Genomic DNA, 56,918 nt, shown 5'->3' on the forward strand with positions numbered 1-56,918 from the left:
AATAATACCATTGTGGGCACAGGGGAAGGGATTGTGATTCCCGAAGGAAATTCCATTATGGCCGAGCATACTTTAAACAATCATCAATACAGTAGCATACTGGTATTCTTTTCATCAGCTTTCGCCCAGGATTTTTTAAACCGGCACAAATTGAACTCGCGGCCAGCCCAGCTAACACCAGACTATATTAAGTTCAGGCAAACTAATTACATTGCCGATTATGTTAAAAGCATACAAACGCTTATACAGGAAGGGCAAAACTTGCCATACCTATTGGCCGCCAACAAAGTAGAAGAGCTGCTTTTGGTATTATTAGATAGCTACGGCAGCCAATTGACCGGCCTGTTACGTAGCAATACCCCCTCGCCCGAATTGCTGTTAAAAAACGTAGTGGAGAACAACCTGTTTAATAACCTTACGCTTGATGAGCTTGCCTTTTTGGCCAACAAGAGCCTGGCATCATTTAAACGCGACTTTGAAAAGGTTTACCATATGGCCCCAGGCAAATACATTCGCGAGAGAAAGCTTGAGGTAGCCCGGCAGGAGTTGGAACAAGGTAAAAATGCCACATCGCTTTATATTGATTTTGGGTACGATAACCTTTCGAACTTTTCATCGGCATTTAAAAGAAAATTCGGCGTAAGCCCAAAACAATACCAGATGAGCGCACAAGAATCATGAGCTGTTTTCAATAGTTTTTGAGCCGCCGCCGTTAACGCCTGCCCGGGAAAACAAGCCACATTTGGATATTATTAATATCCAAAAAATCATGAAAAAGTTCCTGTTATTTTTATTTGCTGCTCTAAGCTACGCAAACACCAAAGCCCAAACCTTCACATTAAAAAGCGCCGACCTGGGCGGGCAATTCACCAATGAATTTGCATCAAATACATTTGGCTGCACAGGGTTAAATAAATCGCCGCAACTGGAATGGCAAAATGCACCACAAGGCACCAAAAGCTTCGCTATTACCATGTACGATCCCAACGCCCCTACCGGCAGTGGATGGTGGCACTGGGTTGTTTTTGATATCCCTGCCAGTGTTCATCAACTTAAACAAGGCGCGGGCAGCCAATCTGCAAATGAATTACCCACCGGTGCCATACAAGGCAACACCGATTTTGGTGTTCCGGGTTATGGCGGCCCCTGCCCGCCGGTAAATGATGCTGCGCACGGCTATGTCATCACCATTTTCGCCTTAAAAACAGATAAGCTTGGCATCGGCGATAAGGCATCACCCGCATTGGTTGGCTTTATGTTAAACCAGAATGTTATCGCGAAAGCATCTTTAATTATATATGCCAAACGTTAATTGCTAACCGCCCGTGCATAAACCGGCTGTACATGAATACATGTTGTAACATTTTAGGTTGATAATTTTTTATCCGGCAAATATTTTGTTACTTGTAGATGCTTTTCAACAACCGGTTATGCACAGACGAAATTTTCTTAAAACAGGGTCATTAGCTGGCCTTACTTTATCAACATTGGTTACTGCATCATGCAGCCAGCCAGCAGCAGACGATAAAAAACCAGATACCACCGCTACAGATAGTAAGGATGATCTGTTTGAACTTTCGGAAGCTACCATTACCGATTTGCAGGAAAAAATGAGGGCGAAGCAATATACCTCGCGCCTGCTTACTGAACTTTACCTGAAACGTATTGATGAGATTGACAAGAATGGCCCTAAGCTAAACTCCGTTATTGAATTAAATAAGGATGCTTTAAACATGGCTGATGCCATGGATAAAGAGCGGGAGAAAGGCAAAGTACGCGGCCCCTTACACGGCATACCCGTGCTGATAAAAGATAACATAAACACCGGAGATAATATGCATACCACTGCCGGTTCGCTGGCCCTGAGTGACAATTTTGCCAAACAGGACGCTTTTATCGTACACAAATTACGCGAGGCCGGCGCGGTTTTATTGGGCAAAACCAATTTAAGCGAGTGGGCCAACTTCCGTTCAACACACTCTACCAGTGCATGGAGCAGCCGGGGTGGGCAAACCAAATGCCCCTATATTCTCGATCGCAACCCCAGCGGCTCAAGCGCCGGTTCGGGGACTGCTGTAGCGGCCAACTTATGCACCATAGCCATAGGTACCGAAACCGACGGCTCAATAGTATCACCATCATCAGTAAATGGCCTGGTGGGTATTAAACCTACTGTAGGCCTGTGGAGCAGGTCGGGCATTATTCCTATCTCCAAAACGCAGGACACGGCCGGCCCTATGGCCCGCACGGTTAAGGATGCCACCATTTTTTTAGGAGCTTTGGCAGGGGTTGATCCACAAGATAGTTTTACCCTGGCCGGCAAAGGCAAGACAGAGGCTGACTACACTAAATTTTTAGATGCCGATGGCTTAAAAGGCAAACGCCTCGGGGTCGAAAAATCGGCAATGGAGGGTAACCCAGGCATGGTGGCTTTACTAAAAGATGCCATTAAAACTCTTGAAAGCAAAGGCGCCACCGTAATTGAAGTGGAGTTGAATAAAGAACTGAAAGATATCGGCAAAAGCGAGTTCCCGGTTTTATTATACGAATTTAAAGATGGGCTGAACCAGTATTTAAGCAATGCCAACAGCAAAGTAAAAACCCTGGCCGATGTAATTGCCTATAACAAGCAAAACGAAGCCAAGGCGATGCCATTTTTTAAACAGGAAACCCTTGAACTGGCCCAGGCCAAAGGCGACCTAAATACCGAAGAATACCTGAAAGCCGTAAAGCAAACCAATGCCGGCACCCGCAAAGCGATAGATAAGATTTTAGCCGATAACAAACTGGATGCCATCATAGGCCCCACCAACGGCCCCGCGGTTTGCATCGACCTTGTAAATGGCGATTACGACAACGGTTTCGGCTTTTCCAGCCCGGCAGCTATGGCGGGCTATCCGCACATTACCGTACCCATGGGATTACTACATGGCTTGCCCATTGGTTTGTCGTTTTTTAGCACTGCCTGGAAAGAAGGCGATATTATTAAGCTGGGATATGCTTACGAGCAGGCGAGTAAAAAAAGGGTTAAGCCTTTATTTAAGGCGGATTTGTTGGGGTAATTTTGTCAGAATCAGAATTTACAGAATTATTTAATTAGCAGAATAGAAAACTTTCTATCAATATTACTATTTTTAAAATTCTTAAATTCTGAAAATTCTGATTCAGATACTTAATCAACTAATCATGGAATTTGGCAAAGTAGCACCCGAAGAATTACACCTAATAGATTTCACCCTTCCGCCCGATACAGAACTCACCACTAAGGTATTAACAACAGCTAAAAACAATGAGCCAATACAGGTTCACGTAGGTTGTGCCAAATGGGGCCGCAAGGAGTGGATTGGGCAAATCTATCCCCCAAAAACCAAAGAGGCTAACTTTTTAGATGAATACGTAAAACACTTTGATTGCATTGAACTGAATGCCACATTTTATAACGTTTATGGCCCCGACACTATTGCCAAATGGAAAGCCAAAGCCGAAAGCAACCCCGGTTTCAAATTCTGCCCTAAATTTTCACAAAGTATCAGCCACATCCGCAGGTTAAAAAATGCCGACGATATTACAACAACTTACTATGAAGGCATCATGGCATTTGGCGAAAAGCTGGGACCACTATTTTTGCAATTGAGCGATAACTATACGCCCAAAAGCTTCCCCGAACTGAAAGCATACCTGGAGGCTTTGCCCAAAGATGTACCCGTTTTTGTAGAGCTGCGGCATAAAGAATGGTTTGCCCAACAGGAAAACAGCGACAAAGTATTCAGCCTGTTTCGCGATCTTAATATTGGCGCCGTAATAACCGATGCCTCCGGACGCCGAGACGTAATACACATGAGTTTGCCCACGCCTCACGCCTTCATCCGTTTTGTGGGCTGTACCGATAAAATAGGCGAGTACGGCATTGATGAAGCCCGCCTGGACATGTGGGTAGAAAGGATAAAAAAATGGCAGCAGGAAGGTTTAAAATCGGTCTGGTTTTTTATGCATCAGCATGATGAACGGTTTTCGCCCATACTATCAGATTATGTAACCAAAAAATTAAACGCGGTCCTTGGCACCAATTTACTTCGCCCCAAATTTATTGATCAGCAGGGTGGTTTATTTTAGTTTGATACCAGTCCCGAAATCACGTTGATGCTCAATGCCACAATAGCGGTATTAAAAGCAAAAGATATCATGCCGTGAATCCATGCCAGCCGGCGAATTTGGCGGGACGAGATCTCGATATCTGATACCTGGAAAGTCATCCCCAACACAAAGGAGAAGTATACAAAATCAAGATAATCAGGCTCAAAACCCTTCTCATCGCCCGGAAATTCCAGTCCGCCCAAAGGTTTGGTCTTGCTATCGCCATCGGGATTGGTGGCGTAATACATGTGGGCATAACGCAGGGTAAATATAGTATGCACCAATATCCAGGAGATAATTACCGACGTCATCCCCAATAATACATGGCCGGTAACTACGGCAGGAGACAGCTGTTTAGATGATTTGAGCAGGAAAAAAATTGCCAGGAGACTAATGATGGATGCTACAATTACAAAAGCAAATATCAACACCCGGCTGGAATCCTCAATTTTGGCTATGTGCCTAACCTCCTTTGGGTGCGACGACAGGATGATAATCCAATCCATCACTATAACACTCAGCCCAAATGCCGACCACGTAACCAAGACAATTGCTGGTATACTAAAACGTTCCCAAATAAAAGCCAGGGTGGCAATAGCTACAATAAACGAAATTAATAAACGGTGATGCGTATCTAACCGTAACCATAATTTTGATTTTCGTTGAGGGTTTGCAGGCATATTGGATTGTACTATGGTAAGTACAAGGTAAATATGGTAAACAATTGTGTAGAAATTATGAATTAATCTTCCTCCTCAACAATCCAGGCCACGCGGCCAACCTGGCCATCATCCAGTTGTACCTTGATGCCGCGGGAATGGTATGATGCACTGGTTAACAGCCTTTTCACAATGCCGCGGGTAAGCGTGCCCGTGCGCTGGTCTTTTTTAAGGATAATATCCACTTCCAGGCCGGGGTATATATCGCTTCTGTTTTGTCCGTTCATTTTTAGGATTACACTGATTTATAGGGTGATTTCACCGATTATTACTTTACTAATCCTTTTATTGCCGTTTCAACTTTCCCAAAATCAAAGTTAGTCAGCAGCTTATCAAAGGCGGCGGTAATATGCTGGTTACCCAGGTTGCCTATACTGCCTTCGTGGGTGTGGCTTACAGTTTTATCGGGGTTAAAATCGCCTTGCTCTATAGCTAAACCTACTTGTTTGTAGGCATCCCTGAAAGGCGTTCCGCTTAATACCATGCGGTTAACTTCCTCAACACTAAACAGGTAGGCGTACTTGGGATCCTTTAGTATATCAGCATTTACCGTTATATTTTGGAGCATAAAGGTGGCCATATGCAGGCATTTCTTCAGGTCAGCAAAGGCGGGGAAAAGGAGTTCTTTGAGCAGCTGCAGCTCGCGGTGATAGCCGGATGGTAGGTTGGTGGTCATCATGGCTACATCGGTTGGCAGGGCTTGCAGGCGGTTGCATTTGCCACGCATAATTTCCCAAACATCCGGATTTTTTTTGTGTGGCATAATGCTGCTGCCGGTAGTTAGTGTATCGGGGTAGCTTACAAAGGCAAAGTTCTGGCTCAGGTAAAGTGCCTGATCCATAGCCATTTTGGCAAGTGTAGCGGCTATACTTGATAAGGCCTGGGCAATGATCCGCTCGGTTTTGCCGCGACCCATCTGGGCGTATACTACGTTGTAATTCAGGCTATCAAACCCTAATAATTGGGTAGTTAGCGTACGGTTAAGCGGGAACGACGAGCCATAACCGGCTGCCGAACCCAGTGGGTTTTTGTTGGTAATTTTATAAGCAGCCAGCACCAGTTCCAAGTCATCGGCAAGGCTTTCGGCATAAGCACCAAACCACAGGCCGAACGAGGATGGCATGGCAACCTGCAGGTGGGTATAGCCGGGCAGCAGCACATCTTTATGCTGCTCACTTAGTGTAATCAGCTGGCGGAAAAGGGTTTCTGTTTCCTCAACTACCTGTTGCAACTGGTGACGGAAGAATAATTTGAGATCGACCAACACCTGGTCGTTACGGGAGCGGCCGGAATGGATCTTTTTGCCGGCATCACCAATGCGTTGGGTTAGCAGCATTTCTACCTGCGAGTGTACATCCTCCACCCCATCTTCGATGGTGAAATTACCGGCCTCAATATCGGCATAAATGGCCTTTAACTCGCGCTGAACAAGCTCAAGGTCAGCACTATCCATCAGGCCGATGCTTTGGAGCATGCGGGTATGGGCCAGCGAACCCAGTACATCAAATGCGGCCATTTCCTGGTCAAATTCCCTATCCTTACCTACGGTGAAATCCTCTACCAGCTGATTTACATTAGTAGTTTTTTGCCATAACTTACTCATGGTGCAAATGTAAAGTTTAGTAGCAAGATTTTAGTATCAAGTCGCAAGTATCAGGTATCAAGATTTTTGAAGCATCGGTTACAAGTTAGGGTTTGATACTACCGCCAGGTGTTCGGTTTTTTATGGGGATAAACAGGTGTTCGGGGCCGAACACTTAAAATATTATATATCAGACAATTAAGTGTTCGGATAATTTCGGGGCGAGGTAAATTGGCCCTGTTTTGCCGGAGGTGGGTGGCCTGTGGATGTTTGTACCCGTGAACACCCTGCCAGGTTCTGTTAGCACCTTGTTACACCCTTATTACATACCTGCCACCCCACGTAAAGCACTCGTTGGGCACCGTAAAATTCTGCTCATTCTTTAATTCTGAAAACGGCGCAGCCCTCTTGAACACCTTTGAAAAATCATTTACATGTGAAAAATTCTGATTTACGAAATTATTTTGTAGAAACTACAACATCGGCCCGCTCATTCGCCGCGGGGGGCTTGTTACTTTTGAAGCCCCAAAAGTAACCAAAATGGCCGTCAGCAGAAATGCTTTTGCCGCACGGGCCTTTGCCCTGCAAAACGGCCAAAACCTGGGCTGGATTTATTTTGCCCCGGTGCGGTCGGCCCTCACACGTGCAAAAACATCCTATGCCCTGCCACCGCACCACCCACCATCGTTTTGGCCGCTTTCGCCCGAAGCTCCCTCTGCTGACACTTTTGGGACGACAAGGTGCTTTTTCTGCAATGAAATTTGCAGCCAAAAATTCTGCTCATTCTTTAATTCTGAAAACGGCGCAGCCCTCTTGAACACCTTTGAAAAATCATTTACATGTGAAAAATTCTGATTTACGAAATTACTTTGTAGAAGCTACAGCATCGGCCCGCTCATTCGCCGCGGGAGGGCTGTTACTTTGTCTTGAAACAAAGTAACCAAAATTCAAGTCAGCAGAAACGCTTCTTTGCCGCACGGGCCTTTGCCCTGCAAAACGGCCAAAACCTGGGCTGGATTTATTTTGCCCGGGCGCGGTAGGCCCTCACACATGCAAAAACATCCTATGCCCTGCCACCGCACACCCCACCATCGTTTTGGCCGTTTTCGCCCGAAGCTCCCTCTGCTGACACTTTTGGGACGACGAGGTGTTTTTTCTGTAATGAAATTTGCAGCTAAAATTCTGCCAATTCTTTAATTCTGAAAACGGCGCAGCCCTCTTGAACACCTTTGAAAAATCATTTACATGTGAAAAATTCTGATTTACGAGATTATTTTGTAGAAACTAAAACATCGGCCCGCTCATGGCCGCGGGAGGGCCTAGTTCCTTTTGTCTTGTCAAAAGGAACCAAAACCGCCGTCAGCAGAAATGCTTCTTTGCCGCACGGGCCTTTGCCCTGCAAAACGACCAAAAGCTGGGCTGGATTTATTTTGCCCCGGCGCGGTCAGCCCTCACGCGTGCAAAAACATCCTATGCCCTGCCACCGCACAGCCCATCATCGTTTTGGCCGTTTTCGCCCGAAGCTCCCTCTGCTGACACTTTTGGGATAACATGGTGTTTTTTCTGTAATGAAATTTGCAGCTAAAATTCTGCTAATTCTCAAATTCTGATTCAGACAAATAATTTGCAGCTAAAAATTCTGCTAATTCCTTAATTCGATAAATTCCGGTTCAGACATTTACCTGCAGCTAAAAATTCTAATTCACAATTATTTAAACTTCCGGGAGCATCAAAAGCATCATCAAACAAAAAATCACAAAAACAAACAGGGACATACTAAATTAATTTAGCGGTACCAGTAAATGCCATTCACCATGGCTACGCCGGGTGTGGTTTCAAAGGCGTTCAGGATGGTGCCGTCGGGGGTGCGGGTGGCCCATTTGCCCCACATTTGTCCGCTGCTGTTGCGTATCGACCATGCCTGCGTGGCGTTGGCATCCAGCCAGCTGCCATAAGTGCTTTGCAACCCGGCCGAGTGCACGTAAATGCAGGCCCAGCGGGCAAATATGCCTTTAAAGCCCTGGGTATCGGCGGTGTCGTACTCATCAAGTAAAATTCCGCCGGGAGTTTGGCACATGTTGTTTTTACTGTAGTTCATTACGTTATTGGCCATGGCGGCGTAGTTTACGGCAGGGTATTGCAGGCGCAGGGCATCGCAGGCTCCTATGAACGTGCCTTGCGTGTATGAGCGGCTGCCTTCTGTAATGGTGCCGGCCGCGTTTATGGCACCCTTAACCTCGCCGCTGCTGGTGTACAGGGTGGCCACCATCCAGTCCATCAGCAGCTTGGCCTTGGTTTGGTAGCTGGCATCGCCGGTGGCAGCGTATAGCTTCATGGCGCAAATGATGGCCGGCGCGTTTACGCAGGCGTTTTTAGTTTGCTTGGCGGTAGTCCACCACAGGCCGCCGCCCAGGGCGGTATCATAGGCACGGTTCCACACAATGGCGAAGTTGTTTTTGGCCATGTCCAGCATGCCGCCATCATTGGTAATGGCATAGGCGCGCACGCACATGAGGCTGCCCCAAATAATATCATCGTTATAAATGTTGCTTTCCCAGGTAAGGCCGTAACCATCGCGCATACCGTTGTACAGGTAGCTGATTTTGTTCTTCAAATCCACATTGGGGTTTATATTGTAGGCATCAATGAGGGTTTCAATAGCCTCGGCCTGCGTCCAAAAGTCCATGCGGCCGGTGTGGTTCTGGTCTTTCCAGTAGTAGGCCTTATAGCTGGGGCCATAGGTGCCGTACTGGTTGTAAAACGTATTATTGTACACCTGCATAGCCACCAGCGCTTCGGCACGGGTAGGCAGGGTTGCATTGGTTACCAGCTTACGGCCGGCCACCGCCGCCGAAGTCCCCGGCGACCCAGCCGCCAACTGCCCCTCCTTTTTACAGCCCGAAGCCACTACCATACAGCCCATCGCCGCCAGCAGCAGGCCGCACCCGGCCCGGCCCATCAATTTAAAAGCACGCAGCACGCCCAACGCGCCGCCGGTTTGTTTAACATTGTTTTTCATAATTTTCATAGAAATTGATTTTGTTTAATTGGTTTATATAAAGCCTGCCCCTGTTTGTTGCATCATTAAAAACCTGTTGAACGCTGGCCAACACTCACCCGGCTACGCTGCGCTGGCCACCCTCTCTTCGGCTTCGCCGGAAAGAGGGGCTTGAAGTGCTGAATGCATTTAGCATACCGGGTTGGTCAGCGCTCGGACTCCTCTTTCGAGTTTAATCCCCCGTCAACAGCATATCCCGCGTTCAAGCCCCTCTTGCCCCATTTAATCCCCATCAGCAGTATATACCCCGTTCAAGCCCCTCTTTCCACCGCAGGTGAAGAGAGAGGGTGGCGGGCGCAGCCTCGCCGGGTGAGTCTTCGCCGCCATACGCCACGCTCCCGCCCGGCCAGTAAAAAACTGCCCCCTAAAAAAATCACGAATGTTGGTTTACCCCGGCTGCTGCAAACGCTAAAAGCGCGCGCCGACCCGGCTTATGGTATTGTTTTTCAATTGGTTTATAATAGTAGGATGCCGCCAGCGGGCTCAGCCCCCAAGCGTCGGGAAAATTTTTTAAGTTTTTTATAAATTTTATCTTTCAACGAAACAACTTATCAACTATGCACAGGGGAGCCTTGAGTCTAAAGTCTTAAGTCCTGAAAAATCAGACTTCCGACTAAAGACTTCAGACTTCCGACTTAAACGCCCCTTTATTTGTCGCACCTGGCCCTCACCGCTATAAATGCCGTATTTTATTTTTGATATTTATTTAGCAAAACCGGTCAATAAAAATTAACCTTAAAACCAACCCCATGAGAACTGTAACTTTTGGCATGAATATCAGTATTGATGGCTGTTACGACCACACCAAATTTAATGGCGATGAAGAAATTCACCAATATTTTGCCGACCTGGCGCACGACGTCGACCTGGTGGTATACGGACGTAAAATGTACGATTTGATAGTTCCGTACTGGACCGAGGTGGCCAAAACCCAGTCGGGCACGGCAGCGGGCAATGCTTTTGCGCAAACCGTTGTCGACGTTGACAAAATTGTTTTTTCGCGCACCCTCCAAAGTGTGGAAGGCAATACACGCATTATGCGCGACAACCTGGAAGCCGAAATCATGAAACTGAAACAGCAGCCCGGCAAAAAAATCTCCATCGCCGGCGTAAGCCTGCGTTCGCAACTCATGGCGCTCGGCCTGGTCGACGAAATGCATATTGTAATTCACCCGGTAATTATTGGCAAAGGAAAAAAGCTGATGGATGATTTCCCGCTGCCGGAAAAACTAAACTGGAAACTGGTGGATACCAAAGTTTTTAAATCGGGATGCGTAGGATTGCATTATTTGAAGGGGTGATGAGGGGAATCTGCGGCAGCATCCATATTTCCCGGATGCTAAGATTTGTGGACTTCCCAGTCTAAAAAATCCGTGTACCTGATACTTGCGGCTTAACAAAAGATGCTTACAAAGTAACGGCATCAACTACCCGGCATGAAGCGAGCTGAGAATAAGCTGTACCTTTTCGAGAGCAGTTTGATAAGTTATCCCGTTTAGCTGATTTTGTCCAATCGGATGTTCCGGGTCCACCTCTACATCTGGGATTAAACCAACTTCATTTTCGTGAACCATGGTCTTAATATTGATAGTATTGCCGTAGGCCGGTATATTGGTTTGCAGCCAGCCGAAACAAGGCGGATGGTTTATTCTTTCGGCATCATTCCAGATAGTATTCCTTATTTCGAAATTTTCCCTGCTAATTGTTGTCCATACATTAAATATCAAATTCTCATCATGGTCAATAATCGGTATAGTAATCCTTCCCCGATGAAAAAAATAAGCTTCGTCAATTACGCATAAGCTTTCTGTAATTTCTACCCGTGCAGCTATTTCATCTTCCGGTATAGCGAAATAATGGTATGGAAAATCGGTACCGAAACACAGCGGAACCCCTTCATAACTTTTACCACAGCACATACAGGTGAACGAAGTATCCATAATTTTAAAGTTGATAGCTAAGGGCGTTAGTTATTGGCCTAAATTAATGTTTTTGAAGGTAATTACTTAACAAGAATACGCGGCGCACAATAGTGAAGGCTAAAGCAAAACAAAGGCATTGAGGACGTCTAAAGACACTTGGCACTTGTTGGTGCTCCCTACCCGGTTTTGAAGACTTCGAATGATTATGCTATAGTAATAAATTTAATAAGTTTTGTCCATATTAAATGCTATACCCGACTTCACAAAACTAAGCGCGTAGTCTGCAGCTGGGGTTTAAAAATCGTAACATTGGGTAATTACAACTCGGTACTACCGCCAAAACTTTGCGACCCGATATTTTTTTGACTTTTGAATTTTTCACTGTTTAATTGTTTTTTTAGGTGTTCAAGAGTGCTGCGCAGTTTTAACTTTTGACTTTTAAAAATGGCGTTCCCTGCGGGCCGTGCTGTACGTTCATACTGCACAGGCCTTAGGCGCTGGGCCGGTATCCACTTCACTAACGCGGGCTGTGGGGAAATTGTGGAATTAGGGCTATGCAATAAGATTGTGATCTGTATACAGGGCACACGCGACACGCGTGCGCCAGCTTGGGGCCTGTGCTTCGCTATCGAAAAGTGGATTTATCTCTTAAAATAACTGGGCCTGAATGGTCTATCCATGGAACTAATTCTTCTCCTATGAAAAGTTTGTCTATTACTTTCTTTCGCGGAAGTCTGTAATTTGTACCATTGCAGCGATATTTACCGTCTGGCGTAATCGCTATTACCTCTAATTTAGGATAATTATCACTTTCTTTCTGGCAGACCCAGTCTCCGATTTTGTATTTTGTTTCCATACTATCAACGTTAAAAAAGATGTTTATTTCCACTTTTTAGCGCAGGTCTTGTGTGCCGATTGTGCAATTGCTGACCCGTGCTTTACGAGATGATTGGTTTTACAAAAGTGAAACGCTTGCGTATTAGAAAAGGCTCTTACGCTTACTTTTTCATTTTTACATTTTCTACTCTTGCTATACCTTCTTTAATACCCTTGCGTAACTCCTGAAGTACAAAATGACGGACTCGATTTGAAGAAGTGTAAGCGAGCATCTTTCCGACCTCACTTTCCAGTATTTTTAAAGGAGGCCCATCGTCTAGCAATAAATGCACGATGCCTGCATTATAGCGTTCTTCGAAAATTATTGCCAATTGGGATATAGATTTGTTTGGTGCAACTCTTAATACACTGCAAAATGCATCCATATTTACTGCCGGTAAAAAATCCTTATCAAAACGCTGCTCATTGAAAGCCTTTTCGATTTCGTCAGCCTTTCCGGCTTGAATAAGCGATGTAATGTGCGCCACCGCCTCCCGCTTTTTCTCGCGAATGATTGTCATATGCACCATGGAAACTTCCCCTTTGAATTTTTCACTAGCGTCGTTATTCTTTTTGAAATGCATCATGTTGCCGTAGGCCTCGTCATTCGTTTCGCGCCGGTGTGCAGCTTTACCCAACCCTTTCCGTACAAACGACAAGATTTCATCATAACTTAACGAAATCAGATTGTTATCTGAAAAATAAAAATAGAAGTCCGCAATTTGTAGGTAGTTATAAATCGTGTATAAACCATCTTCAGCATATTGACGTGTCTTCTTTTCAAAATATAAAAAATCCTCATCGCTGAGTTTCCTAAACTTATAATTGATCAGAAGCGGAAAACAGATGATATGTTCTGGGATACGATTCGGGTCACGTTCTTCGAATTCTTTCAGAAGGGCTGTTTCGTCCAGATAACCTGAAAGTATAAAATCGTATATGGGTTTCCATAGATTGAATTGATACCCGAAGCCTTTAAGATAGCGTTCGAAAAAAGCTTTCGGATAAGGGCCTTTGATCAATTCGGTCGGAACAACATCGCCGCCCTGGTCAGGTTGAGACCAGAAATGTTGTACAACAGTAATCATGTTCAATTCTTTATAATCGCCCTCGTCGTCAGAATGAAGGAAGCCTCTTTTATAATCGATACCAATAGTTAGCGCGCAAAGTACCGCGTTGTTGATGTTATCGGGATTCTGTCCTTTTAAAACAGGGTAGATTCGTGCAATAATAGACAAACAGAAATCAATAATGCGCAAGTTATCTTCTTTAAAAGAACGCAACAAATCCCGGATAAAAATCTCGTTTTCATTTAAAAAAACAAAAACTTCCGTCTCACTACTATATTTACGTAGTAGCTGGGGAAGAATAAGTTCATGGTCAATATGGAAATTAAGTGTTCTGCCAATAACTTTTTCCTTAATTCCAGCAAAATCCGGCTGAGTAGAGTTGACTTTGGTTTCATCGGAAAGGATTAGAGTTTTGAGCTTGCGATGCTCGACAAAGTCGTTGATAAAACCCAGAACTTCAGCAAGAGGGATCCTGCAGCGTTCCAAGTCATCAAAGCAAATAAGATAATCTGCATACATAATAGTGTCCAAGCTTAGGCCACGCACCAGGTCGGGCAAGTTGACATCCAACTTTTTTTTGGCCAGCATACTTAAAGCGTTCCCTATCAGCTGACCAAATTGGGTATTTCGTTTACTGTCACCACGATTAAGAAATGGCCACATTTTAATGAACAACATTTGCTCTAAGGTACTCCGGCTCGCTATGCCATTTAGTGAGATATAGAGGGTTTGCTTATTAGCCATTTCGGCTAGCGGTTTAAGTTCTTTTTCCCAAAAGTATGTTTTGCCGCTACCCCACGCACCATTGATCAATAGCGCAAATTGTTCGTTAGGATCTTGGATATAGGTTTTAAAGACAGCTTTGATGTGATCAGCGTTCATAGCGTGAAGTTCGCAAATAAGAAATGATTTGGTCATTATAATTTTAAAAAGCGTACCGCAGGAATAATAAGGGTAAAAGTATAGAGGGTCACGTATCCGTTTTTACAATAACTTTGAATCTATTATGACCGATTATCATTTTAAAGATTTCACCAACAGTATAAATCAGTTTGGCAACGAAGAATTTATTACCGTACATAAGTATCTGAAAGCTGACTTGTTGGAAGGTTCGCTAAGGGAAGTAATCAGCGCAGTGTTGATCCCGAATAGTGAGGTAAAAAAAGAGGCAAAAAAAGCACAGTGGATCTGTAATCCGATCGGACTCAAGCCAGGCGTCATCCGTTACGCCGATGCGCCGGACAAGTACAAGCGATGGGGCATTGAAGGCCGGTTAGAACCTATTGTTTATCAGCAATTCTTTAACAAACTTATTCCCGAACAATACCGCGTTGTTGAGGAGTTCATTTTGTTATTCAACCTTTACGAAGATAAAAATGCCGGACGATACAAAGGCGTAGATATTCAATCAGACACAACCGTTGTGATCAAATTTTCGGAGAATGAAATCAGTATCCGAAAACATGAACTCCGAAAATTCCTATCCTTAAAAAAAATGACGCTTTTTTTGCAGTTCGAATATTTCTTTTTTAGCGTACATGATCTGGCCCATCATGGGGTTACCCGCCAACAATACAGCGAAGTGATCACCCCCGATTATCAATGGATGATCAATTATCAGCAGGCCACCTTCGCTAGTGAGACTTCCTGGCGTTCAAACGCCCGGTTGCAAGGCAAAAAAGCTTTATATGGTTATGCCAATTATCAGGAACCGGATGTTTTCGACCGGGCCCGCAGTAAGCGTAAGTATGTTGATTTCATAGTGAATGTGCAGGAAGACGGGGAGCCTAAAGAACTTAGTTCCGACCTTGAAAAACTAAGCGAGGTGATGCAAAAACGATTTGCTTATAGCCCAGTTTTCTTCAAAAGTGAAGTGCTGGAGAAGTACTATAAAAATCCTGAGCTATATTCCATCGAAGATGGCGTAATTATTAAGAAAGGTAGTTGGACATTAGAGATCGACAACGATCATGCTGGACACGTCGCCGTATATTTAACAGACCTGGCCAAGTTGAATTATGAAGAACAATGTTACTGGCGCAGTTATAATATCATCCCGGTTGATAGCTTAAGCGAGGTAAAATTCAGAAGGGACTTTCTGGTGGACCGCCATGCTGAGCCATCTGCCTCGGACCTTCTGTTTCGGAAATATTTTCAGGAATTTTCGGTCAAGTTTTTCAAACGGTACGGCTACGATCTGTTTTTACCGTTGCGGGCCGGGGACGAGTATTTTTTCAAGAATATTCGACGCCCACTCAACGAAGATAGTCATGAATTTGATCAGATAATTATTTGCCTTTCCAAATCCCTTAACGACAGTATCAATGTGAACGAGTTAAAAAAGCAATTTGTTGATGAGCCTTATGCGATCAACCAGCTACAAAAGTTTCTGGAGCGAGAATTTGGCAAGGATTATGATGTTCCGCTGATCCTCCGCGCTATTCAGGAATTTCGTTCGAAAGGTGTCGCCCATCGAAAGGGAAGTGATTATCAAAAGCTCTTTAAAAAGTTGAATGTCGCCGATAAAACAAAGTTGGCCATTATTGACGGATACCTGGCTAAACTGGCTATCGGTTTCCGCACCTTGGCGCAAGTTTTGAGCGATAGCCCGGCGGGCAGATGACTTGTGACCCGGTTAATGAGACATGAGAAGAAGCAAGAGTCTGCCATCAGTCAGCAATTTCGATTATAATATTTCGGCAATTAATCCGTCCTGGCAGTCCTTTGCCTCGGCTTCGGCGATCAATCAGCCGGGGCCAGCGAATTGATTTTGGCGCGAGAAGCGAATTGCTAATAATTAATCAGCCGGACTTCACAGGATGGCTGAAAATCTTGGATTCAAAGCTATTTGTATTTAGTTAATTACGTCGACCATGCCCTGTATGAGCGCTTTTATGCAGTCAAAAGCGGTTTTGTAAGAAAACGAGCGTGCATCTTTTAATGACAGCGCCAGTCTTGAATATTCGTCGTCGTCTGTCTCCGACAACAAAATACGCTTTATCTGCTCCAGGGCGATAAGATTCGACTTCAATAGATCGCGGATGTCTCTACCCATAATGCGGGCGGTAGTAACAAAGCGATCAAAATGTGGCTGCTCCATCAGGTCCTGGTGTTTGCTGTACAGATCTTCATACTTCATTTCGATATAATTTCCGAGTATGAATCCGAGGTCCCTTCCGTCACGGTCGTCTGTCCTGCCACGATCCTTCCACGCTAATATTTTCATCACACATATTCCTGGGACGGATGCAATTTTAAAACAGACATCGCCTGCTTGGATTTCAATTGCCCCGGCGCTAACCTCGACGAATCCGGCTACATTCATGGCTTTTATGTGGTCTGGTGGCCAGGTATACTGCCCCTCGTCGTCTTGGATCGCTCCAAACGGGACAATGTCGATTTCATACGCATTTTTATATATTAGTTTGTGGGTAGTCTTCGTGGGCGAGAACAAGCCAGAATCAATTAATTTTTGTATGGTTTGCTTATAGGTGTCCCATTCCGGCACATACAGCGCAAAATCTACATCGCGGGTCATGCGGCTTACTCCAAGATCATAGATCGTGTCCATGATCAGATCGCGTGCGCTTGCCCCGATAAGCAGGAAATCGTATGACTGGCGGCCAAGAACCTTTTGCAGCGAATCGATGATCTCCAGCAAATAAGATGGTATCTTATTGCTCAATATATTGTAGGTACTCATCATATATTCGTTGGGCGGTTTCCAGGTTTCTGCTGTCGCTGGTAGCTGTCAGCTCGGCGTATACTAAAAGTGGGGGCACTAAATTTGGTTCAATTTGAAACAAAGGGTGTTGCGTATCCCAAAAATAATTTAATACCTCTATTTCATGATTGTCGTCTACCGGGACAAGGCTCATTTTTTTCATCCAGCTTTTTTCGTCTTTTGGAACATACATGGTCAATTTCTCCGGTGAAAGATATTTGGTGTAGCTTGCAGCAGCGGGTTCTCCTCCCCAGTTTCCCTGCCAGTCAGCAATCGGATACTGTTCGTACCCCTTTACCATGTCCTTTTTGAAAGATTGGTAACGTCCAATTAGCAGCTTTGGCCGTAGAATTTCGTTGTATCCGTTTACCCACCGCTGCAGCAATTCACGTTTTTTTAGTAAACGCTTATTGTCATCATAGTCTTCAAACAAATAGCCGCTTTGAAGCATTTCTTTGAATATGATCGTGATCGAGGCGGGTGAAATACCCACCAGATTGGCAAGCTCCCTATATGGGAAGTTTATTACTTCCGGGTCTTGTAATAGTGCAAATAATAATTTCAGGCCTGTATCACCAAATAAACGGCTTTTTGTTGGAACACCGCCGGCTTTTGTTTTTTGGCCGGTATGCTGAATATAAATGGTTTTTTCATTGAGGTAAACATTGCCGGTAGCATCCATAAAATTAACCCCGATGTCCATCAGTTTTTGCGCAATCCTGGAATAAATTACCTGGCTAAGCACCAGTGTCGGCAGGTCATCGGTCTTTTTTGCGTCGGCGGCATCGCGCTGAATATAATGCAACTGGAGGTGACTAATTTGGTGCGCATAATAAACGTTGAATTTAAGTGATACACCATTAATGGTAAAGGTGAGGATATCTCTTTCTCCCACCGCATTACCCATTGTCATTTGTACCGTTTTAGAAGCATCTCTAAATGCCGGCGGCAACATTTTAAAACTTTGAGAAAGTACGCTTCCGTAGTGCATTGTTTACTTATTATCCTTGTTTACATTTAGTAAACAATCAAATTTAGTAAACAAAAAACACATTTGCAACTGGCTTTTCTCGCCCCTGTTGGTGTCCTCTACCCGCGCTTTGTTGTGTGTTGCCACCAACAAATATCGGCATATAAAAAGGCTTTAAGGTTTACGTAACGCCATCTAATTTCGCCCTGGCCCTTGTTGGCGCTCCCTACCCTGTTCGAGCACTTCGAACGATTATGTCTATAGTGATGAATCTAATAATTTTTTGTCTGTATTAAATGCCATACATTCCACATCCCGGATTTGCATACAAATAATAAGCTTTATGCCGGCAAACCAACAACAGGCATCTGCTCACCCGCTTTTTCACAGCCATAACTCAAACGCACAATGCCCGACGAAAATACCTGCGTGTTGGTTAACCGCATTTGTAAATTATGGCTAAGGGTGGGGAACAAACGTTTCCCGGTAGAAATTACTACCGGGTGCACCCAAAGTTCGTACCTATCCACCAGGTTTAGCTTCATGAGTGATGATACCAGCTGTCCGCTCCCCAAAACTATGATATCCCGGCCCTGCTGGGCTTTTAATTGGTCTATCTGTTTTTTTAACTTTCCTTTTAGCAGGATGGTATTGCGCCAGGGGGTAAGGTGGATTGATTTGGATACTACCGCTTTGATGTGCCCGTTCATCAGTTCGGCCATTACAATATCTTCTTTGGCCATCTGCAGGTCGTTGGCTTTTGCGGGCCAGTAGTTGGCAAAGGCTTCATAAGTGCGGGCACCTAATAAAATGGTATCTGCCCGGGCCAGTTGCCGGCACAGGCTTTCGCACAATTGGCCATCCCAGTATTTAAAATGCCAGTCGAGGCTGCCATCGGGCCCGGCCATAAAGCCATCTAAAGTTACATTTACCGATGCCACCAACTCCCTCATTTTTTATTATAATTATTATTTACAGGCAATATATTACCAGGAAACCGCTTTTTGATTTTTTTGCGCAAGGACGCTAAGTGGCAAAGCAATTCTTTATTTTTCTTTGCGTCATTTTCTTTGCGTCATAGCGCGAATTATTTTAAAGCCGGCTTACCACTTACCGCCAAAGTTGAGCAGGCTTTTTACTTTTCCATCGCGCAGGTAAAGGCTTAGCCATACCAGTATGCCAAAAACTATAGGGAAATAGGCCGGCTGGTTGGCCCTCATCATAATAGCTACAGCGCCACCGAGGTAGCCGGTAATTAAAATAGCGCCTAAAATGGCAGTACGCGGAATGATGTAGATAATGGTGCTGATAAGTAGTATGGTGCCGATTACCGTTACCATGTTTTCGCTGTAACCCAAAGTCACGGTGCCTTGTACCGAATGGCTTTCCTTCAGGATTTTGGCGATAGCATCAAACAGGAGGAATAAAATGCAGATAATGCTGATGATGCGGCCGGCTAATAATGACGATTTTGATGGCGCGGCGGCCGGGGTGGATGATACGGTAGTTTCCATAATGCTATTTTTTTTTTGGTGATTTAATTGTTTTGTTAATTCAAAGGTAGTGTGGAGGTAAGCAAATAAGTACTGCATGTATTTGACATCTGCAGGGTGTAAATGCGACTTTTTATTTTTTGATTGCTTAAATTTGATCAACATGAAACACATTTCGATACTGGTGCCCTATGAGGCCGTCCCGTCTGCAATCGTCGATCCGCGGTATATGTTCACCGCCATTAATCAATTTTTGGTTAGCGCCGGTAAACAGCCCGCGTTTGAGGTTCAATTGGTGGGCTTAACCGCCCAGGTACCGCTCAACAACGGCGCTTTCGCGGTTAATACGGATGTGCTGATAAGCGACCTTAAAAAAACCGACCTTGTGGTCATCCCCGCGCTATCGGGCGATATGAAGGCCATGGTTGAGCTGAACAAGGATTTTGTGCCCTGGATTATTAACCAATATAAAAATGGCGCCGAGGTGGCTTCTCTTTGTCTTGGCGCTTTCCTGCTGGCATCTACCGGGTTGCTTAACGGAAAATCATGCTCTACCCATTGGATGTCGGGCAACGAGTTCAGGGCCATGTTCCCGGAAGTGGCCATGACGGATGGTACCATCATTACCGAAATTGACGGCCTTTACTCAAGCGGCGGCGCCAGCTCTTACTGGAACCTGTTGCTGCACATTATTGAAAAATATACCGGCAGGGAGCTGGCCATAATGGCGGCTAAGTTTTTCGCTATCGAGATCGACCGGAAGAGCCAGTCGCCATTTGTCATGTTTAACGGGCAAAAAAAGCACGAGGACGAACCCATTAAGCTTGCACAGGAATTTATTGAACATAATTATACCGCGAAACTTTCTGTAGATGGCCTGGCCGACCAGTTTGCCATCGGCCGCCGCCATTTTGAACGCCGTTTTAAAAAAGCCACCAACAACACCCCAGCCGAATACATTCAGCGGGTGAAGGTGGAAGCCGCCAAAAAGCAGCTGGAAAATTCATCAAAAAATATAAACGAGGTAATGTACCAGGTGGGTTATAATGATGTTAAGGCTTTCAGGGCGGTGTTTAAAAAGTTCACCGGTTTGTCGCCCAACGATTATAAGCACAAATACAACAGGCAGGCGGCGGCGTAAAAAAACCGGCTACCACAAGTACTTGCTGCTGCCGCAGGCCTCCAGGCCTGTGCGCCCGCATGCAAATCAAGATGTTGTTTGGCATGTAAAAAGTTTTAATGTTTACGTAACGCCATCTTACTTTCGGCTATCCCTGCTCGTTAATAGCAACATCGGCAACACGCGGAAATGGTGTTACATATCCCTATAGTTCAGCTAAACCTTTATCTTTTTAACCTGATTTTACTTTAAAAAGCAATTATTTTTTACAATTTCCGTATATTCGTATAATGCCTGATGATTCAGTTTATCACCTTAATTTAGTTATTGACGACCTTACCAACAGTATCCGCCAGTTGAATAGCGGTGAAAGTTTAGAAACTGAACTGTCGTTGGCAACAAAGGAAGACATGAAATTCGCCATCAAAAAAAACAAGTGGCATTTTACATGGAAAACCGAATTTAACGAGCAAGACCGCTTAGTATATAAATTAACAACGGTAGATGAACCCGATGTTATACAGGGCTTGATAAGTTTAAGCGACAAAGAGGGCTTTGTATATGTGCATTTAGCTGAAAGTGCACCGATTAATTTCGGACCGGATAAAAAGCACGAGGGAGTTGGCGGTAACCTTTTTGCATTTGCTTGTAAAAGGTCGTGGGATGCCGGTAACGAAGGCTTCGTTTCTTACCAGGCAAAAACGGATTTGATACGCCATTATGAGGAAGTACTGGGCGCTGTACATGTGGGTGGGCATAATATGATCATTTATCCGCAAGAGGCATTATTTTTGATTAAACAATATTTTAAAGTTTGAATTATGGGATATATCAGAGAACCCAAAAACGTTGACCTAATAGTGGGGCCATCGGTTTTTACTGAGGCTACCATGCAAACCATTGCTCAGGCTATTGCCAGATATAAAAAAACAGGGCAAAAACCCGTTAGTGTACAAATAACTACACAAGGTTCGTCAAATACAGCCATGCCTGCCGGCGGTACAAAAACAGTAACCGTTCGGCCACAACGTGCGTCAAAGAAAAGGGCCAAAATATAATTTCAGACTTATACAATAGCTTGAATAACGAAACGCTCCCGCAAGCACTTTTCCCGGCGCCGCCCCGATAATATTGGGGTGCGTCCGCATGCAAATCACAATGTTGTTGTAAAGCACAAAACCCAACCGTCCCCGCAGCCCGCGTTAGCAATACCTGTGGAATTAACTGAACACCGGGTTTTATGAAAGCTTACACATCCTGCTTGGGTTCGTTTGATTTTGCCAAGGAGATTAACCCGCCCATTGCGCCCAGGTTCATGGAATCCAACGCCGAGCTTGGCACTATCACCATCGATCCTTTTTCTTTCAGGCCTTCAAATAACATGTTCATCCCCCTAAGGTGTAAGGCCACCGGGTTATTGATATATTGTTCACTTGCAACCGCAAACTTTTCGGCAATCTCCACCTCGGCGGTGCCCAGTATTACCCTTGCCCTGCGTTCTCTTTCGGCCTGGGCTTCCTTGCTCATGGCATCGGCTAATAATTGAGGGATAACAATATCTTTGATGCCCACATTCTGGCAGGTTATGCCCCAGGGGTTGGTATGCTCATCCAGTATTCTTTGCAGTAAATCCGTCACCTTATCCCGTTCCTGCAACAGCTCGGCCAATTCATGTTTGCCTATTACATCCCTTAATCCCGTTTGCGCTATGTAAGCTATAGCCACCTCATAATCCTGCACTTCAAGCGCGGCCTTTTCAACGTCCCATACCGTCCAGTACACTACTGCATCAACATTTACCGGCACGGTATCTTTGGTAAGCGTTTGCTCGGCCTTAAACTCGGTAACCCTAACGCGCTGATCAATATAATTATCTATTTTGTCAACCAGCGGTATGGTGAAAAATAAACCCGGGCCGCGTAGCCCGGTATATTTACCCATGCGTAAAACAATAGCTTTTTCCCACTGATCGGCTATATGCACCGAGTTGGCCAAAAACAGCGAGGCTATCAGCAACAGCCCCAGGGTTAAAGCGTTAATGCATTCCAAATAATACAAACCAATAACGCCTCCTGTTAACACAACAAATATCACGGCTGCAATCGGGTTAACGCCCAGCTTGGTATTCTTTTTACTGCTTATCATATGATTGTTTTTTAAGTTGATTAATAATGTCGTCTGTCGAAAAACCATAGCTGAATGCAATGGACGAAAATTCGTTACAGATCTCTTTTAATTTGGCGCTTCGCTCCTTTTCGGTTATCTGGATCCTGATTTCGCTAATAAATGTCCCCGTCCCCTGCTGCGTTTCTAAAATATCCTGAATTTCCAGCTCTTTGTAGGCTTTGGCCACCGTATTCAGGTTTACCTTTAAATCCACAGCCAACGAACGCACAGTGGGTAATTGTTCGCCTGTTTTCAGGTTTCCCGCAGCTATGCCAAAGGTGATCTGATCAATTATTTGCCGGTAAAACGGGGTACCCGTTTTAGGGTCTAATTTAAATTTAATCATGTTAAAATACTATTGTACTATACATATAGTACAAACATACAACAAGTTTCTTATTTTCAAAATATTAATTTTCTGAACGTTGAAGATTGTACTGCAAGCACGGACCGCAGGCAACGCCATTTTTAAAGTCAAAAAAATGTCGCGCCCATGTTGGTGTTCGCCGCCTGCTCCCCCCCTTAAATTGACTTTGGCATGAATAAGATAATTCTGAATCCATCGGCCTAAGGGCATATCTTTGAAAAAACCACCGGATAGCAGTCCGCATAATCATATGATTGAAATACAATACACTACCGCGCAGGAAGCATTAAAAATAGTTAAACCCGGCAACCGGGTATTTATACATGGAAGCGCTGCCACACCTGTATGCCTGGTTGAAGCCTTACAGGACAGGCATCATGAATTAAATAATGTGGAGCTGGTGAGTATAACCACCCTTGGCCAGGTAAATTTTGATAAGCCGGAGCACAGGAAAAGTTTTTTCTTCAACTCATTATTTGTTTCGGCTGCTACCAGGAATGTAGCTAACAGCCAAAATGGCGATTATGTGCCGATTTTCCTGAGCCAGATTCCGCAGCTGTTCCGCAAAAACATCCTCCCTATTGATGTTGCCCTGGTACAGGTTTCGCCGCCCGATGCGCATGGTTACTGCTCGCTGGGCACCTCGGTAGATGTTGCACGTGCTGCTGTTGATACCGCCAAATATGTGATTGCCCAGGTTAACCCGCTGATGCCCCGAACACACGGGGAAGGGTTTATTCACGTGAGCAGGTTTTATGCGATGGTTTTGCAAAACAGCCAACTCCCGGAGGTAAATTACGACTTCCAGACCTCGCCGGTGATTGAAAAAATTGGTTACCATGTAGCATCAATGATTGAAAACGGTGCAACCCTGCAATTGGGCATAGGCGCAATACCCGACCAGGTACTTAAAAACCTGACCACGCACCAAAACCTTGGCCTGCATACCGAGATGTTTTCGGACGGTATTATCCCCCTGATTGAGCAGGGCGTTATCAACAACAGCCAGAAGAAGTTGAACCCCGGCCGCTCGGTAACCGCTTTTATGGCAGGCACCAGGAAGTTATATGATTTTGTACACGATAACCCTGCCATCCGGGTGATGGATATCAGTTATGTTAATGATACCAGCATCATTCGCCAAAACCCAAAAGTAGCCGCTATTAACAGTGCCATTGAGATTGACCTTACCGGCCAGGTATGTTCAGATTCGATAGGTACGTACCAGTTTTCGGGCATTGGCGGGCAAATGGATTTTATCCGCGGCGCCTCGCTGTCAGACGGTGGTTTGCCAATCATCGCTTTGCCCTCACAAACCAATAAAGGCATCAGCCGCATTGTTCCGTTCCTGAAAGAAGGGGCCGGCGTAGTAACCACCCGCGGCCATGTGCACTGGGTAGTTACCGAGTACGGAACGGTTAACCTGTTCGGCAAAAATTTAAAGCAACGTGCGCAGGCCCTTATTCAACTGGCCCATCCAAATCACCGGGAATCCCTGGAAAGGGCTTATCACCAACGATTCGGGCAGGCCTAAGCCGGGTGGTCCTGCGGCAATAGCCCTGCGCTGTTCGAAGTCTCCGACTTCGAATGATTATGTCTATAGTCTCTGACTATAGTGATGAATTTAATAAGTTTTTGTACGTATTAAATGCTACCAGACCGCACGAAACTATCTGGTAGTCTGTAGACTACGTGCATAGTAGATCGAGGTCAGAGACTTCGAACAGCAGGGGTAGATAAAATTACTTTCTTATCATAGTTTCAATCACCACATACCTAAGGCCACTGACGTCGGAAGTTTCGAATCTAAGTGTGAAGGAGTTTTTGTTGATCATTTTAATTTCGGCAGTACCTTCGTCGGGCGAACCATGGCGGCCCTGGATACCTACCCAGTAATAATATTTCCCCGAGTCGTATTTAATAGTGTATTCGCCGGAAGACGTTACGTCACCTTCGGTATAGTCTACTGTTCCATCGGTTTTAAATTCAAATTCATAAGCATATGCTTCAAGCGGATCTTCCCTGGAGAGCTTACCATCCTTGTAGCTTTGATACACCAGGCTTGGAACTGTCCATTTGCCGACAATGCTTCCGGCTGTTATTTCTGTTCCGGGTTTTGTATCTTTTTTGCAGCCGGCAAAAACAAATACAATACAGATAAGGGTAGTGATTAAGGCTTTCATAACAGGTTTATAATCACGTAAAAATATAATTTTTCTACAAAAAGCCACTATGAAATAAGCTGCAAGCAATAATTCGATACCAAAACCCTTCTGTTTAACTAAAAACCGGGCAGCGCAAAAATATTTCGGCCTTCCGGAGGGATAAACTGCCGGTAGTCATGTGTAATAAGAAATGTATAACCGGGTACCCCGCCTGGCATTGTATATAAAAAATTATTGTTTGCATGAATAATACTAAAGGCACAAGGAGGGCTTCGGCTGCTGCTTCGCGTTATTTTGGTTCGCGTTTATTGATGTTTACCTGTGCGGCAGCTTTGTTTGTATTTATGGGATTTGGGTGGATGGCCACCGATACCAAACTCCCTGTGGCTGATACAGATAATGGCGGGCTATTTTTGCCGGCTGGTTTCGGCGCGTTTGTTGTTGCCGATAGTTTAAAGGGCCAGGCCAGGCACATCGCTGTTAACACAAACGGCGATATTTATGTAAAAGCCCGCGACCATTATGCCAACGATGGATACGGTAACGTAGCCCTGCGCGATACCAATGGCGATGGCCGCGCCGATGTGATAACACCTTTTGGCAAATACGATGGCCAAACTTATGGCACGGCCATGCGTGTTCATGATGGCTACCTGTACTTCAGTTCGGAACTGATGGTTTACCGGATGAAGCTTAAACGCGGGCAACTGGTACCCGATAGTAAACTGGATACCATTGTTATTGATAACCCGCCCTATCACGAGCATCAAACCAAACCCATTGCCTTTGATAATAAGGGCCATATTTTTGTGGGATGGGGGGCAGGGTCAAATGCCGGGCAGGTTAACAACCGACAACCGGGTTCGCCGGGCGTTGGTAGTCCGGGTTCGCCGGATAATGGTAACCCCTGGTTAAAAGGTCATGGCGGCATCTGGATGTTTGATGCCAATAAAACCAACCAGCACCAGGCCGATGGGGTAAAATATGCCACCGGCCTCCGAAGCATTGTCGCCATGGACTGGGACCCCAAAAGTAAATCGTTATATACCATTAACCATGGCCGCGACGATTTCAGGTTGCTGTGGCCCGATTTGTACACGCCCTGGGAAAGCGCGGTGCAGCCCGCAGAAGAGTTTTTTAAAGTACAGCAAGGCCTTGATGGCGGCTGGCCCTACTATTACTATGATCCTATAAAAAACAAAAAACTGCTTAACCCCGAGTTTGGCGGCGATAAAATTAAACAGGGCGACGGCGCTAAACTAACCCAGCCGCTTATTGGCTTCCCCGCACACTTTGCGCCCAACGATTTATTGTTTTACAAAGGAAAGCAGTTTCCTGATCATTACAAAAACGGCGCGTTCATCGCTTTTCATGGCGCTACAGATAGGGCGCCTTATCCGCAGGCGGGCTATATTATTGTATTTGTTCCGTTTAAAGATGGCAGGCCTTCGGGACCATGGGAGGTTTTTGCCGATGGCTTTGCGAGGGTTGATCCTATTGTAAACGTAAGCAATGCCGTATACCGCCCCATGGGCCTGGCCGAAGGGCCGGATGGCTCATTATATGTAAGCGATACCGAAAAAGGACGGATCTGGCGTATTATATACACCGGCGATAAAAAAATCTTCGGCCCGGCACAGCTTGCCGCCATGGAAACACGAAAACAAACGGCATCCAACATTAAAACTCCGGATGAGATTAAAGATAACCTGTTTAAAGATGTGGCCGCCACGTCTGTTGTATACAGCACCTATTGCGTGGCCTGTCATCAAAACGATGGTAAAGGCGACGGAAAGCGTTTCCCCCCGCTGGTACAATCCGAATGGGTAAATTATAATAAAAATCGCTTAATTAAAGTGATACTTAACGGGTTAAAGGGCCCGGTAAAGGTAAAAGGGCTATCGTACAACGAAGTAATGCCCGCGCACGGCAGTTTTTTATCTGATAAACAGGTAGCCGAAGTGCTCACCTACATCAAATCCAATTTTAACAACATCCCCGAAATTGTAACCCCGGCCGACGTAAGAGCCGTGCGAAAAATGGCGGATAAACAAATACAACAACATGAAGATTAATAAATTTATAACAGGCGTTTTCTGTTTTGTTTTAACCATTCTGTGCTGCCAGGCCGGTGCACAGGTAAGGAAAAAGACTGCCCTAAAAAAGAAAGCCGCCGCGCCCGCCGTAATATCAAAACCACCCTTTGCCACCGCCCCCGAAATTGAGGCCGGTAAAGCCCTTATTTCCAAATCCGATTGCCTGGCATGTCATAAAGTTGAAGAGAAACTGGTGGGGCCTGCCTATGTAGCCATCGCCGGCAAATATCCGCAGGACCAAGCTTCTGTGGCTATGCTTTCGCAAAAAATAATAAGTGGCGGCAGCGGTACCTGGGGCCCGGTACCTATGGCGCCACACCCGGCGGTAAGCGCCGATGAGGCTAATAAAATGGTGAAATATATCCTTACGCTAAGTGCCCCAAACACTGCGGCACCTACAAATAAATCACGCTAACAAAACAAAAACAACATATACACCCCATCACGCAAAATAAAAACGACATGGAAAAAAGAAGATCTGTTTTAAAAAGGATACTGGCCTCGGCAGTAGGCATATCCGTATTCGGTATAAGTAAAGACGCCATAGCCGCGCCCGCTGATGAAAAGGTAGCTAACAATGTAACATCTTATCAGGATGTACCATTGTTTTCCGGCTCGACCAAACTGGGCAACATGGTTTTTATAGCCGGAAAAGGCGCCCACGTTGAGCCCTTTGAGATTAAGGCGCATACGGAAATTGTACTTAAAGAGCTGGAAAAAGAACTGATAAAAGCCGGCTCATCCATGGAAAAAGTACTCAAGGTAACGGTGTTCCTCAATGATATTGCCGATTACCAGGGCATGAACGAGGTTTACAAAGGCCGCTTTGGCAAAAATCCGCCGGTACGCACTACCGTTGCAGTAGCTAAGGGTGGTGTGCCCGGAAACTCGCTGGTCGAGATGGATTGTATCGCTTACATATAATATTAAAAAAATGAAACGCAGAGACATACTCAAGGGGCTTACCCTGTTACCGCTAACGGGCAGCCTGGTAAGCAAAGCCGCCATTACGCTCCCCTCCTCGCCACCCAAAAAGCCGGCGCGCGATCTGTTTAAAGAACTTGGCGTAACACCGGTAATTAACGCGTCGGTAACCATGACTTTTTTATCCGGTTCGCTAATGCTGCCGGAAGTGCTGGAGGCTATTAATTCAACCTCGCACGATTTTGCCAACATGTACGAGTTGCAGGATAAAGTTGGGGCAAAAATTGCCGAAATGCTGCATGTCGAGTCGGCCATGGTAACATCGGGAGCGGCATGCGCCATATTGCTGGGTACAGCGGCTGCCATAACCGGTACCGATCATGAAAAAATAAAGCTGCTGCCCAACCTGCCGGGGCCACGGCCCGAGGTAATTATGCAGAAAACGCACCGATACCTGTTTGACCAGGCCGTAACCACTACCGGCGCCAAAATTATTGAGGTTGAGGGCCCGGACGAAATGGAAAAAGCCTTTAATGATAAAACGGTAATGGCCCTGTTTTTTAACGCCGCCGAAAAAAGCAGTATTACGCATGCCGATTTTGTGGCTATTGCCAAACGGCACAGCATACCAACCTTTTTGGATGCCGCGGCAGACGTGCCGCCGGTTGAAAACCTGTTTAAGTTTCAGAAAATAGGTTTCGACCTGGTGACCTTCTCCGGCGGTAAAATGATACGCGGGCCGCAAAGCGCAGGCTTGCTTTTCGGCCGTAAAGACCTTATTACCGCCGCCCGCCTTAACCACAGCCCTAATGAAGCGCCCATTGGCCGGCCTATGAAAGTAAACAAGGAAGAAATGTTTGGCATGTACGCCGCACTGAAGGCCTACCTTGAACGGGACCATAAAAAAGAATGGGAAGACTGGATGCAGCGCACCAAATATATAGGCACGCAACTGGAAAGCCTGCACAGTGTTAAAACCGAAACGGTGGTTGACCCCGGCCCGGCTAACGCCTACCCAAGTCTTAACGTAACCTGGGATAGCAGCAAAATTAAAATTACGCCCGGGCAGGTAGTAACGGCTTTAAAAAACGGCACGCCAAGCATAGTAGCCAACAGCCACGGCGATAGCCTTACTATCGGTGTGGTGCTTTTGCGGCCAGACCAGGTTGATATTGTAGCCGGGAAAGTAAAAACCATTTTACAGCAAGCTGTCTGATAACGTGCCGTCCAATATTATCCATCTGCCTTTTAAAAATTACAACCTGCAATACTTTATTATGATTTAAATATTAACCCAAAATGCAAAAAACCTACTTCTTATTATTGGTGCTGTTAAGCTTATTAAGCCCGGCGGTAATGGCACAGTCGTACGATATTGTGATTAAGGATGGCCACGTGATTGATCCTAAAAATGATATCGACGCCGTAATGGATATTGCTATCATCAACAATAAAATAGCGCTGATATCCAAAAATATCGACGCCAAACAGGCAGCAGATGTAATTGAGGCCAAAGGCATGTATGTAGTGCCCGGATTAATTGACATCCATACCCATAATTTTGGCGGTACCCAGCCCGATCATCAATACGAAAACGGGAACCTGGGCCTGGCGCCAGATGGATTTACTTTCAGGAATGGTGTAACTACGGTTGTTGATGCAGGCAGCTCAGGCTGGCGAACATTTTCGACCTTTAAAACGCAAACTATTGATAATTCCAGGACCAGGGTACTGGCATTTTTAAACATTGTTGGCGAAGGCATGCGCGGCGATTACGAGCAGGACCTGAATGATATGGATCCAAGGATGACAGCCCTGGTTGCCCGGAGATATAAAGATATTATTGTAGGCATTAAACTTGCCCACTACGAAGGTCATGACTGGACACCTACCGACCGCGCAGTAGAGGCAGGTACGGCTGCAAAGGGAATACCCGTAATGATTGATTTTGGCGGCAGCACCCCGCCGTTACCCATTGAAGAGTTATTTTTGAAACACCTTAGGCCAGGCGACATTTTTACCCATTGTTTCGGTCAGTTTAATGACCGCGAACCCATTGTTGACCTGGCGACTAAAAAAGTAAAACCTTTTGTATACGAGGCCCGGAAACGGGGTATTGCTTTTGACGTAGGCTACGGCAATATCAGCTTTGCTTATTCGCAGGCGCTGCCCGCCGCCAAAGAGGGCTTTTTTCCAAGCTCCATCAGCACCGATTTGCATGTGGGCAGCATGAATGATGCCATGAAGGATATGCTTACCTGCATGACCAAATTTTTGGCCATGGGTATGCCCCTGCACGATGTAATACAGGCCTGCACATCAAACCCGGCGAAGGAGATAAAACACGAGGAGTTGGGAAATTTATCGGTAGGCTCGGGCGCCGATGTAGCTATTTTAAGTGTTGTCGATGGTAAATTTGGTTTGTTTGATTATACGGGTTACAAGGTAGAGGCCAGCAAAAAATTTGTGTGCGAACTCACCATCAGGGCGGGTAAAATAGTTTATGACCTTAACGGGATAGCATCGCCCATATATCAGCCTAAAATTAATACCAAAAACCCGCAAACCGTTTTAATAACCGAAAATCATTAATTAATATTATCTTGTTTTAATAAAAGTTATGAGATACTATAAACTTTTAATCCTGGGGCTTTTTGCCGGCATAGGCTGGTACAGCAACGCCCGGGCGCAAACCATTTCAAAAGACGAACTGGTATTTTTTACGTCGGAGTGGAAAGGCGAGCGCTTTGCCGATGGCAGGCCTAAAATTCCGGATGATATTATAGAGCGGGCAAAAAAAATAGGCATTGAAGAAGCCTGGACGGTATTAAAAAACGAAGGCTATAATAACCAGTTTGAAGGTGGGTGGAAACTGGTTAACGATACCCTGCCTGTTGTTGGCCGCGCCGTTACGGCCATGTTTATGCCAAGCCGCCCCGATATTGAAAAAAGTATTAAAGAGCGGGGCCTTAAACAAGGCCGAAAAGGAAACACCAATGCCTGGCCGATAGAAACTTTAACCAAAGGCGATGTGTATGTTGCCGATGGTTTTGGTAAAGTTAAAGGAGGCACGCTTATTGGCGATAACCTGGGCAACTCCATTTTCAGCAAATCGGGCAACGGTGTTATTTTTGATGGATCGGCGCGCGACCTGCAGGGGCTTAAAGAAATACATGGCTTTAATGCTTTTGTACGCGACTTTGATCCATCGTACCTGGAAGAAATGGTACTAATGGGGCTTAACACGCCCATACGCATAGGCCGCGCGGTAGTGCTGCCCGGCGATTTGGTTATATCCGAAAAAGAAGGCGTACTATTTATACCGGCACATTTGGCCGAAAAAGTGGTGGCTACTGCCGAATTCATCGCCCTGCGCGACGAGTTTGGACATGCCATGCTTAAATCGGGCAGGTTTGCCACCGGCGAAATTGACAGCCAGTGGACCAGCCAGGTGAAAGATGCATTTATGAAATGGCTTGATCAAAATCCCGGCAAAATGAAAATGACCAGGGCACAATTGGATGCCTTTATGGAAAAGCGCACCTGGTAACCAAATTATAACCTAATGTCAAGTTAGCAGTCTTAAGTCAAAAGTTAGATTTAATCTTTTTAACTTAAGCCCTTTGGGTAAAGACTATCCGTCGTTACACGATTAACATAACACTAAATTTAAACAGTTGAAAAATATCGTTATTTACAAACTCATTACGGGTATTGCCGTGCTTTGCGCGCTTGCCGCAGCCTGGCAAATTTACCGGGAAGGCATTGCCCATGCCGGCCCGTTTATTATCGCGTTCTTTATCATGCTATCTATAGCATGCCGCGGATGGGAGCTATTAAAGGGCTTCACCTTTACGATTATCATTTTCGCTGCTGTTACCGCGGCATTATATTATCCTCAATACTTTATTGAAGTAAAAGGGTTTAAGCTATCCGGCCTTATTACGCCGCTGCTGCAGCTTATTATGTTCGGGATGGGCACATCTATGGGCATTAAAGATTTTGCCGGGGTTATTAAAATGCCCAAAGGCGTATTTATAGGTGTTGGCAGTCATTTTTTAATTATGCCGCTGCTGGGCTTCACGCTGGCCAAATTAAGCGGCTTTCCGCCAGAGATTGCCGCAGGCTTAATCCTCGTGGGGTGTTCGCCAAACGGCACGGCCTCCAATGTTATCTCGTACCTGGCAAAGGCCAACCTGGCGTTGTCTGTTACCATAACCGCGGTATCAACCATGCTGGCGCCGTTTTTTACGCCACTGTTGATGAAACTGCTTGGCGGCGCGTTTATTAAAATAGATACACTTGGCATGATGTGGGATATTACAAAAATTGTTGTTTTACCCATCGCCGCCGGTATTCTTTTTAATAAATACCGGCTTAAACGTGCCGCATGGCTGGAAACACTCATGCCAATAATATCCATGTTTGGTATCGCTTTTATTATCGTAATTATTACTGCGGCCGGGCGTAACAGTTTATTAAATATTGGCGCTATGCTGGTATTGCTGGTGCTTATCCACAACTTATTAGGCTATACCCTGGGTTACTGGGCAGGCCGCCTATTTAAAATGCCCGAACGTGATTGCCGTACCATGGCCATAGAAGTAGGCATGCAAAATGCCGGCCTTGCTTCCGGGCTGGCAAAAGCGATGGGAAAAATCGCGACGGTAGGCCTGGCCCCCGCGGTATTTGGTCCGCTGATGAACGTCACCGGGTCATTGTTGGCCAATTACTGGCATCGTAAACCGCTGGAGAAGAGTATCAAGTAGCGGGTATTCAGATTTTTTGGGGACGGAGTTAATTGGGGGTGGGATGCCGGAGTGGATTTGGTATCCCATTACTAGGGCAAACACGTCTAATTGGGTTAACATAACTTAACACATTTCAGATAAATATTTATAAATATTTAACAATCAATGTTTTATATTTTATCATGGTTAACACTAAACTGATTGCACAATTTAGGCGTATCCAAATATTTGTGCCTGGTGTTGGCCAATACAAGTCACTTGGGTACCTCCATCATTTAACCAGGATCAGGCAATACAAACAAGGTATCGCTTAATGCTCATATCTTCTCCACGACATCAGCTTATTCCGTTAGCTATTATTAAATAACAGCTTATCACAGCTAACTATTTAGATGTATTTGCCCTGCAAAGAATTGCTTTAGATAATTTATTCTTATTTGCTTTAATTACCTTTACCAAATGATTAACCCTGTTACAAGACATCGAGTTTTAGTTGGTTTGGCTCATGAACAAATGGCGGATTTAGCGGCACATTCTGTCAATTTAGTTGTCACTTCCCCCCCCTACCCGATGATTGAAATGTGGGACCAAATTATGGCCAGTCAAAATGAGGCTATTGCCAAAAGCCAGGCGAATAATGATGGCCCGCTAAGTTTCGAGTTAATGCACCAGGAACTTGATAAAATTTGGGAACAGGTAGAAAGGGTTTTATCGCCGGGCGGGTTTGCATGTATAAATATTGGCGACGCTACCCGTACGATAAATGAAAACTTTTCTTTATACAATAGTCACTCACGCATAATTTCGGCATTTATAAAGCTGGGATTTAATAACATGCCGAATATCATTTGGCGAAAACAAACTAATGCACCTAACAAATTCATGGGAAGCGGCATGTTGCCTGCGGGTGCTTACGTAACGTTGGAACATGAGTGGATATTGATATTCCGCAAAGGCGGTAAGCGGGTTTTTAAAACTGAAATTGAAAAGCAACTAAGAAGGGAAAGTGCTTTTTTTTGGGAAGAAAGAAACACGTGGTTTTCTGATTTATGGGACTTAAAGGGTGTTAAACAAAAATTGGATAGTCCCGATACCAGAACCCGAAGTGCTGCATACCCTTTTGAAATCCCTTATCGTTTAATAAATATGTATTCGGTTAAAGGTGATACTGTATTAGATCCTTTTTTAGGAACAGGCACCACCACGTTAACGGCAATGGCCGCGGGCAGGAACAGCATTGGAGTAGAAATTGACCAATCGTTTTTACCCATTATTGAGGATAATATAGAACGTTCCGTACCGGAACAACTAAACAGGTATATCATCAATCGTATTGAAAATCATAAAAATTTCATCACAATCAGAAACCTTGATGAGGACAGCAACGAGATCAAACACTTTAATGATAATCTTAACCTACCCGTAATGACGTCGCAAGAAACGGGTATGAAGCTATGCTTTGTGGATGAAATTAACGGGAATGTTGTTGATGGCTTTGAGGTATCTTACAAAGATGTGGTAAAAAGTGAGGATATCGTATTGCGAAAATCTTCAAAACATGGGAAGCAGGAGTTGATAAAGTTTTAATGATATAAAATATTCAGGTTTAGGTAATTATTAAAGGAACTTGGGTTGTTCGAATTGCATTTAAAGTATTCCAACTACTAATCAGCGCACTTCTTCTTAAATTATTACTTTTCGTCCTTTCCTCAAGACTCTTCAAATAGGTTTCCAGTTCCGCCAAAGTACCTATAATATAAAATCCGGCTGGCCTACCAGTGGCTGCTCCTATTAAATCATTGTCATGTTCAATACAGTCTTTGATAAGCGTCCTCAACCGTACTTGATTACTACTGGTTGGAAATCCAACAAGGCGAGCAAGTCTAATTGCACCAATAGCATTTCTACGCCCTACCCTTAAATTGTTAAGCAAGGTTTGTCTTTCTTGTGAGGTGAAATTTAAAGGCATATAAATTATTTTAGTTTAATTATCCTTCTAAACCGGGGAGATCAAATTCTATTACAATTTCATTTTTCCTTTTATCATAAAAAATGATAGGAACGTCAATCACTTCATTTAGGCCCCGCTTCGTTTTATACGTTATTGGTTTTATACTAACTGTAATATCGCCTATAACCCCATCAATTCCTTTACTCTCTTCGGCTGGGGTTGCCAAACGATATTCTTTGTTATACTTTAAAGCAACAGCCTTTAAAATTGCTTGCTGAAACTTTAAACCAGCAAACGTTTTAACAATTACTAATTCTTCAACCCATTGCCTAACAGTTTCACGATCTATTTCTTTGATGCTCTCCTGGAATGCTTTTACCATTTCCCAAACCTTATCCGATGCATCGTCTATAGCTTTTGGGTAACTGTCGAGGTACCATTTTTCCCAGTCCGCAAGCGTAGCACCTTCAAATTGCTGAATCAAATCACTCATTTGCCCCACTACACGTGCCCTTGTTCCCTGGGCATTATGGTTAGCTAAATTCATTATTTGGGTGGCATACTTCAGATAACTATATTTTTTCCCTGAAAGCAATTCCTGTACCTCGGCATTCGGTATTTTAATTTTCATTACACCCCCTCAAATAGATCACTTAAACTAATTTTAAGCGCAATGGCAATTTTTTCTAAGTTGACTATGGAAATATTGCGTTGCCCATTTTCAACACTCGCAATATAGCTTCTATCTAAATCAGCCGTATACGACAAATCCTTTTGTGAAATACCGCGTTGTTCGCGAACTTCCCTTATGCGGCTACCAACCTTAGATTTAATTTCCACATTGTAAAGATGACGGAATGTAGACTATGCGCCAAAGACTATAAGTAACACTCCATAATAAATTGCTCGCCCGTGTTGGAGGTCTTCACCCCGCTTTGTTGTGTGTCGTCACCAACAAATACCGGCATGCAAAAAAATTAATATTACAAACGCCGTCTTCCCTTCAACTATCCTTGGCTCGTTAGTGACAGCATCAACCCCTTACCTTCCTATAAAACCCCTATATTTGAGCAAAAAAAGAATACCATGTCAATCACATCTGAGGAAGAACTATTTGGGATGAAACAAGTGAGCAATGCTGTTGCCGAAACGTTAAAGCAGATGCGTGAGCATGCGGTACCGGGTATGTCGACTAAAGAGTTGGACGAGTTTGGGGGTAGTATTCTGAATCAAATGGGGGCTAAATCGGCACCAAAGCTAACCTATGGTTTTCCGGGGTGGACCTGCATCAGTGTGAACAACGAGGTGGCGCATGGTATTCCAACCGAGACCAGGATTTTGAATGAGGGCGACCTGATCAATATCGATGTGTCTGCCGAGCTAAACGGTTTCTGGGCCGATAACGGCGGCTCATTTATACTTGGTCGCGATTTAAACCGACTGCAACCGCTGGTTGATGTTTCAAAACAAATTTTAAAAAAGGCAATCAGTGAGATTAAAGGAGGTGTAAAAATTGCAGACATCGGCAAGCTGATTGAAATGCAGGCCAAACAAGTTGGTTATAAAGTGATCAAGAACCTTGCAGGGCACGGCGTAGGACGAAGCTTACATGAAGAACCGCATGATATACTGAACTGTTATGACAGATATAACTCCGCCCGGTTCAAAAAAAATTCGATTGTAGCCATTGAAACTTTTATTGCCACGCACTCCAGCTATGCAGATCAGCAGGAAGATGGCTGGACTTTAACAGGAAACCGTGGCGGGTACGTAGCCCAGCATGAGCACACTATTATGGTAACTAACGGTATGCCCATCATTCTTACCGCCGCAAACGATATTTGGGCGTAACCGGGTTCCATTCTGGATGCGGGACGAAATTAGCGGCCATCCCATAGATGATTCCATGGTTAAACTGTTCAGGATGAAAAATTTTCAATCTTTATATCGTACCTTATTGCTCTTATTCATTTCAACGTCTACCAGGTATGTCTGTCAACCCCAAACCCCAATTTCGTAAGCGGAAAATTCTGAAATGGCTAAGCCTGCTTGGGCCGGGCTTAACTACCGGCGCGGCAGACGACGACCCGTCGGGCATAGCAACCTATTCGCAAACGGGCGCTCAATTTGGCTATGGCCAGTTGTGGACGGCCCTTTATATGCTGCCCTTTATGACCGCCGTTCAGGAGGCCTGCGCACGTATTGGGCTGGTTACCGGCAAAGGCATAGCTGCTGTGGTGAAGGAACATTACAGTCGTAAGGTATTATACGCAGTTGTAGGGCTGGTAGTGGTAGCCAATACCATTAACATTGGCGCCGATATTGGCGCCATGGCCGCTGCCGCCCAGTTGCTGATACCCATTCCTTTTATCATCTTAACCCTGTTGTTTACCACGGGCATTTTACTGCTGGAAATTTTCACCACTTACAAGCTGTATTCCAGGATATTGAAATGGCTGGCGCTTACGCTGCTGGCCTATCCTATAACTGTATTTATTGTTCATCAGCCCTGGGCAACGGTACTGCGGGCAACCCTGGTGCCGCATTTTGAGTTTAGCTTTGCTTTTTTGTTTATCATCACCGGCGTATTCGGAACTACCATTACACCTTACATGTTTTTTTGGGAGGCATCACAGGAGGTTGAGGAAGAACAAGCCAAGGGGCTGGTACGCAACGGCAAACCCAGGATTGGCTGGCCGCACATTCATGCCATGCGTAAAGATAACACCTTCGGTATGATCGTTTCGGAGTTTACCACCTGGTGTATTTTGCTGGTGGCTGCCACGGTTTTACACAACAGCGGCGTAACCGATATTAAAAACGCGGCCGATGCTGCAAAAGCGCTGGAACCTTTGGTGCATTCATTTCCGCATGCCGGCTTCCTGGCCAAGCTCATATTTTCTGTCGGTATCATCGGGCTTGGGCTGTTGGCAGTGCCGGTGTTGTCAGGTTCGGCCGCTTACGCGGTGGCTGAAGCCTTTGATTGGAGTGCCAGCCTGAACCTGAAATTCCGCAAAGCTTATGGGTTTTATGGCGTAATTACCGTTGCTACACTGGTGGGCCTGGCTATAAATTTTGTGGGGGTAGACCCGGTAAAGGCCCTGGTATATACTGCGGTGATAAATGGCGTGGCAGCTGTTCCTTTACTGTTTCTCATCGTGAACATAGCGGCCAGTGAAAAAATTATGGGCGTGTATAAAAGTGGCTGGTTATCTAAAACCCTGTTATGGTCAACATTTGTGATTATGGGTGCTGCCGCAGTGGCGTTATTTTTCACATTATAGTTCGGTAAAAGCACATTTATATTATCCCGTTTTTTACCGCAAACATTACCAGGCCGGCGGTATTCCGAACGCCCACTTTTTCAATCAGCCTTATCCTGATCCCCTCTATAGAGCGCGGGCTGAGGAAAAGTTGTTTGCCCATTTCGGTAGCTGTTTTTTCTTCACATATCAGTTTTAAAACTTCCTGCTCACGTTCGGTAAATTCAATGTTTTGATTAAACGATGGCTTCAGGTTACCCTTTATTACTAATTTTTTCAGGAGGGCCTTGCTTACTATATCATTAAAATAGTAGCCATTTTCATGTACGGCATAAATTGCCTTACCAATTTCGTCTGAGTCGGCATTTTTTAATAAATATCCGTTTGCGCCAATCTCCATTAAATGGATAATAAATTTATCGTCATCGTACATGGTTACCACCAAAATTTTAACCGATCCAAATCTTTTTTTAATCAGTTTGGTGGCTTCTATGCCATCCATTACCGGCATTTTTAAATCCATAATAATAACATCCGGCAATTCTTTTTCCATCCCTTCTATTAAATCCTGGCCGTTGCTGGCTTCCATTGTTACTTCAAAATCGTTATGCTGGGCCAGGCCAACTTTTAAACCGTCTCTGAATATAGTATAGTCGTCTGCTATCGCTATTTTTATTTTATCGGGCTTCATAGTTTGTACTCATTAGATGGTGTATCGGATAAAAATATTTGCCAATGTTGCTTATTGCTTCAGGAATTCAGGTTGTCTTTCACGTATATATCAATACAATAGCCCCCGGCTACCTGCGAAAACGAGAGCTGGCCCTTTATCAAAATTATACGGCTTTGTATGTTCTTTAAGCCAAGTCCGTTTTTTTTAAAGCGTAACTCTTCATACTGCTTCTGGGTTAGCCCGTTACCATCGTGAAAAATGGTTAGCCTTAAAGCGTGGTTTTCATAAACCGAGCTGATATGCAGTTTTTTGGCGTTGGCGTATTTAATGATGTTATTTACCAGTTCCTGAAATATCCGGTAAATACTGATGTCATTTTCGGTTGTTGGCGCTGTATAGGATTCGGCCAGATCAGTTGTAGCCTGTATGATATTGCTGTTATGGATTACCTTTTCGGCAAAATGCTGGATTGCGGTATTCAGGCCCAATTCTTTCAATATCCCCGAGTGAAGGTTATGCGAGATATCCCTTACCTGTTTAATGGCTTCGTCCAGTAACTCTTTGCCTTTTTCATAAAGCTCGTTGTTTTTTTCGTCGAAAACGTTAATTTTTATCCCCTGGAAATGCAGCTTTGACGACGATAATATTGCCCCAACCTCGTCATGCAAATCCTCGGCAATCCGGTGCCGTACCACTTCCTCGCTGCGCACCGCTGCTTCAATTAATTGGTTTTGTTGATTTTCGCGTAAACGTTGAATGTTTTTTTGGTATTGAAATTTCTTTCGCTGAAAAAATATAAAAATCAATAAAACGCTCGCGAACAGAAAAAGCATCACTGCTATCCCCATAAACAAAAAAAGCTTTATCTCTTTATAATTCTGACTCATAAAAGGCTTTTGCTATAAATGCACAAAAAATAATAAAGGTGATATTATGGATATTCCATAAGCTTACCGCAAAATTTTGCAGGTGTATAGCGAGTTTGTTATACAGCAGAAATATGAAAAAATTTACCGTTACATAAATCCCCAGGCCGGTAACAATCCATAAATCGGGCTGTTTTTTACTTATTTCCTCGTCATCGTTTATCCTGAATAAATAATATTGAATACAGTAAAACAACAACAGCGCGGCCTCAACCGATAACAGCAAGCTGCTAAAATGCCAATAGTCAAAAAAATGTTGATAAATGCTGAAATTTACAATTACAAACCCTGCAAAAACAAGCTGAATAACCTTTTTTGTTGCGGTAAGAAACGGTTGCTTAAGCCGGATAAAATAAGAACTGAACAACCCAAACCTTACTATGGAATGGATATTATACAGATAATTATTCGATTGAAATTGAACGGGTAGTTTTGTCCTGAATTTCCAGGTTAGGTCGATAGCTATATTTAGTATCAGTGCTATCCAAACATATATTACCACAGGCTTATTAAAGGCCGGTTGTTTTTTGCGGATGTAAAGAAAAGTCAAAGGTATGAGCAATGCCCAAACCTCCGACCAATCGAGAACGTTTTTAAGAATATTTTGCACAGCCTTTATATGTTTTTAATGCATAGTGGCCGGCGGCGAAGGGTTTGAATTTACATCACCAGTGCCGCATTTTAAAACAACCTCTCCTTTTATGATCTGAACCTGGTACACCACATGCCGGTTGGATGGAAGGATTATTGGGCTAAGCAGGAGGTAGTCAAAATCCCGTTTTTTTCCGCCGGAATCCTTTAACATATCAAGTATTGTTTTTTTGGAGATATAGGAGTTGCCCAAGATGGCCTTACCGCTTAGCGTGGTTAAACTATCTTTTGCCAATGATAATGTATCGGGGCTGGCAGCATTTAAGTAATTCCCGGCCGTATCAATAATGTACGATATAAGCTGGTAAGGCCGTTTTTCGTTATCAGCAGCGGGCGTATAAAACTGGAAAACAAAGTTATTTGTATTGGCCGAATCGAGCCAATGGGTAACCTGCCCCGAAGTATATTTTAACGAAGCAAATTTAATGCCCCCGCCTGCCGGCGGCTTACAGGCTGTTACAAATAAAAATACAAAAAAAATAAGTACATAGTGAAGCAATCTGGTAAAATTGCCAAAGGGTTGTTGTTGCATAATAAATTGATTTACAAGGTTTGCGATGCGTAGCTTAATAGTTAACGGCTTTAAAGGCTGGTCAAATTAACTAAGGTTAAGTTAAGTATATTGTTTTAATAATTAATATAATAATACACTTTTTTTTCGCAAACGCCCATTTTCTGCGTATAAATACTTATTTATTTTTTTCGGTATTTCTACTCTTCCCTAATTTCTGGTTCAGAGCAATATTTGTATCGCAATAGGGGCATACGATACCGGTTAAGAAGCTTCGGTCATACGCCCTCCTGAGCAGGAGTTAACTCGAAAATCCTTTTAAAGAGTAGAGACCATTATTTACTTTTAAATTTTACTACTTATGGCAATTTCACCAGCAAGCGATTCCAATGAAATCGTTTATATCCAGATAGTTATCGATACTGAAGCTATTATAGCCGATAACCCTACACCAAGTACCAATGCAGACAACCCCACCGGCCTGGCGCATAATTATATGTACATGGTAGCCACCAGGGGCAATGTATTTACCCCACAATCTGAAGGTACGGCAGACCTTAACGTAAAAGCCATTACCGGCGACGTTATCCGCTGGTACGCAGTATCTGAAAATGGCAATTTTGACACCGCCGTAGCCATTTACAAAATTGCAAGATACGACGGAAGCGATGATGTATTCAGTACAGTTGATTTTAATGTTTTTGCCAGGACAGGCATTTTGCCAACCGACAGAACCACATTCCCTATCACGTTTTCGTTACAGAATTACTGGTTTAACAGCGCAACCATCCTTAAAAGCGGAACAGAAAATTACAGTATCAGTTTTGCACTATACCGCCACACGAGGGACCAGGCAGAGCCGGTATTATTCGGCTACTTTTGGTGGGATCCAACGCTTACCATTCAGTTTTAAATCAAGGCGCCGCAAAAGGCTGCATAGTTAACAACTTTAGTGGCTTACACTACAAATTATCTCTCCTTTTGTAAACCTTGTGCAGTTTAACAGCAAATAGCCGACTTGTGATTTGTTATCCAAAACGCAAGTTGGCTATTTTAAAAAGGTATCAAGTCGCAAGTATCAGGATTTTTTTAGATCTGCCTTAGGTGCATAGCTAAGCTATTGTCCAAAAGCCTTCCAGGTAAAGCATATAACGGGCCGGTTGAAATTCGCCGTAGGCAAAAACAATTATGGTATTACCTTTTTTGTTGTAATACAGCCTAAGGTTATTGCTACCCTTATATAAATTCAGGAAACCGCCATCGCTAACAAATGCCCCGGTTTTTACAATGAATTCAAAGTCGGCGCTGCTGATAACTCCCCGTAGGTCTTCAAGTGTATTATTGGCAAAGTCATCCAGTTTTATGGTTATGCCCAGGGCGGTTTCCCGGCTCAAATCGAATGATTTGTGCAGTATATCCTGTTCGGGGCCATCAAATATGAGTGACTTTGCCTTTTTATAGTTGATTATCATTTGGGGCTTTCTTTATCTTTTTGCTCGGCAATATACCCGCCTTTTTTCAAATCGTTGATATTATATGGTAATTCAAACTGGATACCTAAACCGGGCTTATTAAACCAGGGGATAATCTGTCCTTTTTTAACACCGGCAATGGGTTTTACAATTTTATAAACCCTGTAAGGCGATTGTAAGGTTTTATCGGGCAAAGCACGTTGCGGAAACGGCACACCTACAAATGATACAAAGGTGCCCTTGTCCTGGAAAACACTGTCGGCATCGTAATAACCACCATAGCGGTCAACCAATAGGCCAGCCTTTAGCGTAATCATTTTTAGCGAGAGGGCGCCACGGTTTGGAGGCCAGCCACCATTAAGGTTGTTTGTGCTAAAAAACTGCTCCAATGCGGCCCATTTTTCATACTTCCATAGTTGCCAGGCAGTTTTGGCAAGTTGCTTTTTGGTACTGTCGGCAAAATCGGCAACGGAGGCAACAAAAACAGTGTACGAAACACCCCGTACAAGGCTGTCATTTTTTTGATGTTCTCTTCCTGAACCAACTGTGTGTTTGTGTGTGTTTTTGGTGTGCCCCGTTTGCGCATCCACAACAAAAGGCAACAGTACTGCCAACAGCAGTATTCTTATTGTTTTCATAGGACAAGATATTTGGTTTATTAATTAGCTAAAGTTAATATATGTAAATACTTTATCAATGTAAACCGGCATATTTATTTTCAATAATATGTTGGTATAATTAAAAATATCAAAGCAATGCACTTTGTTAGAACGCTCAAAAAAACCTGATACTTGCCATCGACTTTTTGACATCAACTACTGATTGCCCAAAACAATTGTACGGCATTCATGTATACTGTACATGCATGCCATTCCTTTGTATCTACTTATCTTATTGACCTTTAGCGGCTGCCAGGGCTGCAGTCACGAGGCGGTAGTAATTAACGGGCAAACGTTACTGCGTGGCGATACCCTGCCGCCGCCGGCTCCGGATAGCGCGGAATTTGTGACCAGGATAAACACAGCAGGCATAAACCCCGATAGCCTGGTTTCATTTGCTCAAAGCCTGCGGGGTATCCCCTATCTATACGCATCTACCGATCCGGCGCAGGGATTTGATTGTTCGGGATTTATAACTTATGTGTTTAACCATTTTAAGATAGCAGTGCCCCGCCGGTCGATGGATTTTGATCATGTACACAACGAGGTTCCGCTAAGCCAGGCTAAAACCGGCGATCTTGTGCTGTTTACCGGTACCGACAGCACCGACCATGTACCGGGCCACATGGGCATTTTAATTGTAAAGCCCGGCCAACCTGTGGTGTTTATCCATTCCACCTCGGGCAAGGCTAAAGGTGTTACCGAAACCCCTTTCAGCCCGTATTACGATAGCAGATATCTGAAAACAATAAGGGTATTTGAAGGAGAGTAGCAAGTAGTAAGTATCAGGTAACAAGACTTTATTTGCATGAAGATATGATAGGCTGAAAATATTTTAAATTCCGATTAATTTTTTTACTTCGCAAGAACTATTCATGCAAAAACAACGTTTGTATTGAAAATACTGAAACTATGAAAAAGATATTTACTAATACAGTACGGCTATCGTTAGTTGTCATTGGCCTTACCCCTACTCTGGCGAAGGCTCAAAACGCCGATACCGTTAAAACTAAAAACCGGATGCACAGCGGCTGGCATAAAGATATGACCGGCGGCCTTGAATTGCAAGCCGAGTACCGTAAAAACAACGTACGCGATATTAATGCTTATTTGGTGCCAAAAGGCTTCCCCTTGCTGACCAACAACAGCACATGGTTTAACCTATCAATGACCAGGATGTACAATAACCGCTTTATTACAACACTGGGTATTGGCGGTACAGCGCCCGAGTCGGTAACGGCTAACGATGTAAAGGTGTCGGTTTTCAGAGGGCAAATCCAGGTTGGGGCAGGTTACAACCTATCAACCAACACGGCCTACCGTTTTTATCCAACTGTGGGCCTTAATTTCCAAAACTCGTTCCTTAAAGTGAAGGATAATGGCAATATTAACAGCACTACCGATTTTGGGCAGGAGATTACCCAAAGTTCATCAAGCAAAACGCTTAACCAGCATACATTTGGCATCGAACTTGGAGGTGGATTTGATTACGTGATACACCTTAAATCAAAACAAATGGATTGTGTAACTGTCGACCGCACCATCCCGATAGGCATCCGTGCAGGCTACTACATCGCCGCCAACAATAGCGACTGGAAGGTGGATGGCCACAAACTTACGACCGGCCCCGACAGCAAACCCAACGGCGTGTTTTTAACCCTGGTACTGGGTTTGGGTTATGGGGTACATAAAAATTAAAAGAAGAGTCAAGAGTTAAGAGTCAAGACAGAAATGGTCAGGTCGGAATTATCTGGATTTTTTTAATCAGCAAAACCGTAACTACAGGCATTCGACAATCTTACAAAGCTTACTTATTGTTTCCAAGAATCACAAATCATCTGAAATTTGCACATCTGAAATCTGCATATTTAATCTATTATATAAGCCAGCTTTGCATTTTTGTAGGCTGGCTTTTGTAATTGCAGCTTTAGCTTTTTAAAGCTTTCTATGGGGCCCTGCGTTACAAACATATTTACCAGCCAGGAGGGGATATTGCCTCCGGGATCGGCATGAAGGGTGTACTCAATTTTCACCTTGCCATCACCGGTTGGGGTTATAATCCATTTTCCGGTTGATTCTTCTATCCGTACGGTATTGGGCTTTCGGGGCACCATATCGGCAATGCAGGGTGCATCAACGGTGATTACCTTGGTAACCGGATCCTGCGTAACTTTTATGTGGGCAATAAAATCGCGGTTGTGCACCGGCCAGGGCACATTCACCAACGAGTAATAATATAATTCGGACGGTGACACCTGTTTGATAACATAGCTTGAAGCGGTATGGTACACCCAGCCGTCGCCATTGCTGATATCCATTAAAACCGCCACCAATTGCGACGGGGTTGCGTCAAGACTGCACTCCACTTTAATTGCTTTAACTTTTGAGGAAGCTATATTGCGGGTATAAACTTTAATACCGTCGTCGTTTTTATCAAGGGTCCAGCTACCGTCGGGGTTTGCAAAGGCAAAATTCACAACCAACAGGAGTAGCAAGGTTAATTTTTTTTTCATGTTGTTACGGGTTACAGGATCCGTTACATCAAAACTATAAGGCTTATTTATTTTACCTGTCAGTACAAGGTCATTTGCCTTAGGGTTAATATAAATGTGAAATTGCGATGGCAATTCGCTTGGGCACAGCCGGCCTGAAAGGATAGAACAATCGAATATCTTAAACTCCACTTTAGGGGCTGGGGGCAATATCCATAATAAGAGAAATAAAAGGACAAATAATATCGAACATTGAATTTCGAATGTCCAACACCGAAGTTTTTCCTTCATTATTCGAAATTCAGTGTTCGATATTTAAATCGTTAGTAGCCCCTTAACTTAATGCCTTCAGGGGCTGGGGAACCTTACTCAGTTATGTAAGGCACCTTTACGTTTTTGTAAGCGGGTTTTTGTAGTTGCAATTTTAGTTTTTGAAAACTTTCGGTTGGGCCTTTGGTGGCAAACATATTGCTTAGCCAAGCAGGGATACTACCACCAGGATCGGCATGCAGGGTGTACAATACTTTCACTTTATCTTTACCAACAGGCGTAAGTACCCATTTGCCTTTTGAATCGGCCACGCGCACCACACCGGCCTTCCGGGGTACCATATCAGGAATGCAGGGTGCATCAACAGTAATGACTTTGGTAACCGCGTCCTGCGATACTTTAATGTGGGCTATAAAATCGCGGTTACTCACCGGCCAGGGAACTTCTACCATCGAATAGTAATATAACTCCGATGGCGATACCTGTTTTATAATATAGTTTGATGAAGTATGGTAAAGCCAGTCTTCACTATTTTTTACATCCATCAAAACGGCAACCAGCCGCGATGCCGGAACATCAAAATGACACTCTACTTTAATGGCGTTTATTTTTGAGTTGGGTACTTTGCGGGTATATATATTTACGCCGTCGTTACTGTGTTTTAACACCCAGCCCTCATCGTTTTGTGCAAATGCTGTATTTACAATCAGCAGGATTATTAATGTTAATTTGTAGTACATGGTAGCTAACCGGGTTGCAGGTCCCCGATGTAACAAAGCTATATACAAAACAGGCCGGTTGTGTTACCGGCCTGTCAGTTTAACGTCATTTAGGTTAACACTGGTTCATTAAAACGAGTGCGATAAGCAAAAACTCCCCTTTAGGGGGCCGGGGGGCTTATTTTAAACTCATAGTTGCCCGCCACTGCTTTATATTCCCTCCCAATTAATTTACCTGATAAGGTAACTTTAGCTACAGGGAAAGTGATACTTGCCGTTGAATTTGCAGGTATAATTACCTTATAAGTAACACTGCTCCCCTCCCGTTTCCATGACGATAAAATTTTGCCGTAGGGGCCAGCATGCGTGGCTGTAAACTCATTTAAACCGGGCACAAAATGCGGTGCCAGGATCACATTTTTAAATCCGGGCTCATTTGCATCCGGCTGAATGCCTGCAATGCCTTTGTACAACCAGGCGCCGATTTCGCCAAACATAATATGGTTGAGGGAGATATCAGATTTGGCATCAATCTGCCAATTTTCGTACAGCGTTGTGGCGCCGTTCACCATCCACCATCCCCAGGAAGGGAAGGTTTCCTGCGATGCTATCCTGTACGCTACATCGGGGTAACCATTGTCGCTCAGGGCGCTTAAAATGGCTTTGGCACCAAGAATACCCACATCCAGGTGGTAATTATCGGCAGCAACGCGGGCAGCCAGGTTAGCAGCCACCTTGCTTTTCATGTTATCGGGTACCACACCCCAAAATAACGGAACACTCAGCTCGGTTTGAAAACCCTGACCGTAAATGCCGGTTTGCATATTAAGGTATTTGGCATTGATGGCGTTTTTTATTTTCGTAGCCAGGCCCGTATATTTTACAAAGTCGGCTTGTTTACCCAAAATATGGGCTGCTTTGGCCAATATCGTTGCATCTTTATAATAATAAACCGATGAGGTAAGCTCGACCGGCGAAACAGATTTCACCGGCACCCAGTCGCCAAGGCCCCAGCTGGTAAGGCCGGTTGGGTAAAGCTCATCTATGTGGTTCACATATTTTTCGATGCTGGTATAGCTATCGGCCAGCAGTTTGCTATCGCCATAAAACAAATAGATATTCCAGGGGATGATGGCAATGGTGCTTGTCCAATCGGGGCCGTTACCCCACTCATAGCCCCAGCCGCCGGTAGGGATAATGGATGGTAATACGCCGTTAGGCTGTTGCTCGTCGCGGTGGTCGGCCAGCCATTTTTCGTAAATGGTGATGGCATCAAAATTATACAGCCCTGTTTCGCTGGCTATGTGGGCATCGCCTGTCCAACCGTTCTTTTCGCGTTGCGGGCAATCTGTTGGGTAGCCAAACAGGTTGCTCAGGTAGCTGTGGTTGGTGGCGCTCCAAATTTGGTTAATAGTTTGGTTTGATGAGCTTACCTCGCCTACCGGCTGTACATCGCTGTGCATAAAGTAAGCCTTTAAACTTTCTTTGGTCAGCTGGATGGGCTTGCTGCTGCTTACCTCTACATACTGAAATCCCTTATAGTTAAACTTAGGCATAAAGGTTTCTTCGCCTTTGCCGCCCAGGATAAAAATATCGGTCTGGAAAGGGTCTTTATCATCGGTTGGGCGGTAATGCAGATCGATATTGGATTGATCTACGTGGCCGTTTTTGTTCAGCCGTTCGGCGTGTTTCAGTCGGATCACAGTGCCCGAATCACCTTTAACGGTAATCTGGCTTACGCCGGATATATTGCGGCCAATATCAAACACCCATAGGTTATTATCAATTTTAGTAACGGTTTTGGTGGCTATCTCCTCTACATTGCGAATAGGCTGCAGGCTTTGGGCCACAATATTTGCTGATGGGGCCGAGCGGTTGATAACGTTTTTCCATGCCGAGTCGATAAAATCGGGGGTATTCCATCCGGGCTGCTCCTTGCGGGCATCATAATGTTCGGCGGTATAAATACTGTTGAATACTACGGGGCTCAGTGATGTTTTCCACCGGGTATCAGATGATATCGTTTCGGTAGTGCCGTCGGTATAAGTCACCCTTAAATCCATGCAAAAAGCTGGCCTGCCGCGCCACGGCGCCTGGTGAAAAAACCATACGGCCGTGCTTTGGTGGTTGTACCAGCCGTTGCCCAATAATACACCTACCGCGTTTTTACCATTTTGCAGGTTGGCGGTTACGTCATAGGCAACGTAAAGTGTGCGCCTGTCAAACCGGGTATACATCGGGTCGAGCCGGTGGTTGCCAATTTTTTTACCATTAATGTAAAGCTCATATAAACCGGCTACCGCGATATACGCCCTTGCCGACCTGACAGTTTTACCCACTTTAAAGGTGTTACGAAAATAGGGGGCGGGGTTAACCGATATACCTTTATTATCACTTATCCACGATCCTTTCCAGTTTCGCATTTCCATCATGCCGGTTTCAAAGCTTGTAATTGCCGATGCGCTTAATTTTTTACCGGCCTTATCCCATACAATAACCTTCCAAAAATATTTGGTAAATGGTTGCAGGGCCTTGCCGTTGTAGGTAACCAGGCCGGCAGCCGAAACTACCCTGGCAGTTGTCCAGCTATCACCCCTGCCTGTGGCAACGGCCGCCGAATCGGCACCTACAAACAGTTGATATGCGGTTTGGGCTGCGCCCTGCCGCGCATCGGCCGTTTGCCAGGTTAAACGCGGGTGTTTGGCATCGATACCTATCGGAGCAACCAGGTATTCGCATTTCAGGCCCGTGGTTACAGGCGTTTGTGCAAACGCAACCGCCGAAATTTTAAACAAACAAATAAACAATAAAGCGGTGTAAAGCGCAGGTTTGCGTAAACATTGTTTCATCTTAAAAAGGAATATCCGGGTTTATAATAGTAGTAAAAGCTTTTAGCAAAATCATGGGTATGGTATACCGAAAGTATTCTTTCAATATACAACCCGCAATGTAAAACGATATTTTTATTTAGGTGTCCTGCACAGTCTTGAACAGCCCTTAGAAAAATAAATGGCTATAAAAACGCCCGATATTACAACACTTCATTCAACTCCGCCCCATCCCCACTATCAATAGTCAGCAATGCCCTACTCAAAGTTTATTTAAAAAACTCCATCACGCTGGCCGAAAACTGTACCGTTTTTGATGCAGCGTTATGGTCGCCAGGCACATAACTTAGTTTGGATGTCGCGATCATTTTATGTAATGCTGTTTCAGATCCGCCGTCATGATCTTCTGTGCCATTTATCAGCAATACCGGAATTTTCACCTTAGCCAACTCCTCCGGACTTGTTGACGGCTGATATTTTTGTTGCAAAGCCAGTGCCGGTACATCAAAAGCCGGGTTACTATGAATATATTTTATCATACCATCCACATCATGAAAACTTGTATCACCCATCAGGGCTTTGTATGCGTGAACGCGCCTTGGCCATTCGGGGTTGGTATATGCATCGCCCATACCGCCCATTACCAATTTTTGCACCCGCTTATCCAGCACCAGTAACCGCGATGCGATGATAGACCCGCGCGAATAGCCCACCACGTTATATTTCTTGATGCCCAGGCTGCTTACCAACCCCATTATGTCTTTAGCCTCGGCATCGTTAGCGTAACCAGCATCTGTATGCGGCTTGTCCGACTGTCCGTTGCCCCGCTGGTCAAGTACAATCACTTTATAACCGGCAGCAAGCAAATCGGGGTAAAGGTGCCCGTTTTTCCATCCCTGCCCAGTGCCCGAAAACCCGTGAATAAGCACAACCGGCATTCCGCTGCCCTTAACCTCGTAATAAATTTTTACGCCGTCGGCCGCTGTATAAAAGTTTCCGGCCATTTCCTGTCCAAAACCGGCAAGGCTTGCTGTAAGCGCTATTAACAATACTGTTATTAATTTTATAAGTTTTTTCATTACGGGCCTTACTTTACAAACTGGTTAATAATTAATACTCCCGCAAGGCCTGTTAACGAAACCAACGTTTCCATTACCGACCATGACCTGATGGTATCTTTTATGCTGATGTTAAAATATTCTTTAAAAAGCCAAAAGCCCGAATCATTAACATGCGAAAACGCCAGGCTTCCTGCACCTATAGATAGCACCATTAAATTAGGATCAACGTGACTTTTGGTTACCAATTTTACCAAAATTCCCGCCGCTGCAAGCCCGGCCACCGTTGCCGATCCTAAACTAACACGAATAATGGCCGCTATAACCCAACCTAAAAGCAATGGCGGCAGGTTCAAGGCCTTTAACTGATCGGCAATCTGATCGCTGGCGCCACTGGCGGTTAAAACTTCGCTTAAAGCTCCCGAGCCGGCAATAATAAGCAGTATGAGCGCTATGTCTTTAACAGCATCGGTATAATTACCGGCCAGGGTGCCCATTTTTTTTCCCTGTTTAATACCCAGCGTAAAAGTGGCCACCAGGAGCGCAACCAACATTACTATGGAAGGATCGCCAAGGAAAGCTATCAATTTTACCACGAAAGCATTTTTGATACCCAGGTACGGGAACAAGGCCGAGAGCATTAATAATATCACCGGCAGTAAGGCAGTAAGAAAACTATTTACAGCGCCGGGCAATTTTTCGGGCGGCAGTTCATCGGCCCTGAAAGTAGCCAAAGGTTCCGAAGGTATTTTTTTTAAAAACCGGGCAAACAACGGGCCGGCAATTATAATGGCCGGTATGGCTATCATCAAGCCATAAATAAAAGTTGTGGCCATGTTGGCATGAAACATAGCTACCAGCGCCGATGGCGATGGGTGCGGCGGTAAAAAACCATGCGTAACCGATAATGAGGCCAGCATGGGTAAGCCAATATAAACCGCCGGTAATTTATATTTATAAACCACCGAAAATATAAGCGGCACCATTAATACAAAGCCAATTCCATAAAAAAGCGGGATACCGATGATAAAACCGGCCGAAACCAGTGCCCACTGTATATGTTTTTGGCCAACCGCCCTAACCAATACTTCGGCTATTTTTTGGGCAGCTCCGCTAACGGCCACAAGTTTACCCAACATGGCGCCCAGGCAAATGATAATAAGCAATTTGCCCATAATATCGCCCATACCTTTTTGCACAGAGGCCATCAGCTTATTTATCGGAATGCCCAACATTAACCCCGCGGCTATAGCAACAATAAGAAAAGCTACAAAAGGGTTTACCTTGCCCCAGCTTACCAATAAAATAAGCAGGATAATACAAATAAGGATAATTGCTAACACCATTACATCAAATTGTTAAATTGGACACGTAGGCCAAATGTGATGCGACTAAAGTAGCAACTATATTTGATTTAAGCTTTTATGCAAACTGATAAATTTATGAAGATAACAGCCATTAATTATTTGCTTAAAAGCTGGCAAAAGCCTCAACTATCTTCTTCTTTTCTTAAAGAAAATTAATTAAAACAAAAAAATCACTAAAGCCATATTCTTTTTTTATGTCACTCTATAAAAAATGTTTAGGTTTGTGTGCTGATTTATCGTTAATAATGGCCTCCCCTACTGTTATTTTATTCAACAGCGTTAGTTAAAGATACTTTAATACATTTTAGGCCCTCTTCACCCTTTACGTTTACTATGTCAAAGCGTATTTTAGTATTAGACGATAATCAGGACATTTTAGAAATTGTCCACGAGACACTCACGTACGAACAATTTGAAGTACGCAGTACCTCAAACAGTGGGGACGTATTACCGCTAATAGAAGAGTTCGCTCCCGATCTGGTTATATTGGATTATCGCGTGGCCGGCACAAATGGCGGCGAAATTTGCAAAACAATCAAAGTGCATCCCAAATTTGGCAACACGCCCGTTATTATATTTTCGGCTTATTTAAGTAATGATGACCACCTTTTAAATTATGGTTGCGACGGCATTATCAATAAGCCTTTTGATCTTGTAGAACTTGTAGAGAAAGTTAACAACCTGATAAAATAATTGCCCCGCAACTGCGCTTCATCCCCACTATTTAAGCCGAAATATCACAGCTTCTTATTTACTTTTTACCGCGCTTTTAACAAGAATTTAAAAAGATTGTTTAAAACCTGATGTTTTTTCAAAAAAAAATTCTTTTTCGTTAAAAAAAATAAAAATAAGATAATAAACAACCTAAATGATTGAAATATTGTTAACAATCATATCTTTGTGATAGTAAAAACAAAACGTAATTAAATACAATAAACCCCTGATTGTATTATGGTTGTACAAATAAACCCTCAGCAAGGTACAAAGGCACCACAAAAAAAGAAGCCGTTGTGCCCAAGATGCAAGGCAGAACTCGAAGACAGGATCCCGAGAGGTTTTTTTGCCAGGCGTTTTTTATTTTTCCTTCCGATTAAAAGATACATTTGTTATCGGTGCCAACGCAAGAGACATGTTTTTTATTAATTTAACTAATAAAAAATAAACTAAAAGTATATAAATACTAACTTATTGGTAGTATTTGGACGTGGGGTACTGTTTTATACAGGCTAAATTGTAAATTGCCATTCCTATATTACTATGGCAGACGATCAAAATATCAGCGAAAAACCAAGAAAAGTATATTATTGCTCAAAATGTGGAACCCCTTTCCATTTTAAAATGCGCCGTGGCTGGTTTACCAAAAGGGTTTTGTTTTTTTTACCTATAAAAAAGTACTTCTGTGCCAGATGTAAAAAGGCAAGTTATATTTTTGCCAGGCAGGATGAAGCATAGTGTTAACCGCTGAATTTGGAGCCTCAAGTCAAATTTCCTTCTTTCTTATTTAAAAACGATGACTTTAGCAAAGGTCAATCATCAAATTTGAACCAAAGAATTAGTACAAATTGTTTCGTTTTTACAACATTCCCCATCTTTTCATTTCTTTATTCCGGTGTTTTTACATTTATTTTGAATTAAATTAAGTATAAGCACAATATTACACTGATTTAAAACTACTTATCAAGCTAATTTGGTATAACATTTGCTTATGTTCCACGTAAAGTTATTAATTAATGATTAATAACATTTTTTGAAGATACTAAAAGACAATACCATGAGACGGATATTAGCGGTTGATGATGATAAGGACATACTGGAGGTTTTACAATACATACTTGAAGAATCGGGCTACGAGGTTGAAACACTTTCAGACGGTCATTACCTTTTTGACAGGATCAGAAAGCATCATCCCGACTTGATTTTACTCGATATTATGCTGGGGGGCTTAGATGGACGTGAGTTATGCAAACACATTAAGGGCATGAAAGAAACCCATAACATCCCGGTTATTATGATCTCGGCCAGCCACAATGTTTCTGACAGGGTGCTCCAAACTAATGGCGGTCCGGACGATTTTATAGCCAAACCCTTTGACATTGATGTATTATTGCACAGTGTGAAAGCACGGCTCAACCATGCGGCCTAATGGTAAAAATAGCAGGTTAGCCAATCGCGCCCCTGCTATCTTGGGCATACGTAAGGCCCCAAAAGCACCTGTTTTCTATTACGTTTATTGAATATTTATATTAAAAGCCTTATCCCGTTTTGCGCGGCTACGTAGTTTAAAAAACACAACCAGGTTTAAAAAGTGCATACCTCCCAAAATTAAAATTATCCATCCCAATTTGTAGCTTAGCACCTCCACCACTACCTGTGCGCTGCCAATGCTACCTGTTTCTTTCAAAGCCAGGCTCATATACCCAATATTAACAAGGTAAAAGCCAACTACAAGCAATTTATTTACAGAGTCGGCCAATTCATTATTACCGTGAAAAATATCCACCAAAAAAACGCGGCCGTTTTTGAATAATACTTTGGCAACCCAAACAGTTAATGCAATGCTTACCAGCAGGTAAACAAAGTAAGTTAAAATAAAGTAGTTCATGATTTTGTGATCTGTGTTTATATATATTTAATTATTTAATTTTCAGAAAGAATTGAAATTAAAATTCAAAAAAAATGTTACTTGAACATTTTAAATATCGACCCGAAAAACCAACTTTCTTCTGCTTTTAGCATGGTATCCAAAGTTGTATTTACGTTTTTGGCCAGTTTATTAATGTCGTTTATTGATGTTTTAAAAGTTTTATAGGCAGGGTCATTTTCATCACCTTTAACTTCGGTTAATTGGGCAAGAATCTTCAAAACCGGGTCAAGCTCGCGTTTCTTGCGCTCTTCGGCCACACGGCGTGCAATTACCCAGGTATCTTTCTCGGCATAAAAAAACTCTTTCCGTTCGCCGGTTTTGTGCTGTTTCTCAACCAGCCCCCAATCAATCAAATCGCGCAAGGTCATATTGGCATTGCCACGCGATATGCTTAATTCAGCCATCACCTCCTCGGTAGTCAAAGCATCGGGCGATACCAGGAGCAACGCATGTACCTGTGCCATAGTACGGTTAATGCCCCACTCCGAGCCCAGCTTTCCCCAGGCCTCAATAAACTTCAGCTTCGCTTCTGCCAATTCCATGCACAAATATAGATAAGTTTTTAAACTTTCAAAAATAAATGAAATTAGATGTGCAGATTTTAAATGTGCAAATTACAGATGATTTTGATTTGCATAGCTGTATATCAGTTCGTTAATCTGCACATCTGAAATTTGCATATCTGCACATCTGAAATCTGCACATCTAAGGCTTAAGTTCTTTATCAATCTTCTTATTCCACTCCTCCTGCACGCTTACATTAAGCCCGTGGTTTGTTTCGTCATCATACTGTTTTTGCAGGTCGTTCATTTCCCTGAACGAATCGAGGTAATCTACATTAATCGGGCCGTCATAATTGTCAACCGTAAGTCTTTCTTTGAGCAAATGCTGCTTAAAATGCTCCATCACCAGCTTTACAATATCAAAGTGCCTTTGCTCGTGATTTAAATTATAAGGAGTACGGCCTCCATCCTTTACCCAGCAAGCGCTTTTGGGCAAATATGGTTTTAGGTTTATGTGCACGTTAATTATTCCCTTAACAACCTCCACATGCTCTCCATAAGCTATGCTCGGGAAAACTTCAGCTTCATATTTACTGGCAAGGGGCCTTTGCTGAAAATCGTCCCAACTTAAACGCCGCTTGGCCGAATAGTAAATAGTGTCGCCTTCGGGTTGTTCGGCATAATCACTAAAAATTAATTTTACACCTTTGGCCAGCTTAATATTGCCCCCAGCTTGTTTATCTATCCAGCTATTAAAATACAACAGCCCCGCCCGTAACGAGTTACTTAACAGCCCGCCCACATCCATTTGCTGCCCTGTGCCCCTGGTATAGTTTGCCCCCCCGCGGTAATCAATCAGCCGCAGGTCATCATCATCCTTTTTTAACCAAAATGATAAAACAATACTCAATTTGCCTTCAACTTTACCTCCCGGCTGCAGAGTTTCATCTACCATTAGTTTTTTGATATGGATAATAACCGGCCTTAATGTTTTATCGGGCGGCAGGCTTTTGCCCATATATTCTTTAACTGCCGGTAGCGTACCCCCTACCAGATCAACCCTGTATTTTGGTGTGGCTGGGGTTAGCTGCGCAGCAGGTAAAAGCCAGGCTACAGCACCGCGGTCATCCCGGTCATCCACAATCCCGGCAATGTAAAACTCGTTGGCCGGCAATAAAAATTGCGGGGCGGTTAAAACAATTGGCCCGTTTATTTTTTGTGCATTACAAAACAACGGAAAAAACAAAATGATTAACAGCTTAAGTCCTTTACCGGCAAAACGGTATATCCTGGCCGACACCAAAATCGAGCGACACACGCAAACAAACATATTATCAAACACGCTTAAAGTTTTAAAAAATTGCAGTGATTTACACTAATTGGTTATTTTGGGCAAACGCCCAATGGCTGTGGAACAATCAACAATTTTAAAGTTTTCCACACACATATCATCTTTAGTATTACCTTCGTTTTATAAACGTGTTTTCCACATTTGTTAACTACTTGTGTTAATTAGCCATTTTCGTTTCGCTAATTTAGCATCATCGTTAGTATGCGCTTTATGATCAAAAAAAGATACATCCCCCTGCTAATTCCTGTTTTTATAGCTTCAACCGCTCTGGCACAGCAAAATCCATCTACCCAGGTTTACCGCACTTACCATACCGCCATCGACCTGATGAGTAAAGGAAAATATGCATCTGCGGCCGAGCAATTCCGGCTATTAGAAACTGCCCGGCTAAAAACTACCAACCAGCCCAAATTCGAGTCGGATTTGTCGCTGGTAAAAGAAAA

Annotated in this window: 59 protein-coding genes (2 of these 59 running past the window's edge); 28 read left to right on the forward strand and 31 right to left on the reverse strand. The window is 43.9% G+C overall.

The features are described from left to right. The 4 genes from ACFGVS_RS13605 to ACFGVS_RS13620 all read left to right on the forward strand — a co-directional run. Positions 1–681, forward strand: partial view of a helix-turn-helix domain-containing protein gene (locus ACFGVS_RS13605; RefSeq protein ID WP_439699035.1) — the 3' portion only. The gene continues 174 nt to the left of window position 1, outside the view; 681 of the gene's 855 nt are visible here — the last part of the coding sequence; the start codon falls outside the window, past its left edge; it ends in the stop codon at positions 679–681. Positions 682–769: 88 nt separating this feature from the next. Continuing rightward, a complete protein-coding gene (locus ACFGVS_RS13610) occupies positions 770–1,312 on the forward strand; it encodes a YbhB/YbcL family Raf kinase inhibitor-like protein (protein ID WP_439699036.1) in 543 nt (180 codons plus the stop codon). 118 nt (positions 1,313–1,430) lie between these two features. Beyond that, positions 1,431–3,062 carry an amidase gene (locus ACFGVS_RS13615; protein WP_439699037.1) on the forward strand — a complete coding sequence of 544 codons (1,632 nt, stop codon included), beginning with the start codon at positions 1,431–1,433 and terminating at the stop codon, positions 3,060–3,062. A 124-nt stretch (positions 3,063–3,186) separates the two neighbouring features. Further along, complete coding sequence (locus ACFGVS_RS13620; RefSeq protein ID WP_439699038.1) at positions 3,187–4,113, forward strand: DUF72 domain-containing protein; 927 nt, start codon at positions 3,187–3,189, stop codon at positions 4,111–4,113. Here the strand turns inward: ACFGVS_RS13620 and ACFGVS_RS13625 are convergent. From ACFGVS_RS13625 to argH, 3 genes are all read right to left on the reverse strand, one after another. Further along, positions 4,110–4,814, reverse strand: coding sequence for a DUF1345 domain-containing protein (locus ACFGVS_RS13625; RefSeq protein WP_439699039.1), 705 nt, complete (start codon positions 4,812–4,814; stop codon positions 4,110–4,112). The genes ACFGVS_RS13620 and ACFGVS_RS13625 overlap by 4 nt on opposite strands. Positions 4,815–4,876: 62 nt before the next feature. Next, positions 4,877–5,080: a YwbE family protein gene (locus ACFGVS_RS13630; RefSeq protein ID WP_439699040.1), complete on the reverse strand. Its 204-nt coding sequence runs from the start codon at positions 5,078–5,080 to the stop codon at positions 4,877–4,879. 41 nt (positions 5,081–5,121) lie between these two features. Beyond that, entirely contained in the window at positions 5,122–6,456 is a 1,335-nt protein-coding gene (gene argH, locus ACFGVS_RS13635) for an argininosuccinate lyase (protein ID WP_439699041.1), read from the reverse strand. A gap of 519 nt (positions 6,457–6,975) precedes the next feature. Between argH and ACFGVS_RS13640 the strand changes: the two genes are divergently transcribed. Together ACFGVS_RS13640 and ACFGVS_RS13645 are read left to right on the forward strand one after the other, a co-directional pair. Continuing rightward, positions 6,976–7,290: a hypothetical protein gene (locus ACFGVS_RS13640; RefSeq protein ID WP_439699042.1), complete on the forward strand. Its 315-nt coding sequence runs from the start codon at positions 6,976–6,978 to the stop codon at positions 7,288–7,290. Between the two features lie 374 nt (positions 7,291–7,664). Then, positions 7,665–7,985 (forward strand): hypothetical protein, encoded by a 321-nt coding sequence (locus tag ACFGVS_RS13645; RefSeq protein WP_439699043.1) that lies wholly within the window; start codon positions 7,665–7,667, stop codon positions 7,983–7,985. Between the two features lie 236 nt (positions 7,986–8,221). Here the strand turns inward: ACFGVS_RS13645 and ACFGVS_RS13650 are convergent, their stop codons facing one another. After that, complete coding sequence (locus ACFGVS_RS13650) at positions 8,222–9,463, reverse strand: glycoside hydrolase family 76 protein (protein WP_439699044.1); 1,242 nt, start codon at positions 9,461–9,463, stop codon at positions 8,222–8,224. 779 nt (positions 9,464–10,242) lie between these two features. Between ACFGVS_RS13650 and ACFGVS_RS13655 the strand changes: the two genes are divergently transcribed. Then, positions 10,243–10,794 carry a dihydrofolate reductase family protein gene (locus ACFGVS_RS13655; RefSeq protein WP_439699045.1) on the forward strand — a complete coding sequence of 184 codons (552 nt, stop codon included), beginning with the start codon at positions 10,243–10,245 and terminating at the stop codon, positions 10,792–10,794. Between the two features lie 126 nt (positions 10,795–10,920). On the opposite strand, the gene ACFGVS_RS13660 is transcribed toward ACFGVS_RS13655, so the two are convergent. The 3 genes from ACFGVS_RS13660 to ACFGVS_RS13670 all read right to left on the reverse strand — a co-directional run bounded on the left by ACFGVS_RS13660 (position 10,921) and on the right by ACFGVS_RS13670 (position 14,279). Next, positions 10,921–11,433 (reverse strand): DUF2199 domain-containing protein, encoded by a 513-nt coding sequence (locus ACFGVS_RS13660; protein ID WP_439699046.1) that lies wholly within the window; start codon positions 11,431–11,433, stop codon positions 10,921–10,923. A 607-nt stretch (positions 11,434–12,040) separates the two neighbouring features. Then, positions 12,041–12,271, reverse strand: coding sequence for a hypothetical protein (locus ACFGVS_RS13665; protein WP_439699047.1), 231 nt, complete (start codon positions 12,269–12,271; stop codon positions 12,041–12,043). Between the two features lie 142 nt (positions 12,272–12,413). Next, a complete protein-coding gene (locus tag ACFGVS_RS13670; protein WP_439699048.1) occupies positions 12,414–14,279 on the reverse strand; it encodes a P-loop NTPase fold protein in 1,866 nt (621 codons plus the stop codon). An 88-nt stretch (positions 14,280–14,367) separates the two neighbouring features. Here ACFGVS_RS13670 and ACFGVS_RS13675 point away from each other — a divergent pair, with 88 nt between their 5' ends. Then, the gene (locus ACFGVS_RS13675) at positions 14,368–15,984 is read left to right on the forward strand and encodes a hypothetical protein (protein WP_439699049.1); all 1,617 of its coding nucleotides are present in this window, start codon (positions 14,368–14,370) and stop codon (positions 15,982–15,984) included. Between the two features lie 231 nt (positions 15,985–16,215). Here ACFGVS_RS13675 and ACFGVS_RS13680 read toward each other — a convergent pair whose 3' ends face one another. The 4 genes from ACFGVS_RS13680 to ACFGVS_RS13695 form a co-directional block, all read right to left on the reverse strand. Next, complete coding sequence (locus ACFGVS_RS13680) at positions 16,216–17,067, reverse strand: hypothetical protein (RefSeq protein WP_439699278.1); 852 nt, start codon at positions 17,065–17,067, stop codon at positions 16,216–16,218. Continuing rightward, positions 17,036–18,076 carry a type IV toxin-antitoxin system AbiEi family antitoxin gene (locus ACFGVS_RS13685; RefSeq protein ID WP_439699050.1) on the reverse strand — a complete coding sequence of 347 codons (1,041 nt, stop codon included), beginning with the start codon at positions 18,074–18,076 and terminating at the stop codon, positions 17,036–17,038. The genes ACFGVS_RS13680 and ACFGVS_RS13685 overlap by 32 nt, the downstream gene beginning before the upstream one ends. Positions 18,077–18,396: 320 nt before the next feature. Continuing rightward, positions 18,397–19,008 (reverse strand): dihydrofolate reductase family protein, encoded by a 612-nt coding sequence (locus ACFGVS_RS13690; RefSeq protein WP_439699051.1) that lies wholly within the window; start codon positions 19,006–19,008, stop codon positions 18,397–18,399. A 150-nt stretch (positions 19,009–19,158) separates the two neighbouring features. Then, on the reverse strand, positions 19,159–19,569 hold the full coding sequence (locus ACFGVS_RS13695) for a DoxX family protein (RefSeq protein ID WP_439699052.1): 411 nt from the start codon (positions 19,567–19,569) through the stop codon (positions 19,159–19,161). A gap of 142 nt (positions 19,570–19,711) precedes the next feature. On the opposite strand from ACFGVS_RS13695, the gene ACFGVS_RS13700 reads away from it, so the two are divergent. The 3 genes from ACFGVS_RS13700 (at position 19,712) to ACFGVS_RS13710 (ending at position 21,726) form a co-directional block, all read left to right on the forward strand. Further along, on the forward strand, positions 19,712–20,689 hold the full coding sequence (locus ACFGVS_RS13700) for a GlxA family transcriptional regulator (RefSeq protein WP_439699053.1): 978 nt from the start codon (positions 19,712–19,714) through the stop codon (positions 20,687–20,689). A 269-nt stretch (positions 20,690–20,958) separates the two neighbouring features. Beyond that, a complete protein-coding gene (locus ACFGVS_RS13705) occupies positions 20,959–21,486 on the forward strand; it encodes a hypothetical protein (protein WP_274211933.1) in 528 nt (175 codons plus the stop codon). A 3-nt stretch (positions 21,487–21,489) separates the two neighbouring features. Then, the gene (locus tag ACFGVS_RS13710) at positions 21,490–21,726 is read left to right on the forward strand and encodes a hypothetical protein (RefSeq protein ID WP_439699054.1); all 237 of its coding nucleotides are present in this window, start codon (positions 21,490–21,492) and stop codon (positions 21,724–21,726) included. Between the two features lie 190 nt (positions 21,727–21,916). Here the strand turns inward: ACFGVS_RS13710 and ACFGVS_RS13715 are convergent, their stop codons facing one another. Then, positions 21,917–22,813, reverse strand: a complete 897-nt coding sequence (locus ACFGVS_RS13715) for a slipin family protein (protein ID WP_090643773.1) — start codon at positions 22,811–22,813, stop codon at positions 21,917–21,919. Next, positions 22,800–23,180, reverse strand: coding sequence for a GntR family transcriptional regulator (locus ACFGVS_RS13720; RefSeq protein ID WP_439699055.1), 381 nt, complete (start codon positions 23,178–23,180; stop codon positions 22,800–22,802). The genes ACFGVS_RS13715 and ACFGVS_RS13720 overlap by 14 nt, the downstream gene beginning before the upstream one ends. A gap of 271 nt (positions 23,181–23,451) precedes the next feature. On the opposite strand from ACFGVS_RS13720, the gene ACFGVS_RS13725 reads away from it, so the two are divergent. Next, the gene (locus tag ACFGVS_RS13725) at positions 23,452–24,735 is read left to right on the forward strand and encodes an acetyl-CoA hydrolase/transferase family protein (protein WP_439699056.1); all 1,284 of its coding nucleotides are present in this window, start codon (positions 23,452–23,454) and stop codon (positions 24,733–24,735) included. A 208-nt stretch (positions 24,736–24,943) separates the two neighbouring features. On the opposite strand, the gene ACFGVS_RS13730 is transcribed toward ACFGVS_RS13725, so the two are convergent. Further along, on the reverse strand, positions 24,944–25,384 hold the full coding sequence (locus tag ACFGVS_RS13730) for a hypothetical protein (RefSeq protein WP_090643760.1): 441 nt from the start codon (positions 25,382–25,384) through the stop codon (positions 24,944–24,946). A gap of 224 nt (positions 25,385–25,608) precedes the next feature. Between ACFGVS_RS13730 and ACFGVS_RS13735 the strand changes: the two genes are divergently transcribed. From ACFGVS_RS13735 to ACFGVS_RS13770, 8 genes are all read left to right on the forward strand, one after another. After that, the gene (locus ACFGVS_RS13735; RefSeq protein ID WP_439699057.1) at positions 25,609–27,441 is read left to right on the forward strand and encodes a c-type cytochrome; all 1,833 of its coding nucleotides are present in this window, start codon (positions 25,609–25,611) and stop codon (positions 27,439–27,441) included. Continuing rightward, positions 27,431–27,877: a c-type cytochrome gene (locus ACFGVS_RS13740; protein WP_439699058.1), complete on the forward strand. Its 447-nt coding sequence runs from the start codon at positions 27,431–27,433 to the stop codon at positions 27,875–27,877. Before ACFGVS_RS13735 ends, ACFGVS_RS13740 begins: the two co-directional genes overlap by 11 nt. A 47-nt stretch (positions 27,878–27,924) precedes the next feature. Beyond that, positions 27,925–28,386 carry a RidA family protein gene (locus tag ACFGVS_RS13745; RefSeq protein WP_439699059.1) on the forward strand — a complete coding sequence of 154 codons (462 nt, stop codon included), beginning with the start codon at positions 27,925–27,927 and terminating at the stop codon, positions 28,384–28,386. Positions 28,387–28,396: 10 nt separating this feature from the next. Beyond that, the gene (locus ACFGVS_RS13750; protein WP_439699060.1) at positions 28,397–29,602 is read left to right on the forward strand and encodes an aminotransferase class V-fold PLP-dependent enzyme; all 1,206 of its coding nucleotides are present in this window, start codon (positions 28,397–28,399) and stop codon (positions 29,600–29,602) included. Positions 29,603–29,685: 83 nt separating this feature from the next. After that, positions 29,686–30,978 (forward strand): amidohydrolase/deacetylase family metallohydrolase, encoded by a 1,293-nt coding sequence (locus ACFGVS_RS13755; protein WP_439699061.1) that lies wholly within the window; start codon positions 29,686–29,688, stop codon positions 30,976–30,978. A gap of 28 nt (positions 30,979–31,006) precedes the next feature. Beyond that, positions 31,007–31,936: an RraA family protein gene (locus ACFGVS_RS13760; protein ID WP_274211925.1), complete on the forward strand. Its 930-nt coding sequence runs from the start codon at positions 31,007–31,009 to the stop codon at positions 31,934–31,936. A gap of 127 nt (positions 31,937–32,063) precedes the next feature. Continuing rightward, positions 32,064–33,155 carry a bile acid:sodium symporter family protein gene (locus tag ACFGVS_RS13765; RefSeq protein WP_439699062.1) on the forward strand — a complete coding sequence of 364 codons (1,092 nt, stop codon included), beginning with the start codon at positions 32,064–32,066 and terminating at the stop codon, positions 33,153–33,155. Between the two features lie 441 nt (positions 33,156–33,596). Continuing rightward, complete coding sequence (locus ACFGVS_RS13770) at positions 33,597–34,724, forward strand: DNA-methyltransferase (RefSeq protein WP_439699063.1); 1,128 nt, start codon at positions 33,597–33,599, stop codon at positions 34,722–34,724. Positions 34,725–34,743: 19 nt separating this feature from the next. Here ACFGVS_RS13770 and ACFGVS_RS13775 read toward each other — a convergent pair whose 3' ends face one another. The 3 genes from ACFGVS_RS13775 to ACFGVS_RS13785 are packed head-to-tail and all read right to left on the reverse strand — an operon-like array spanning position 34,744 to position 35,928. Then, complete coding sequence (locus ACFGVS_RS13775) at positions 34,744–35,106, reverse strand: hypothetical protein (protein ID WP_439699064.1); 363 nt, start codon at positions 35,104–35,106, stop codon at positions 34,744–34,746. Positions 35,107–35,125: 19 nt separating this feature from the next. After that, positions 35,126–35,719 carry an MjaI family restriction endonuclease gene (locus ACFGVS_RS13780; RefSeq protein WP_439699065.1) on the reverse strand — a complete coding sequence of 198 codons (594 nt, stop codon included), beginning with the start codon at positions 35,717–35,719 and terminating at the stop codon, positions 35,126–35,128. Beyond that, the gene (locus ACFGVS_RS13785) at positions 35,719–35,928 is read right to left on the reverse strand and encodes a helix-turn-helix domain-containing protein (RefSeq protein ID WP_439699066.1); all 210 of its coding nucleotides are present in this window, start codon (positions 35,926–35,928) and stop codon (positions 35,719–35,721) included. The genes ACFGVS_RS13780 and ACFGVS_RS13785 overlap by 1 nt, the downstream gene beginning before the upstream one ends. Before the next feature lie 246 nt (positions 35,929–36,174). On the opposite strand from ACFGVS_RS13785, the gene map reads away from it, so the two are divergent. Both map and ACFGVS_RS13795 read left to right on the forward strand, forming a co-directional pair. Continuing rightward, positions 36,175–36,939 (forward strand): type I methionyl aminopeptidase, encoded by a 765-nt coding sequence (gene map / locus ACFGVS_RS13790; RefSeq protein WP_439699067.1) that lies wholly within the window; start codon positions 36,175–36,177, stop codon positions 36,937–36,939. A gap of 137 nt (positions 36,940–37,076) precedes the next feature. After that, on the forward strand, positions 37,077–38,372 hold the full coding sequence (locus ACFGVS_RS13795) for an NRAMP family divalent metal transporter (RefSeq protein ID WP_439699068.1): 1,296 nt from the start codon (positions 37,077–37,079) through the stop codon (positions 38,370–38,372). Positions 38,373–38,388: 16 nt separating this feature from the next. Here the strand turns inward: ACFGVS_RS13795 and ACFGVS_RS13800 are convergent, their stop codons facing one another. Genes ACFGVS_RS13800 through ACFGVS_RS13815 form a run of 4 tightly spaced genes read right to left on the reverse strand, consistent with a single transcriptional unit; the run spans position 38,389 to position 41,133 of the window. Continuing rightward, a complete protein-coding gene (locus ACFGVS_RS13800) occupies positions 38,389–39,042 on the reverse strand; it encodes a response regulator transcription factor (RefSeq protein WP_090643685.1) in 654 nt (217 codons plus the stop codon). Positions 39,043–39,101: 59 nt separating this feature from the next. Next, a complete protein-coding gene (locus tag ACFGVS_RS13805; protein ID WP_439699069.1) occupies positions 39,102–39,911 on the reverse strand; it encodes a sensor histidine kinase in 810 nt (269 codons plus the stop codon). After that, positions 39,895–40,560, reverse strand: coding sequence for a hypothetical protein (locus tag ACFGVS_RS13810; protein ID WP_274211920.1), 666 nt, complete (start codon positions 40,558–40,560; stop codon positions 39,895–39,897). The genes ACFGVS_RS13805 and ACFGVS_RS13810 overlap by 17 nt, the downstream gene beginning before the upstream one ends. A gap of 15 nt (positions 40,561–40,575) precedes the next feature. Beyond that, positions 40,576–41,133, reverse strand: a complete 558-nt coding sequence (locus ACFGVS_RS13815; protein ID WP_439699070.1) for a hypothetical protein — start codon at positions 41,131–41,133, stop codon at positions 40,576–40,578. Between the two features lie 340 nt (positions 41,134–41,473). Between ACFGVS_RS13815 and ACFGVS_RS13820 the strand changes: the two genes are divergently transcribed. Beyond that, complete coding sequence (locus tag ACFGVS_RS13820; protein WP_439699071.1) at positions 41,474–42,025, forward strand: inclusion body family protein; 552 nt, start codon at positions 41,474–41,476, stop codon at positions 42,023–42,025. A 199-nt stretch (positions 42,026–42,224) separates the two neighbouring features. Here ACFGVS_RS13820 and ACFGVS_RS13825 read toward each other — a convergent pair whose 3' ends face one another. Then, positions 42,225–42,584: a hypothetical protein gene (locus tag ACFGVS_RS13825; protein ID WP_439699072.1), complete on the reverse strand. Its 360-nt coding sequence runs from the start codon at positions 42,582–42,584 to the stop codon at positions 42,225–42,227. Continuing rightward, the gene (locus ACFGVS_RS13830) at positions 42,581–43,222 is read right to left on the reverse strand and encodes a TNT domain-containing protein (protein ID WP_439699073.1); all 642 of its coding nucleotides are present in this window, start codon (positions 43,220–43,222) and stop codon (positions 42,581–42,583) included. The genes ACFGVS_RS13825 and ACFGVS_RS13830 overlap by 4 nt, the downstream gene beginning before the upstream one ends. Before the next feature lie 223 nt (positions 43,223–43,445). On the opposite strand from ACFGVS_RS13830, the gene ACFGVS_RS13835 reads away from it, so the two are divergent. Then, a complete protein-coding gene (locus tag ACFGVS_RS13835) occupies positions 43,446–44,015 on the forward strand; it encodes a C40 family peptidase (RefSeq protein ID WP_439699074.1) in 570 nt (189 codons plus the stop codon). Between the two features lie 140 nt (positions 44,016–44,155). Beyond that, entirely contained in the window at positions 44,156–44,941 is a 786-nt protein-coding gene (locus ACFGVS_RS13840; protein ID WP_274211914.1) for a hypothetical protein, read from the forward strand. 170 nt (positions 44,942–45,111) lie between these two features. Here ACFGVS_RS13840 and ACFGVS_RS13845 read toward each other — a convergent pair whose 3' ends face one another. From ACFGVS_RS13845 to ACFGVS_RS13865, 5 genes are all read right to left on the reverse strand, one after another. Continuing rightward, positions 45,112–45,756 (reverse strand): START domain-containing protein, encoded by a 645-nt coding sequence (locus ACFGVS_RS13845; protein ID WP_274211913.1) that lies wholly within the window; start codon positions 45,754–45,756, stop codon positions 45,112–45,114. Positions 45,757–46,100: 344 nt separating this feature from the next. Further along, on the reverse strand, positions 46,101–46,745 hold the full coding sequence (locus ACFGVS_RS13850) for an START domain-containing protein (protein WP_274211912.1): 645 nt from the start codon (positions 46,743–46,745) through the stop codon (positions 46,101–46,103). Positions 46,746–46,885: 140 nt separating this feature from the next. Continuing rightward, positions 46,886–49,573 (reverse strand): family 78 glycoside hydrolase catalytic domain, encoded by a 2,688-nt coding sequence (locus ACFGVS_RS13855; RefSeq protein WP_439699075.1) that lies wholly within the window; start codon positions 49,571–49,573, stop codon positions 46,886–46,888. Between the two features lie 248 nt (positions 49,574–49,821). Next, entirely contained in the window at positions 49,822–50,631 is an 810-nt protein-coding gene (locus ACFGVS_RS13860; protein WP_439699076.1) for an alpha/beta fold hydrolase, read from the reverse strand. 8 nt (positions 50,632–50,639) lie between these two features. Beyond that, positions 50,640–51,956: a GntT/GntP/DsdX family permease gene (locus tag ACFGVS_RS13865; protein WP_274211910.1), complete on the reverse strand. Its 1,317-nt coding sequence runs from the start codon at positions 51,954–51,956 to the stop codon at positions 50,640–50,642. Positions 51,957–52,310: 354 nt separating this feature from the next. Here ACFGVS_RS13865 and ACFGVS_RS13870 point away from each other — a divergent pair, with 354 nt between their 5' ends. Together ACFGVS_RS13870 and ACFGVS_RS13875 are read left to right on the forward strand one after the other, a co-directional pair. Continuing rightward, positions 52,311–52,670: a response regulator transcription factor gene (locus ACFGVS_RS13870; RefSeq protein ID WP_090643628.1), complete on the forward strand. Its 360-nt coding sequence runs from the start codon at positions 52,311–52,313 to the stop codon at positions 52,668–52,670. Between the two features lie 1,078 nt (positions 52,671–53,748). Next, entirely contained in the window at positions 53,749–54,120 is a 372-nt protein-coding gene (locus ACFGVS_RS13875) for a response regulator transcription factor (protein WP_274211909.1), read from the forward strand. Positions 54,121–54,204: 84 nt separating this feature from the next. On the opposite strand, the gene ACFGVS_RS13880 is transcribed toward ACFGVS_RS13875, so the two are convergent. The 3 genes from ACFGVS_RS13880 to ACFGVS_RS13890 form a co-directional block, all read right to left on the reverse strand. Next, entirely contained in the window at positions 54,205–54,579 is a 375-nt protein-coding gene (locus ACFGVS_RS13880; protein WP_439699078.1) for a hypothetical protein, read from the reverse strand. Between the two features lie 77 nt (positions 54,580–54,656). Further along, positions 54,657–55,163 (reverse strand): GbsR/MarR family transcriptional regulator, encoded by a 507-nt coding sequence (locus ACFGVS_RS13885; protein WP_439699079.1) that lies wholly within the window; start codon positions 55,161–55,163, stop codon positions 54,657–54,659. A 163-nt stretch (positions 55,164–55,326) separates the two neighbouring features. After that, positions 55,327–56,424: a hypothetical protein gene (locus ACFGVS_RS13890; RefSeq protein WP_439699081.1), complete on the reverse strand. Its 1,098-nt coding sequence runs from the start codon at positions 56,422–56,424 to the stop codon at positions 55,327–55,329. Positions 56,425–56,685: 261 nt separating this feature from the next. On the opposite strand from ACFGVS_RS13890, the gene ACFGVS_RS13895 reads away from it, so the two are divergent. Next, positions 56,686–56,918, forward strand: the 5' end (the start) of a protein-coding gene (locus tag ACFGVS_RS13895) for a tetratricopeptide repeat protein (RefSeq protein WP_274211905.1). 2,887 nt of this gene lie beyond the right edge of the window; the window shows 233 of its 3,120 coding nt (coding positions 1–233); the start codon lies at positions 56,686–56,688; its stop codon lies off the right edge, out of view.

Source organism: Mucilaginibacter sediminis (assembly GCF_051903035.1).
In the GTDB taxonomy this organism is placed as follows: domain Bacteria; phylum Bacteroidota; class Bacteroidia; order Sphingobacteriales; family Sphingobacteriaceae; genus Mucilaginibacter.

Excerpts from the sequence above, each read along its gene's own strand:
- ACFGVS_RS13610 (WP_439699036.1), top strand. The coding sequence starts at position 770 with ATGAAAAAGTTCCTGTTATTTTTATTTGCTGCTCTAAGCTACGCAAAC.
- ACFGVS_RS13615 (WP_439699037.1), top strand. The coding sequence starts at position 1,431 with ATGCACAGACGAAATTTTCTTAAAACAGGGTCATTAGCTGGCCTTACT.
- ACFGVS_RS13620 (WP_439699038.1), top strand. The coding sequence starts at position 3,187 with ATGGAATTTGGCAAAGTAGCACCCGAAGAATTACACCTAATAGATTTC.
- ACFGVS_RS13625 (WP_439699039.1), bottom strand. The coding sequence starts at position 4,814 with ATGCCTGCAAACCCTCAACGAAAATCAAAATTATGGTTACGGTTAGAT.
- ACFGVS_RS13630 (WP_439699040.1), bottom strand. The coding sequence starts at position 5,080 with ATGAACGGACAAAACAGAAGCGATATATACCCCGGCCTGGAAGTGGAT.
- argH (WP_439699041.1), bottom strand. The coding sequence starts at position 6,456 with ATGAGTAAGTTATGGCAAAAAACTACTAATGTAAATCAGCTGGTAGAG.
- ACFGVS_RS13640 (WP_439699042.1), top strand. The coding sequence starts at position 6,976 with ATGGCCGTCAGCAGAAATGCTTTTGCCGCACGGGCCTTTGCCCTGCAA.
- ACFGVS_RS13650 (WP_439699044.1), bottom strand. The coding sequence starts at position 9,463 with ATGAAAATTATGAAAAACAATGTTAAACAAACCGGCGGCGCGTTGGGC.
- ACFGVS_RS13655 (WP_439699045.1), top strand. The coding sequence starts at position 10,243 with ATGAGAACTGTAACTTTTGGCATGAATATCAGTATTGATGGCTGTTAC.
- ACFGVS_RS13660 (WP_439699046.1), bottom strand. The coding sequence starts at position 11,433 with ATGGATACTTCGTTCACCTGTATGTGCTGTGGTAAAAGTTATGAAGGG.
- ACFGVS_RS13665 (WP_439699047.1), bottom strand. The coding sequence starts at position 12,271 with ATGGAAACAAAATACAAAATCGGAGACTGGGTCTGCCAGAAAGAAAGT.
- ACFGVS_RS13670 (WP_439699048.1), bottom strand. The coding sequence starts at position 14,279 with ATGACCAAATCATTTCTTATTTGCGAACTTCACGCTATGAACGCTGAT.
- ACFGVS_RS13675 (WP_439699049.1), top strand. The coding sequence starts at position 14,368 with ATGACCGATTATCATTTTAAAGATTTCACCAACAGTATAAATCAGTTT.
- ACFGVS_RS13680 (WP_439699278.1), bottom strand. The coding sequence starts at position 17,067 with ATGATGAGTACCTACAATATATTGAGCAATAAGATACCATCTTATTTG.
- ACFGVS_RS13685 (WP_439699050.1), bottom strand. The coding sequence starts at position 18,076 with ATGCACTACGGAAGCGTACTTTCTCAAAGTTTTAAAATGTTGCCGCCG.
- ACFGVS_RS13690 (WP_439699051.1), bottom strand. The coding sequence starts at position 19,008 with ATGAGGGAGTTGGTGGCATCGGTAAATGTAACTTTAGATGGCTTTATG.
- ACFGVS_RS13695 (WP_439699052.1), bottom strand. The coding sequence starts at position 19,569 with ATGGAAACTACCGTATCATCCACCCCGGCCGCCGCGCCATCAAAATCG.
- ACFGVS_RS13700 (WP_439699053.1), top strand. The coding sequence starts at position 19,712 with ATGAAACACATTTCGATACTGGTGCCCTATGAGGCCGTCCCGTCTGCA.
- ACFGVS_RS13705 (WP_274211933.1), top strand. The coding sequence starts at position 20,959 with ATGCCTGATGATTCAGTTTATCACCTTAATTTAGTTATTGACGACCTT.
- ACFGVS_RS13710 (WP_439699054.1), top strand. The coding sequence starts at position 21,490 with ATGGGATATATCAGAGAACCCAAAAACGTTGACCTAATAGTGGGGCCA.
- ACFGVS_RS13715 (WP_090643773.1), bottom strand. The coding sequence starts at position 22,813 with ATGATAAGCAGTAAAAAGAATACCAAGCTGGGCGTTAACCCGATTGCA.
- ACFGVS_RS13720 (WP_439699055.1), bottom strand. The coding sequence starts at position 23,180 with ATGATTAAATTTAAATTAGACCCTAAAACGGGTACCCCGTTTTACCGG.
- ACFGVS_RS13725 (WP_439699056.1), top strand. The coding sequence starts at position 23,452 with ATGATTGAAATACAATACACTACCGCGCAGGAAGCATTAAAAATAGTT.
- ACFGVS_RS13730 (WP_090643760.1), bottom strand. The coding sequence starts at position 25,384 with ATGAAAGCCTTAATCACTACCCTTATCTGTATTGTATTTGTTTTTGCC.
- ACFGVS_RS13735 (WP_439699057.1), top strand. The coding sequence starts at position 25,609 with ATGAATAATACTAAAGGCACAAGGAGGGCTTCGGCTGCTGCTTCGCGT.
- ACFGVS_RS13740 (WP_439699058.1), top strand. The coding sequence starts at position 27,431 with ATGAAGATTAATAAATTTATAACAGGCGTTTTCTGTTTTGTTTTAACC.
- ACFGVS_RS13745 (WP_439699059.1), top strand. The coding sequence starts at position 27,925 with ATGGAAAAAAGAAGATCTGTTTTAAAAAGGATACTGGCCTCGGCAGTA.
- ACFGVS_RS13750 (WP_439699060.1), top strand. The coding sequence starts at position 28,397 with ATGAAACGCAGAGACATACTCAAGGGGCTTACCCTGTTACCGCTAACG.
- ACFGVS_RS13755 (WP_439699061.1), top strand. The coding sequence starts at position 29,686 with ATGCAAAAAACCTACTTCTTATTATTGGTGCTGTTAAGCTTATTAAGC.
- ACFGVS_RS13760 (WP_274211925.1), top strand. The coding sequence starts at position 31,007 with ATGAGATACTATAAACTTTTAATCCTGGGGCTTTTTGCCGGCATAGGC.
- ACFGVS_RS13770 (WP_439699063.1), top strand. The coding sequence starts at position 33,597 with ATGATTAACCCTGTTACAAGACATCGAGTTTTAGTTGGTTTGGCTCAT.
- ACFGVS_RS13775 (WP_439699064.1), bottom strand. The coding sequence starts at position 35,106 with ATGCCTTTAAATTTCACCTCACAAGAAAGACAAACCTTGCTTAACAAT.
- ACFGVS_RS13780 (WP_439699065.1), bottom strand. The coding sequence starts at position 35,719 with ATGAAAATTAAAATACCGAATGCCGAGGTACAGGAATTGCTTTCAGGG.
- map (WP_439699067.1), top strand. The coding sequence starts at position 36,175 with ATGTCAATCACATCTGAGGAAGAACTATTTGGGATGAAACAAGTGAGC.
- ACFGVS_RS13795 (WP_439699068.1), top strand. The coding sequence starts at position 37,077 with ATGTCTGTCAACCCCAAACCCCAATTTCGTAAGCGGAAAATTCTGAAA.
- ACFGVS_RS13800 (WP_090643685.1), bottom strand. The coding sequence starts at position 39,042 with ATGAAGCCCGATAAAATAAAAATAGCGATAGCAGACGACTATACTATA.
- ACFGVS_RS13805 (WP_439699069.1), bottom strand. The coding sequence starts at position 39,911 with ATGAGTCAGAATTATAAAGAGATAAAGCTTTTTTTGTTTATGGGGATA.
- ACFGVS_RS13815 (WP_439699070.1), bottom strand. The coding sequence starts at position 41,133 with ATGCAACAACAACCCTTTGGCAATTTTACCAGATTGCTTCACTATGTA.
- ACFGVS_RS13820 (WP_439699071.1), top strand. The coding sequence starts at position 41,474 with ATGGCAATTTCACCAGCAAGCGATTCCAATGAAATCGTTTATATCCAG.
- ACFGVS_RS13825 (WP_439699072.1), bottom strand. The coding sequence starts at position 42,584 with ATGATAATCAACTATAAAAAGGCAAAGTCACTCATATTTGATGGCCCC.
- ACFGVS_RS13830 (WP_439699073.1), bottom strand. The coding sequence starts at position 43,222 with ATGAAAACAATAAGAATACTGCTGTTGGCAGTACTGTTGCCTTTTGTT.
- ACFGVS_RS13835 (WP_439699074.1), top strand. The coding sequence starts at position 43,446 with ATGCATGCCATTCCTTTGTATCTACTTATCTTATTGACCTTTAGCGGC.
- ACFGVS_RS13840 (WP_274211914.1), top strand. The coding sequence starts at position 44,156 with ATGAAAAAGATATTTACTAATACAGTACGGCTATCGTTAGTTGTCATT.
- ACFGVS_RS13845 (WP_274211913.1), bottom strand. The coding sequence starts at position 45,756 with ATGAAAAAAAAATTAACCTTGCTACTCCTGTTGGTTGTGAATTTTGCC.
- ACFGVS_RS13850 (WP_274211912.1), bottom strand. The coding sequence starts at position 46,745 with ATGTACTACAAATTAACATTAATAATCCTGCTGATTGTAAATACAGCA.
- ACFGVS_RS13855 (WP_439699075.1), bottom strand. The coding sequence starts at position 49,573 with ATGAAACAATGTTTACGCAAACCTGCGCTTTACACCGCTTTATTGTTT.
- ACFGVS_RS13860 (WP_439699076.1), bottom strand. The coding sequence starts at position 50,631 with ATGAAAAAACTTATAAAATTAATAACAGTATTGTTAATAGCGCTTACA.
- ACFGVS_RS13865 (WP_274211910.1), bottom strand. The coding sequence starts at position 51,956 with ATGGTGTTAGCAATTATCCTTATTTGTATTATCCTGCTTATTTTATTG.
- ACFGVS_RS13870 (WP_090643628.1), top strand. The coding sequence starts at position 52,311 with ATGTCAAAGCGTATTTTAGTATTAGACGATAATCAGGACATTTTAGAA.
- ACFGVS_RS13875 (WP_274211909.1), top strand. The coding sequence starts at position 53,749 with ATGAGACGGATATTAGCGGTTGATGATGATAAGGACATACTGGAGGTT.
- ACFGVS_RS13880 (WP_439699078.1), bottom strand. The coding sequence starts at position 54,579 with ATGAACTACTTTATTTTAACTTACTTTGTTTACCTGCTGGTAAGCATT.
- ACFGVS_RS13885 (WP_439699079.1), bottom strand. The coding sequence starts at position 55,163 with ATGGAATTGGCAGAAGCGAAGCTGAAGTTTATTGAGGCCTGGGGAAAG.